At 65.9% G+C, this 46,191-nt stretch carries 40 protein-coding genes; 19 read left to right on the top strand and 21 right to left on the bottom strand.

Annotation, left to right across the window (positions count from 1 at the left end; translation table 11 throughout):
- The 14 genes from VJV41_RS11030 to VJV41_RS10965 form a co-directional block, all read right to left on the bottom strand.
- Nucleotides 1-1,218: MCE family protein (locus tag VJV41_RS11030; RefSeq protein ID WP_325333565.1), on the bottom strand; the 1,218-nt coding region annotated here is incomplete at its 3' end.
- Nucleotides 1,215-2,246: an MCE family protein gene (locus VJV41_RS11025; RefSeq protein ID WP_325333563.1), complete on the bottom strand. Its 1,032-nt coding sequence runs from the start codon at nucleotides 2,244-2,246 to the stop codon at nucleotides 1,215-1,217. The genes VJV41_RS11025 and VJV41_RS11030, both read right to left, overlap by 4 nt.
- 52 nt (nucleotides 2,247-2,298) lie before the next feature.
- Nucleotides 2,299-3,660, bottom strand: a complete 1,362-nt coding sequence (locus VJV41_RS11020; RefSeq protein ID WP_325333561.1) for an MCE family protein — start codon at nucleotides 3,658-3,660, stop codon at nucleotides 2,299-2,301.
- 4 nt (nucleotides 3,661-3,664) lie between these two features.
- Complete coding sequence (locus VJV41_RS11015) at nucleotides 3,665-4,522, bottom strand: ABC transporter permease (protein WP_325333559.1); 858 nt, start codon at nucleotides 4,520-4,522, stop codon at nucleotides 3,665-3,667.
- Complete coding sequence (locus VJV41_RS11010) at nucleotides 4,519-5,292, bottom strand: MlaE family ABC transporter permease (protein ID WP_414684934.1); 774 nt, start codon at nucleotides 5,290-5,292, stop codon at nucleotides 4,519-4,521. Before VJV41_RS11010 ends, VJV41_RS11015 begins: the two co-directional genes overlap by 4 nt.
- 535 nt (nucleotides 5,293-5,827) lie before the next feature.
- Nucleotides 5,828-7,399, bottom strand: coding sequence for a class I adenylate-forming enzyme family protein (locus VJV41_RS11005; RefSeq protein WP_325333567.1), 1,572 nt, complete (start codon nucleotides 7,397-7,399; stop codon nucleotides 5,828-5,830).
- A 68-nt stretch (nucleotides 7,400-7,467) separates the two neighbouring features.
- Nucleotides 7,468-8,337, bottom strand: a complete 870-nt coding sequence (locus VJV41_RS11000) for a fumarylacetoacetate hydrolase family protein (protein ID WP_325333557.1) — start codon at nucleotides 8,335-8,337, stop codon at nucleotides 7,468-7,470.
- Between the two features lie 164 nt (nucleotides 8,338-8,501).
- On the bottom strand, nucleotides 8,502-9,512 hold the full coding sequence (locus VJV41_RS10995) for an AraC family transcriptional regulator (RefSeq protein WP_325333555.1): 1,011 nt from the start codon (nucleotides 9,510-9,512) through the stop codon (nucleotides 8,502-8,504).
- A 278-nt stretch (nucleotides 9,513-9,790) separates the two neighbouring features.
- A complete protein-coding gene (locus VJV41_RS10990) occupies nucleotides 9,791-10,054 on the bottom strand; it encodes a hypothetical protein (RefSeq protein ID WP_325333553.1) in 264 nt (87 codons plus the stop codon).
- A gap of 310 nt (nucleotides 10,055-10,364) precedes the next feature.
- Nucleotides 10,365-11,207 carry a cupin domain-containing protein gene (locus tag VJV41_RS10985; protein ID WP_325333551.1) on the bottom strand — a complete coding sequence of 281 codons (843 nt, stop codon included), beginning with the start codon at nucleotides 11,205-11,207 and terminating at the stop codon, nucleotides 10,365-10,367.
- Nucleotides 11,208-11,292: 85 nt separating this feature from the next.
- The gene (locus VJV41_RS10980; protein WP_325333549.1) at nucleotides 11,293-12,492 is read right to left on the bottom strand and encodes a DUF3500 domain-containing protein; all 1,200 of its coding nucleotides are present in this window, start codon (nucleotides 12,490-12,492) and stop codon (nucleotides 11,293-11,295) included.
- Nucleotides 12,493-12,519: 27 nt separating this feature from the next.
- Entirely contained in the window at nucleotides 12,520-14,103 is a 1,584-nt protein-coding gene (locus VJV41_RS10975; protein WP_325333548.1) for an FAD-dependent monooxygenase, read from the bottom strand.
- A 79-nt stretch (nucleotides 14,104-14,182) separates the two neighbouring features.
- Nucleotides 14,183-15,169 (bottom strand): PDR/VanB family oxidoreductase, encoded by a 987-nt coding sequence (locus VJV41_RS10970; protein WP_325333546.1) that lies wholly within the window; start codon nucleotides 15,167-15,169, stop codon nucleotides 14,183-14,185.
- Nucleotides 15,169-16,359, bottom strand: coding sequence for a cytochrome P450 (locus VJV41_RS10965; protein WP_325333545.1), 1,191 nt, complete (start codon nucleotides 16,357-16,359; stop codon nucleotides 15,169-15,171). Before VJV41_RS10965 ends, VJV41_RS10970 begins: the two co-directional genes overlap by 1 nt.
- Before the next feature lie 541 nt (nucleotides 16,360-16,900).
- Between VJV41_RS10965 and VJV41_RS10960 the strand changes: the two genes are divergently transcribed.
- Together VJV41_RS10960 and VJV41_RS10955 are read left to right on the top strand one after the other, a co-directional pair.
- Complete coding sequence (locus tag VJV41_RS10960; RefSeq protein WP_325333544.1) at nucleotides 16,901-18,586, top strand: CocE/NonD family hydrolase; 1,686 nt, start codon at nucleotides 16,901-16,903, stop codon at nucleotides 18,584-18,586.
- 176 nt (nucleotides 18,587-18,762) lie between these two features.
- Nucleotides 18,763-19,413, top strand: a complete 651-nt coding sequence (locus VJV41_RS10955; protein WP_325333542.1) for a TetR/AcrR family transcriptional regulator — start codon at nucleotides 18,763-18,765, stop codon at nucleotides 19,411-19,413.
- A 36-nt stretch (nucleotides 19,414-19,449) separates the two neighbouring features.
- On the opposite strand, the gene VJV41_RS10950 is transcribed toward VJV41_RS10955, so the two are convergent.
- Complete coding sequence (locus VJV41_RS10950; RefSeq protein ID WP_325333571.1) at nucleotides 19,450-19,635, bottom strand: hypothetical protein; 186 nt, start codon at nucleotides 19,633-19,635, stop codon at nucleotides 19,450-19,452.
- 534 nt (nucleotides 19,636-20,169) lie between these two features.
- On the opposite strand from VJV41_RS10950, the gene VJV41_RS10945 reads away from it, so the two are divergent.
- Nucleotides 20,170-22,353, top strand: coding sequence for a hypothetical protein (locus tag VJV41_RS10945; RefSeq protein ID WP_325333540.1), 2,184 nt, complete (start codon nucleotides 20,170-20,172; stop codon nucleotides 22,351-22,353).
- A gap of 113 nt (nucleotides 22,354-22,466) precedes the next feature.
- Here VJV41_RS10945 and VJV41_RS10940 read toward each other — a convergent pair whose 3' ends face one another.
- Nucleotides 22,467-23,054 carry a TetR/AcrR family transcriptional regulator gene (locus tag VJV41_RS10940; protein ID WP_325333538.1) on the bottom strand — a complete coding sequence of 196 codons (588 nt, stop codon included), beginning with the start codon at nucleotides 23,052-23,054 and terminating at the stop codon, nucleotides 22,467-22,469.
- Nucleotides 23,055-23,181: 127 nt separating this feature from the next.
- On the opposite strand from VJV41_RS10940, the gene VJV41_RS10935 reads away from it, so the two are divergent.
- Complete coding sequence (locus tag VJV41_RS10935; RefSeq protein ID WP_325333536.1) at nucleotides 23,182-23,991, top strand: alpha/beta hydrolase; 810 nt, start codon at nucleotides 23,182-23,184, stop codon at nucleotides 23,989-23,991.
- Between the two features lie 124 nt (nucleotides 23,992-24,115).
- On the opposite strand, the gene VJV41_RS10930 is transcribed toward VJV41_RS10935, so the two are convergent.
- The gene (locus VJV41_RS10930) at nucleotides 24,116-24,655 is read right to left on the bottom strand and encodes a YbhB/YbcL family Raf kinase inhibitor-like protein (RefSeq protein ID WP_325333534.1); all 540 of its coding nucleotides are present in this window, start codon (nucleotides 24,653-24,655) and stop codon (nucleotides 24,116-24,118) included.
- A 937-nt stretch (nucleotides 24,656-25,592) separates the two neighbouring features.
- Between VJV41_RS10930 and VJV41_RS10925 the strand changes: the two genes are divergently transcribed.
- The 3 genes from VJV41_RS10925 to VJV41_RS10915 are packed head-to-tail and all read left to right on the top strand — an operon-like array spanning nucleotide 25,593 to nucleotide 29,425.
- Nucleotides 25,593-27,767 (top strand): molybdopterin-containing oxidoreductase family protein, encoded by a 2,175-nt coding sequence (locus tag VJV41_RS10925; protein WP_325333532.1) that lies wholly within the window; start codon nucleotides 25,593-25,595, stop codon nucleotides 27,765-27,767.
- Nucleotides 27,768-27,770: 3 nt separating this feature from the next.
- Nucleotides 27,771-28,031 carry a ferredoxin family protein gene (locus VJV41_RS10920; protein ID WP_325333530.1) on the top strand — a complete coding sequence of 87 codons (261 nt, stop codon included), beginning with the start codon at nucleotides 27,771-27,773 and terminating at the stop codon, nucleotides 28,029-28,031.
- A complete protein-coding gene (locus VJV41_RS10915; protein WP_325333528.1) occupies nucleotides 28,028-29,425 on the top strand; it encodes an FAD-dependent oxidoreductase in 1,398 nt (465 codons plus the stop codon). The genes VJV41_RS10920 and VJV41_RS10915 overlap by 4 nt, the downstream gene beginning before the upstream one ends.
- Nucleotides 29,426-29,494: 69 nt before the next feature.
- Here VJV41_RS10915 and VJV41_RS10910 read toward each other — a convergent pair whose 3' ends face one another.
- The 3 genes from VJV41_RS10910 to VJV41_RS10900 all read right to left on the bottom strand — a co-directional run bounded on the left by VJV41_RS10910 (nucleotide 29,495) and on the right by VJV41_RS10900 (nucleotide 32,203).
- Nucleotides 29,495-30,382, bottom strand: a complete 888-nt coding sequence (locus VJV41_RS10910) for an alpha/beta fold hydrolase (RefSeq protein WP_325333526.1) — start codon at nucleotides 30,380-30,382, stop codon at nucleotides 29,495-29,497.
- 72 nt (nucleotides 30,383-30,454) lie between these two features.
- A complete protein-coding gene (locus VJV41_RS10905) occupies nucleotides 30,455-31,027 on the bottom strand; it encodes a helix-turn-helix domain-containing protein (protein WP_325333524.1) in 573 nt (190 codons plus the stop codon).
- Nucleotides 31,028-31,117: 90 nt separating this feature from the next.
- The gene (locus tag VJV41_RS10900) at nucleotides 31,118-32,203 is read right to left on the bottom strand and encodes an S-(hydroxymethyl)mycothiol dehydrogenase (protein ID WP_325333522.1); all 1,086 of its coding nucleotides are present in this window, start codon (nucleotides 32,201-32,203) and stop codon (nucleotides 31,118-31,120) included.
- A gap of 273 nt (nucleotides 32,204-32,476) precedes the next feature.
- Between VJV41_RS10900 and VJV41_RS10895 the strand changes: the two genes are divergently transcribed.
- The 10 genes from VJV41_RS10895 to VJV41_RS10850 all read left to right on the top strand — a co-directional run bounded on the left by VJV41_RS10895 (nucleotide 32,477) and on the right by VJV41_RS10850 (nucleotide 42,331).
- Nucleotides 32,477-34,360 carry an FAD-dependent monooxygenase gene (locus tag VJV41_RS10895; RefSeq protein WP_325333520.1) on the top strand — a complete coding sequence of 628 codons (1,884 nt, stop codon included), beginning with the start codon at nucleotides 32,477-32,479 and terminating at the stop codon, nucleotides 34,358-34,360.
- A 22-nt stretch (nucleotides 34,361-34,382) separates the two neighbouring features.
- Nucleotides 34,383-35,363 (top strand): hypothetical protein, encoded by a 981-nt coding sequence (locus VJV41_RS10890; protein ID WP_325333518.1) that lies wholly within the window; start codon nucleotides 34,383-34,385, stop codon nucleotides 35,361-35,363.
- A 14-nt stretch (nucleotides 35,364-35,377) separates the two neighbouring features.
- Nucleotides 35,378-35,767 carry a RidA family protein gene (locus tag VJV41_RS10885; RefSeq protein ID WP_325333516.1) on the top strand — a complete coding sequence of 130 codons (390 nt, stop codon included), beginning with the start codon at nucleotides 35,378-35,380 and terminating at the stop codon, nucleotides 35,765-35,767.
- A 3-nt stretch (nucleotides 35,768-35,770) separates the two neighbouring features.
- Complete coding sequence (locus VJV41_RS10880) at nucleotides 35,771-36,781, top strand: amidohydrolase family protein (protein ID WP_325333514.1); 1,011 nt, start codon at nucleotides 35,771-35,773, stop codon at nucleotides 36,779-36,781.
- Nucleotides 36,778-37,443, top strand: a complete 666-nt coding sequence (locus VJV41_RS10875; protein WP_325333513.1) for an RraA family protein — start codon at nucleotides 36,778-36,780, stop codon at nucleotides 37,441-37,443. Before VJV41_RS10880 ends, VJV41_RS10875 begins: the two co-directional genes overlap by 4 nt.
- A complete protein-coding gene (locus VJV41_RS10870) occupies nucleotides 37,430-38,098 on the top strand; it encodes an RraA family protein (RefSeq protein WP_325333512.1) in 669 nt (222 codons plus the stop codon). The genes VJV41_RS10875 and VJV41_RS10870 overlap by 14 nt, the downstream gene beginning before the upstream one ends.
- Nucleotides 38,098-38,709 carry an RraA family protein gene (locus VJV41_RS10865; RefSeq protein WP_325333511.1) on the top strand — a complete coding sequence of 204 codons (612 nt, stop codon included), beginning with the start codon at nucleotides 38,098-38,100 and terminating at the stop codon, nucleotides 38,707-38,709. The genes VJV41_RS10870 and VJV41_RS10865 overlap by 1 nt, the downstream gene beginning before the upstream one ends.
- 54 nt (nucleotides 38,710-38,763) lie before the next feature.
- Nucleotides 38,764-40,350 carry an acyl-CoA synthetase gene (locus VJV41_RS10860; RefSeq protein ID WP_325333509.1) on the top strand — a complete coding sequence of 529 codons (1,587 nt, stop codon included), beginning with the start codon at nucleotides 38,764-38,766 and terminating at the stop codon, nucleotides 40,348-40,350.
- On the top strand, nucleotides 40,347-41,555 hold the full coding sequence (locus VJV41_RS10855; RefSeq protein ID WP_325333507.1) for a cytochrome P450: 1,209 nt from the start codon (nucleotides 40,347-40,349) through the stop codon (nucleotides 41,553-41,555). Before VJV41_RS10860 ends, VJV41_RS10855 begins: the two co-directional genes overlap by 4 nt.
- 68 nt (nucleotides 41,556-41,623) lie before the next feature.
- Complete coding sequence (locus tag VJV41_RS10850) at nucleotides 41,624-42,331, top strand: GntR family transcriptional regulator (protein ID WP_325333505.1); 708 nt, start codon at nucleotides 41,624-41,626, stop codon at nucleotides 42,329-42,331.
- A 25-nt stretch (nucleotides 42,332-42,356) separates the two neighbouring features.
- Here the strand turns inward: VJV41_RS10850 and VJV41_RS10845 are convergent, their stop codons facing one another.
- Nucleotides 42,357-43,316 (bottom strand): AraC family transcriptional regulator, encoded by a 960-nt coding sequence (locus tag VJV41_RS10845; protein WP_325333503.1) that lies wholly within the window; start codon nucleotides 43,314-43,316, stop codon nucleotides 42,357-42,359.
- Between the two features lie 162 nt (nucleotides 43,317-43,478).
- Here VJV41_RS10845 and VJV41_RS10840 point away from each other — a divergent pair, with 162 nt between their 5' ends.
- Nucleotides 43,479-44,276 carry a crotonase/enoyl-CoA hydratase family protein gene (locus VJV41_RS10840; protein ID WP_325333501.1) on the top strand — a complete coding sequence of 266 codons (798 nt, stop codon included), beginning with the start codon at nucleotides 43,479-43,481 and terminating at the stop codon, nucleotides 44,274-44,276.
- A gap of 25 nt (nucleotides 44,277-44,301) precedes the next feature.
- On the top strand, nucleotides 44,302-46,191 hold a 1,890-nt coding region (locus VJV41_RS10835; protein WP_325333500.1), incomplete at its 3' end, for an acetate--CoA ligase family protein.

Here is a 46,191-nt window from a genome sequence, read left to right as displayed (position 1 = left end):
CGGCGCGGGCAGCGGCTCACGGTACGGGTAGCAGCCGGTCGGGCCTGGCAACGGCAGCCCGGGCGGGCCGCAACCCTGATCGCCCGGATTGCCGGTGATGGCGTCGGGCAGGGTCAAGTGGGGTTCGCCGCCTTGGCCTGTCCTCGGGTACGGCACGGGCAGCGCGGGTGTGCCGGGTTGACCCGCCGCAGGGTCGGTGCGTTGGGAGGGCAGCAGCACGTTGGGGTCGAGCCCAAGGTCGGAGAAGGCGGCATCGACGAATGGTTGAATCCACTGTCCGGGCAGCAGATTGGCGACGTAGGCCTTGAAGAACGGGCCCGACGCTAAGGCCTCGCCGAGCGAGAGAGCGTAGCTGCTCAGCAGTTTCAGGGACTGCTCGATCTGCCCTTTGCGATTGTCGATGGTCGCAAGCACGCCGTTGAGTTTGTCGACCGCCGGTTTGAGCGTGCCGCGTTGCTCCGAGATGAATCCGCGCAGTTGCTGCGCGAACGCCGAGACGTTGGTCGACAGTTGGTCCAGTTCGGTGCTTTCGCTGCGCAATTGGGCCAACAGCGCGTTGCTGTCACGGATAAGCCCAACGATCTGATCGGTTCGTTCGGCCAGCACGGTGGTGGCCTTCTTCGCATTGGCGAGCAGGTTACGCAGCTGCTCGTCACGCTTGTTGAGGGTGTCGGAGAACCGTGCCACGCCGTCGACGGCGATTTTCAGTTGCGGCGGTGTGTCTTTGAGCGTGTCGCTGAGCACCCTCAAGGAGTTCGACAACTGGTCGGTGTTGAGGCCGCTGATGGTGGTACTCAAATCACCGATGGCGTCGGGCAGTTGGTAGGGCGAGGTGGTCCGTTGCAGGGGGATTGTGACCGACAGGTGGCCGCCACCGCGGGGGGTTACGACCAGGGTTTTGTTGCCCAGCAGCGTCATCGTCTTGATCGCCGCCTCGGTCTGGTCTCCCAATCGGATGTCGTCGGCAACGGTGAATTTCACCAGGACACCCTGGGGTTGCAACGAGATGTCCTGCACCACTCCGGTCTTGGAGCCCAGGACTTGCACCGGCGCACCGGCGGTCAGGCCACCGGCGTCATCGAAGAACGCCGAATAGGTGGTCGTCGACGAGAGGAACGGCAGTTTCTGAAAGTTGAAAGCAGCGAACGTGATCGCGGCTAGTGCGATCACGCCGATCGCGCCGATGAGGAAGGGGTTGCGCTCGCTGAAGGGTTTCATCGCGGCGTACACCTGCCCGAGCTCTGCCCGGCGATCTTGACGTACACCGGCTGGCCTCCCTTGCCGTTGACTTTGAGCACGAGGTCGCACAGGTAGAAGTTGAAGAAGTCACCGGCGAGGCCTTGACGGCCCAGGATGCGGTACGCGTCGGGCAGGGTGGCCAGGAGGTTGTCGAAGTAGTCGTGGTCGGCCAGGACCGTCGCCGCGGTCCGATCGGTCTCGTGGACGACTTTCTGTAGCGGTGGGCGCACATCGGCGAGCAGGTCGGCGATCGTACCCGACGCTTCGCTGGCGTAGCCCAGCCCGTTGGTGACGTCCTCCTTGCGCTGGCTGAGTGCCTGAACCAGTTGCGACAGCGAGTCGACCGCAGTGCCGAATTTTTCGCTGCGCTCGCCGAGCGACCCGAGCACCGCGTCCAAATTGAGGACCACCTGACCGATCAGTTCGTCGCGATCGGCCAATGTGCTGGTGAATGCGGCGAGCTGGGTGAGCACCGAACCGATGGTGGGACCTTGGCCCTGGAAGGCTGCGATCAGCTGTCCCGACAAGGCGTTGACCTGCTCGGGATCCAGTGCCCGAAACAGTGGCCGGAAACCGCCGATCAACGCGTCGAGGTCGAGTGCAGGAGCGGTCCGATCGGCCGGAATCGTTTGTCCAGCAGTCATTTTGGCGACTCCTCCCGCTCCCTCTTCAAGCGCGAGGTAGCGTCCGCCGATGAGGTTGTCATACCGGATCGCAGCCTTCGTCCCGTTGGTCAAGACGACGCTGGGGTCGACCCCGAAGGCCACCAGCACGGTGTTGTCGTCTTTGACCTTGACGCGCTGCACCTTGCCCACCTCCACGCCGGCGATCCGGACGAAGTTGCCGGCTTCCAGTCCGCTGACGTCGGAGAACAGGGCATTGTAGGAAACGTCGTTGGAGAAGCGCAGCTGCGCGAACACCGCCAGCAACCCGAACAGTCCGGCAGCGCACACGACGACGAACGTCACCACGCGAATAAGCAGTCCAGACAACGCTATTCGGCGCATCGGCGCATCACCTCGTTCCCTTCGGAGTTCGTGTTGATCGTTGGCCCGGCAGCTATGGCTGCGGTGTGGCGGAGACGGCCGGTGGCGCCGGTATCGGCGGAACGCCGGGGTACAGCGGTGTTCCGTCGGGGCCGTACTGCGGCGCTCCGTAGGGTGGCGCGCCCGGGTACGGAATGGGCCCGGGCGCAGGCCCGCCGGAGTAGCGGATGCTCGGCGGTTCGGGCACCGCACGCGTGACGGGGAAGTAATTCGCCCAACCGGGGAATCCGATGCCGGGGTTGGGCCGCACGTCCAGGCCGGTGCCCCAGCCGGTGTTGGCCACCAGGTAGCGCACGGGCCAGTTCTGGGCAACATCGGGCAGCGATCCGCATCCTGGTTTGCCTCCGGGACCGCCCTTGGCCGCATTGATCGGCAAGTTGTCCGGGTAGCGATACGGGTCGTCGCCGAGCAGTATCTGGGCGTCCATCACCAGCGAGTTGCCGTTGGCGCCGCCGGCGATGTCTTGATAGCCGGTGTCGATCGCGACCTTCGATCCGACGAGCACGCAGGTCAGTTCCGGGTTGTACTTCATCAGCAGGGCTGTGGTGGGCGCGAGTTGAGTAGCCGACGCCACGAGGTTGTCCTTGTTCGGTCCGATCAGGGTGATTCCGCTGTGCGACATCCCGGCGACGTTGACGAGCAGGGATTCGAGTTGGCGGGATTGGTCGGTGATGGTGGTGCTCGTGGTGGTCATGGCCGACAACGTGTCGATGATGTTCCGCGCCGCCCCGGCGTAGGTGTCGCTGAAGTCCCGGATTGCCCGCCAATCCTCGCGCAGCGTGTCGGATCGTGAATTCAAGGCAACCAGAACATCTTTGGCGCTGGTCGTGGCTTCGCCGATTCGCTGCCCCTGGCCTCTGACCCCATCGGCGATGGCCGACAGCACGGCGTTGAGCTTTGCGGGGTCGATCTGCTTGATCAGCGCGACCAGGTTCTGGAAGACGGTGTTGACCTCGACGGCGACGTTTTGCGACTGCAGTACCGCTCCGGCCGAGATCCTCTGGCTCTCAGGGTGTTCGGGGGTGATCAATTCGACGTACTTGGCTCCGAACACCGACGTGGCATCGATGCGCGCGGCCACGTTGGCCGGGATGTACTGGATCTGATCGGGATCGAGTTCGAGTTGCAGGGTGGTTTGGCCGGTACCGCCAGCTACGGTCGCGACCCGGCCGACCTGAACACCGTGCATCTTGACCTTGGCGTAGGGCTCCATGACCAGCCCTGAGCGATCGGAAGTCAGCGTTACCGGGATGGTCGGCGTAAACGAGCGATTGAAGGTCCCGTAGGTGAGGGCCAGCGCCGCGATGACGCCGATGACCAGCAGTGCAGCAAGCCATTCCGAGCGGATTCTGTGATGGTGAGTGTCGTTGAGCACGTGACTATCCGGAGAAGTTGAAGTCGCCGGTCTGGCCGTAAAGGGCGAGCGTGACGAGCAGAATCACGAGCACGCCGACGACCAGCGAAGTCCGGGTGGCGCGTCCGACTGCTTCACCGACGCCAGCTGGTCCGCCTCGGGCAATGAAGCCGTAGTACGTGTGCACGAGCATGATGACCACGGCCACCGTGATCGAGATCAAGAACGATCGCAGCACATCGTCGGGGTTCAGGAAGGTGTTGAAGTAGTGGTCGTACACGCCGGTGGCCTGGCCGTAGACGACGGTGGTGCCCAAGCGGCTTGCCGTGTAGGCGAACAACAAAGCGATGTTGTAGAGCGGCATCACGACGATCAGGCCGGCGAGAAGCCGGGTGGAGGCGAGGTAGGCGACAGACCGGATGCCCATCACCTCCAGCGCGTCGACTTCCTCGTTGATCCGCATGGCACCCAACTGGGCGGTGGCGCCGGCACCGATGGTCGCCGCCAGTGCCACCGCCGCGGTGCACGGAGTGACGATGCGCGTGTTGAGATAGGCCGACGCAAATCCCACCAGGGCGGTGATCCCGACTTGGGAGAGCTGGTTGTAGCCCACCACCGCCACGGTGGCTCCGGTGGACATCGTGAGGAAGGCCACCACCGCCACCGTGCCGCCGATGATCGCCAAAGCGCCGGTCCCGAAGCTCATCGACGCGACTTGGCGCATCAACTCACCCCGATAGTGCGTCGCCGCAACGCCTACACCCGCAATGGTCTGGCCGAAAAACCGGGTCTGGTCCCCCAGGCCGCGCCAGAACGTGGCCAACGTGCCCGCCGTCCTCGTGGCACGCGGGAATCGTTGGCGGACAACCACTTCAGTGCTCATTTTGTGATCTCGAATCCGATTGCGGTGGCGATCAGGTTGATCAGGAACAACAGCACGAAGGAGAAAACGACCGTTTCATTGACGGCGTTGCCGACTCCCGCTGGACCACCACCAACGTGTATTCCCTGGTAACACGCGACGAGGCCAGCCGTTAGCCCAAACAGCGTGGCCTTGACCATCGAGACGAGAACGTCGCTCAACCCGGTGATGAGCGTCATGCCGGCGACGAAGGCGCCCGGGGTGACGTGCTGCAGGAACACCGAGAAGAAGAATCCGCCGACGAGCCCAACCAGCGTCACGAGCGAGAACAACAACAGCGAAACCAACGTGGCCGCCAGAACGCGCGGCACGAGCAAGGCCCGTATCGGGTCGATGCCCATCACCTTCAGCGCATCGATCTCCTCACGGATGGTTCGCGCTCCCAGATCGGCGCAGATCGCCGAAGCACCAGCCCCCGCGACCACCAGGACCGTCACAAAGGGCCCAATCTGGTTCACCGCACTGACCGCCGCACCGGTACCCGAGTTATCGGCCGCGCCGAACTCGATGAGCAGCACGTTGAAGATGAACACCGCCATGACGACGAAAGGAATCGACAACAGCAAGGCCGGCACCACGGACACGCGTGCGAGAAACCATGTCTGCTCGAGAAATTCTCGCCACGCAAACGGTGGCTTGAATATCGCAATCACGGTGTCCAGTGACTGCGCGAAGAAGCCGCCCACACTGCGCAGCGGTTTGGCGGCCGCCGCCTCGGACCAGCGCTGCACGCCCGGCTGAGCCGTCGACACACGCCCAGCGTCCGCGGTCACGAGGCCGTCGTTTCAACTGGATTGGCTCGCACGCGACCCAATAGCACTGTCCCGTACCGATTTTCACGTCTCAAGCCGCGACTTGCGATCAATTCACCGGCAACCAGCGTTGGGTAGTCGCGCTCATTGCATGACTCGCGACGTGCGCGATGCGCGGTCACGCTATGAACGCCCGCGCAGGCGGCGCTCCATCGCCAGCTCGGCACGCGAGAGCCGCCGCTGGCGGGCCCGCGACTTGTGGCGGCCGCGAGTTGCATCAGAGCCCTCCCTGTTTCGTGATGCCCATCACTCTGCGAGTCCACCGACCACGCCGCTATCCGCGATGCGCGGCCTTATCCGCTTCCCGCAGTCGGTTCGCGGCTACCGCGTAGGCCTGCGGCAGCAACGCAGCAAGCGCAGGTCGGCATGACCGCAAGCAGCCTGATCTCTGGAGATCACCATGAACGGCGACGCGGACGCCGGCGCCGCCATCGGTCGAGCGACGAGACGCGGTTCAGCGCAATTCGCGTCGCAGGATCTTGCCGGCGGCGTTGCGGGGAAGCTCTTCGACGACGTCGATCACTCGGGGGTACTTGTATGCGGCCAGTTGGCCCTTGCAGAACGCGATGAGTTCGTCGGGGGTCGCGGCCATTCCGGCGTGCAGCGACACTACTGCCTTGACCGTCTCGCCGCGGTAGGCGTCGGTCACACCGACCACCGCGGCCTCCCGGACCGCAGGGTGATCCATCAGGACGTCTTCGACCTCACGGGGCCATACCTTGTAGCCCGACGCGATGATCATGTCCGACTTGCGGTCGACGAGGTAGAACCAGCCGTCGTCGTCCATCAGTCCGACGTCGCCGGTGTGCAGTTCACCACCGATGATCTTCTCGGCGGTCTGCTCGGGCTTGTTCCAGTAGCCGGGGGTGACCTGCGGGCCGCAGACGAGCAGCTCCCCTATCTGTCCGTGAGGTAGGTCGGCACCGTCGTCGTCGACGATGCGGGCCTGGGTGTTGAACACCGGCACACCGATGGACAGCGCCCCCGTCGCCGTATCGACCGGAGCCGACACTCCGAGTGGGACGGCGTGTGTCGGCGAAGTGGTTTCGGTCATGCCGTAGATGTTGTGCACCTCCATACCGGTGCGGGCGCGGATGTCGTCGCGTACCTGCGGCGAGATCGGCGCGCCACCGGAATACACGGTGCGCAGCGAGGCGAAGTCCTCCGTGGTCGCGCCGGGCTGGCCGGCGATGTTGTTGAATGCGGTGATCGCGCCGACGGTGAAGGTGGGTCGGTGTTCACGTATCGCGTCGAGGACAACGCCGCCATCGAAGCGGTGCAGCAACACCAGTCGCGCTCCCAGTAGCAGCGACAGGCATACGTGGCCGACGAGCCCGGTGATGTGGAACAGGGGGGCGATTCCGAGGACGACATCCTGTTCGTCGAGTTTCATCCAGTCCCGGTAGGTCTGGCTGTTGAACGCAAGACCGGCCTGAGTGTTGATGGCGCCCTTGGGAACTCCGGTGGTGCCCGAAGTGTAGGTGAGCACCGCCGCGGCTGCGGGATCTGCCTGTACGGGCGGCGCGACGGCGCCCCGGTGCTCGGCGATCACCGCGTTCAGCCAACGCGTCCCCACCCTCGCCGGCGCCGATCCACCAGAGAATATTCGCGCGTCGTCGCGCGTCTGGTCGTCACGTGCGGAGGTGAGCAGAACATCACGCACCGCGGTCTGGCCACCGTTGATGACCTCGCGTGCCACCGAGTCGTAGAGGTCGTCGAGGCAGATGAGGGCAACCGCGCCGGAATCCTCGAGCAGGTAACGCAATTCGCGCGTCCTGTTCATCGGGTTGATCAACACTGCCACACCGCCGGCCTTCCACGCCGCCAACAATCCGACGACGAACGCCGGATTGTTCTGTGTGTAGAGGGCCAACCGGTCACCCGGTCCGAAGCCGCACTCGAGCAGCGCGACAGCCACGGCGCAGGACCGGGCGTCGAGTTCTGCGAACGACAGGCTGCCGTCGAAATAGGAGATCGCGATGTCGTTACCGCGACGCGCAAGAGTCGCCTCGAACGCCGCGAGCATGGTCTGGAAGTCAGGATCGATGGCCGGCGCTAGATCGTCGGGATAGGAGCGCAACCACGGCTGCTCAGTCACCGCGGACCCTCGGGCGCCGCGACGATCTCGTTGCGCAGTAGCCCCGCGCCCGAGACCTCGACCTCGGTGACGCTGCCGGGGGTGAGGAACAGCGGCGGATCGGCGACGAAGCCAACACCACCGGGAGTGCCGGTGACGATGACGTCGCCTGGGGCCAGGTCGGTGAAACCGGTGACGTAGCGCAAGATGTCGGTGAAGTCGAAGATCAAGTCCGCCAGCGTGGCGTCTTGGCGAATCTCGCCGTCGACGCGTGTGCTCAGGCGGATCGCGCGGAAGTCCGCGAACTCATCGGTGGTCACCAGAAGCGGGCCGAACGCTCCCACGCCGCGAAAGTTCTTGCCTGGCAGCCACTGGCTGTTGTGCAGTTGCCAGTCCCGTGCGCTGAGATCGTTGTAGCAGGAAAGGCCGGCGATCGCGGTGCGCGCGTCGGCGTCGGATTCCACCCGGGTCGTGGGCCGCCCGATGACGATCGCCACCTCACCCTCGTAGTCCAGTTGCTCGGTGTTGGGCGGAGCCACCACCGGCTGCCCGTGGCCGACGTGGGAGTCGGAGAACCGGCTGAAGATGGTCGGATGCTGCGGGGCATCGGCCTGACCGGTCTCCGAGCGGTGATCGGCGTAGTTGACTCCCACGCAGAGGATCTTCGCCGGATCGAGGATCGGCGGTAGGTACTCGATGTCGTCGAGGGACACTTGCGGCACCACGCCGGCGCTGCGCTGGCGCAACTCCTCGGTAAGGTCGTGGTGCAACAGAGTGCGGATCGAGTCGGCGCGGCCGTCGAGCAGCGTCGGCCCGTCGATGAGGCCGTCGCCCGACACGACGCCGAACGAGATCCGATCGCCCAGCCGGTACGCCAGCAGTTTCATCGGCTGCCACGACGATCGGTCACCGAATCCGTTTGACGGGTTGACATCACGCTCTCCTCGATACTGGCGGTGGTGTCCATCGTCGACGGTCGGCCGGACCGGCCGCTATCCGCTGGGCGCGGCGATATCCAGGCGGCGCACCCAAAGGCGCCGCGCGAATCCGGCTAGTTGCGGGAGGCGCGGGAGGCCTCGGCGCGGGCACCCTCCCTGGTTACCGAGGGACTGAACCCATAGCGCAGCCGGTAGTCGCGGGCGAAGCGTCCCAGATGTGTGAACCCACTGGACAGTGCGGCGTCGGTGACGGTGATCCCACGGTCACCGGCCAAGAGCCGGTGAGCCATGTCCAGCCGTGCGTCGCGCAGATACGCCGAGGGCGAGCGTCCGTGGCGATTCCGAAACCCGTCTTGCAGGGTGCGCAGGCTGACCCCGTGCAGTCGGGCCATGTCCGCAAAGTCGTAATCCTGCTCGGGTGCGGCCTGTACGGCCTTGGCCACCACGGCGGCAGCCCTAGCGGCCCGGCCCGGCGCCGGACGCACCAACATCTCGCTGGCCGAGTGCGGTTGGGCCAGCAACAGCGATGAAATGAACAACCGTTCCAGTTCGCCGCCCATCTGAGGTGGCAGCGGAAGACCCGAATCGATGCCGTCGACGGTTTGCACGGCCAGTTTCAGCGCGGAAGGCCACGTGGCGTCGGCCGGCGCGGAGAGATTGAAGACGATGCGGCTGCCGCCGCCCTCGCCGGTCAGGCGGCCGAAGGCCTGCTCGATGACCGACACCGGAATCTTGACCAGCATTTGACGTGTGCCCGGCGTGAATCTGGCGACGAACTTGCTCGTCGGCGACACCACGCACGCCGATCCGCGCTCGAGCAAGTGGGTGGTGCCGTGTTCGGTGGACACCTCCATCGTGCCGCGCAGCAGCACCATGCCGTAGAAGGCGTCCATGGGCTCGGAGGCCACGACCTCGACGATGCTGCGAAATTCGTGGTAGGCCAGCATGGTGTCGCCGATGCCGACGGCATGAAAGGCCCACCCGAAGGGTTCCCCGGACTTGGGCCGCAGGATGTGCGGAGTGACCAGCCGCGACGCCTCGCGCCAGCAGTGCCCGGCGTCGTCGGTGCGCGCCAGGACATGCCGCTCCAGCGGCTTTGCCGCAGGGCGCTCGTTCGCTGTCATCGTCGAGTTCATCGCAACCGCCTATCCGCGACGCGATGACGACACCGGCCAGCGGTCGGTCTGTTCATCGATTCGCTAAATCGGATCAACGCCGCATGCCGGGCGCCCGCCCGCATCGAGCGGCTCACGTTCTTGTCAGCGCGGACGAGATTGCCCGTGCCTGGTCTTCGGACACAGTGCTCCGGCTCCTCCGATCCGTCACGGCAGGGGGCCGCCCCCGGATGCTTATGATCCCGATCACAGCCTAGTGTGCACAATTGCTAAATGTGGCGCAACATTCACTTCTGGAGCGGGATGTAGCCGACCAGCAGGTGCGAGTCGTGATCCCCGCCGGTGTGCACGCGGATCGCCTTGCGCGACGGGTCGGGGACACCGGTACTGAACGCTGTATCGGGCAAGTTCCCGGACACGTGCAGTTCAGCGGGCTGCAGGTTACGCGCCGACAACAGCACTTGGAGTTGTTCGCCGGCACGCCAGAACATACCCAGCGGCCGGATGGGAATCTCGAGGGCGACGATGATGGCCGGGTCGCGGTCGAACACGATGTCGCAGCTGAGATTACGACCGTTCGGCGAGTCGGTGCTTCCACTGGTCAGAACGGATCGGCCCGGGGCGAATCCGCGCCACCGGGCCCCTCCGCCTCGGGTGGGATTGCGGGCCGAAAGAGCACGTCGTAGTCGTGTGTCACGCGAGATTCCTTCCGTTCGTCTCGTCCGCAGGGCGCCACCCCCTAACGGCGAGTGTGGTTGTCCTAGAGCGGGACGTCCGCGAAGTCCTCAGTGACGTTGGGCGCTTCTCCGACGAGGGCAACTTCGACATCGAGTCCCAATCACTGGTGTTGTCGGCCGCCGGTCAGCGCGACGCCGGGTCCCGGGCGGGTGCCTTGGCGATCAGATCATTGGGCCCGTTGTGGGTTTCACCGTTGAAGCAGAAGTCGACGCCCTTGTCCCAGGGCTCGTCCGGTACGGGCGCTGGTGCCAGGATGACGATGTGCCGTTCGGTCGCCGACCCACTGTTGTACTGGCGATGGGGCACGCCGGCTGGCAGCACGACGAGCGTGTCCGGCCCGACGACGTGGTGTTGTAGCGCCACCTCGACGGTCAGTTCCCCATCGATGACCAGGTAGTACTGATCGAAGGGGTGAATGTGCATACCCGGGCCGGCCGACCCGGCGTCCAGTTCGGCGTAGTTGACCACCGCGTGCAGGGATCCGCTGCCCGGGTCGGCGAGGGGCTGAAGCCGGAAGCCGGGCATGGCTTCTCGGAGGTGTTCGTCGTCGACGGAGCGCACGTAGCCCTGCTGGGTGGCGCGGTGCTCGGCAGGTACGTCGTCGACCGAGTCGACCATCAGGGCGATCGGTGCCCCCGGGGTCGGTGCGGGAATGATCATCTCGAAGTGATTCTCGGCTCCAGGGCCGTCGTTCCAGTTGCGGTGGGCAAGTCCGGCGGGAATGAACGCCAGCGTTCGTGGTCCGATGGTGTGAACCTGTTCGCCCAGTTGGAGATTCATGCGACCGTTGAGCAGGAAGTAGAGCTGGTCGCTGGTGTGGTAGTGAAGTCCGGGCCCACACCCGTTCTCCTGAATGACACTGTGAATGAACATCGCGTCCTCTAGGTGGGAGACGAATTGCGCTCGGTAGCCGGGGAATCCGGTGTCGAACGCGGCGGCGTCGTCGAACGGTCGGATGTATCGCATGATGGCCTCTCCGAGTCGGTTGGTGGACGGTGCCCGCCGTAGGTGCGGCCGTCGAGCCCGCCACCTGGCGGGGCGCGCCGTTCAGCTAGTGGTGGTGGGACGCGTAGTGCTGTGCCAGCAGATTCTTGCCATAGTCGCCGCCGTTGGGTGTTCGCACGATGGTGTGCACGTGGAAGGGTTCGGGGCTGTCGTTGTCGAGGAAGATTCCTGGATGGTTGTCGTACTCGACGAGCAGAACCGGGCTGTGCACTTTGTAATAGAACGGGTCCTCATCGCCGCTGCCGCCGATCCACGACACCCAGCTCTGATCCAGATGCGCCTCGACCTGCCGGCGTCGCGCCGGCCCGGCCGTCTCCGGGACGAGATCGAGGTGAGCGTCGATCATCGTCAGCAGCAGCCGGCGTTGGCTGGAGTCCAGCGCGTCTGCCCGCAAGCCCTCATAGGGCAGGACGAGGTTGTCTCGGCCGGCGCCGGCGCGGTGGCGTCCGTCCACGGCGCCGTTGAGGTGGTCCGGCAAGCAGTCCATCGAGTCGTAGAGCACGGCGTCCTGTCTCTGCGAGCTACTGAGTTCTGTGATGAATTCCAGTGCACGGGAACGGTTGTGGGCGAACAATTCGTCGCTGCGGAACTCGGCACCGAGAAACGTGGGAGTCACCACCACCTGACCACCGACGATCAGGCAGTGCACGTCGATGTGGTGGCCCGCCAGTTGCCATCCCCAGGGGGTATCCGTCGCGGGTGTCCCGAAGATGGTGAACCAGTAGCACCATTCGGTCAGCGTGTCGAGGTAGGCGTCGAGGAAACGTCCCAGCTCTGCGTTGAGCCGCATCGCACCGCGCACCCGGCGGTACCCCACCGCGCTGAGCGATCCACTGATCACCTCAAGTGCCGCAGAGCGGGCGCCGGCGTCGAGGTCCTCCAATCGAAGGCCGTGCTCGGGATAGGTCAAGAACGCGTTGGTCCACAGCTGCCAGTGTTGGCTGTCGATCGGCGAAACAGCTTGATTGCGTTGACTTTCGGGCAGCGCGTCCAGGTATGTGACGGCAGCGGTGGTGGCCGGTTGGGGGTTGAATCCCTCGTCGCGGAGCACGAACAGATCGGGAATCGGTGTGCCGTCGGCGGTGACGCCGACGAACGGTTGCTCGGCGGTCGCCTCGACCGGCGGCAGTGGTGCATCCCCGATCAGTCGCAGCATCTGCGCGACGCCGTCGGCGTCGGTGAAGTCGACACTGCCGGCCTTGAGCGGCAGGCCCGTTGGACGGGGTCGGAAACCGTGGTATCGCACGTTTTTCGTCCTTACTGGCGGTAGCGCTCAGCTTCGTAGGAGATGGTGTAGTCGGTCTTTGAAATGCTGAACTGCCACGGGGTCTAGATCGTCGCACCGCGCGAGGATGTGCCCGTCGGGCCGCACGAGCAGTGCCCCGTTCTGCGAGAGTCCAGTCAGCTCGATCCACCACTGTGGAATGTCGTCGTCATCGTCGATGGTGACCACCATGATCGGCGCATCGCCAAAATCGGTCTGCGACCAATTCGTGCAGCGCGTCAGCAGGGTGAACGTCTGGGGGTCCAGCAGGTCCAGCGTGGAGCGTGGCTGAGCGCCGATGGTGCACCACGCGTGCGGCATCCGATCACCTGGGTCGGCCCGCGGAACGTATCCCTGGGCACCGTCGTGCGCGGCGGGGGTTTCGGCGTAGCTGAACCCGATTTGCATGGCCAAGCTGTTGAGCCCGTCATACATGCCGGCGATGGCGGCGTCCCAGTCCTGCTGCGGGGAATCCTCGGCGAGCTGGAACACGCGCAGCGCTGAATCGGCGTTGGCCAGGCTTTGCGCGGTGTTTGCCTCGGCGACTCGGCGGCGCTCGGTGTCGTAGGTGTCGAGGATGGCGGCATTGGCCACGCCGCTGCGCACGGCCTTGATCTTCCAGGTCAGGTTGTGGGCGTCTTGAATGCCGGTGTTCAAACCGAGGCCGCCGCTGGGGGGAAAGCGGTGCGCGGCGTCGCCGACTAGGAAAACCCGCCCCTGCCGGTACCGATCGGCGACCTGAGCGGTCATCACCCACGGAATGACGTGACGCACGGCGATGTCGGACCGATCGACGCCCAGAGCGTCGACCACGATGGCACGCGCCTCGTCCGGGGAGGGCACGATCTCGGGGGCCATGAAGCTGAGGTACACCCATGTCCGGTCGATGTCGTACGCGATGAAGATTCCGGGGAGTTTGGCGCCGACCGCCCAATAGAACATGCCGGGTCGCTCACCGACGACGCTGCGCAGGTCGGCTTCGAAGTGGATGGTCAGGCAGGGTTGGACGTCGGCTTGGCCGTGCAGGCCGATGCCGAGGCTCTCCCGGGTTTCGCTGTTGGCGCCGTCGCAGGCCAGCGCATAGTCACTTTCGAGGCGATAGGTGTGCCCGTCGGGGTCGAGCACGGTCGCCACGGCAGTTTGGTCGTTTGTGACCAGATCCAGGACGCGGTGGCCGACCCGCAGGTCGATCAGCGGCGTTCGGCACGCCTCGTTCAGCAGCAGCTTTTCCAGCTGCGGTTGGCGCAGGTTGATCCGCGGGTGCGGAGTGTGGGTGTCGTCGTGCTGCTCGAACGGAATGCCGCCGAACCGTTTTCCCGTCGTGCGCCAGTCGAAGTAGGAGTAGCCGTCGTCCTCCGGCGGGGCGGCATGGGCGATCATCGCCTCCACGTCGAAGTCGAAGGCGCGGTAGATCTCCAGTGACCGGGGGTTCAAGACGTGTGCGCGCGGCGCCTCGGAACGCTCTGTGCGCCGCTCGAGGACCACGCTGGGTACGTTCTGCCGAGCCAGCAGCAGCGCCGTGGTCAAACCGACGGGGCCGCCACCGGCAACGATGACCGGTTCGCTGCGGTCGCTGAGTGAACGCTGTTTCATGGGTTCTTTCCTTGCGGGACGAGATGTCTCGGGCAGCCACAGGGCACGTCACCGAGGGGTTGATCGCAGTCGGTGGTTGTCATAGGTCGAGCACTAGCCGCGGGCAACGGGCCCTGGACACGCAGATGAGCATGGCGTCGTCGGCTGCTTGCTCATCGGGGCTGAGGATGCTGTCGCGGTGGTCGACTTCTCCGTCAAGCACCGCCACCTCGCAGGTACCGCAGGTGCCCTCTTCGCACGATGATGCGACAGCCACACCAGCGGCGCGGACAGCGTCGAGGACGCTCTGTCCCGCGGCGACGGCCACCGTGGTGCCTGACCGCGCGAGTTCGACTTCGAAACTGCCATATTGGGTCAGTTCGGCCTGTTCCTTGGGCTGGAAGCGCTCCACCCTCAGCGAGCCCGTCGGCCAGCCGTGGCAGCGACCCTCGACGGCATCGAGCAGCGGTCCGGGACCGCAGCAGTAGATCAAGGTGTCGGAGTCGGGCTGTGCGAGGATCCGGGGCAGGTCCAGCAACCCCACTTCGTCTTGCGGGCAAATCCTCACGCGGTCGCCGAATGCCGCCGTCAGTTCGTGCGTAAACGCCATCGATGCGCGAGTGCGACCACCGTAGTGCAGCTGCCAGTCGGCGCCTTGCACGTCCCTGGAGCGGATCATCGCCAGGATGGGAGTGATCCCGATACCGCCGGCGATGAACACGTAATGCGACGCCGGCGCCAGTTCGAAGTGGTTGCGTGGTTCACTCACAGTCACGATCGCATCGGACGCCAGGTTGTCGTGGACGTAGGCCGAACCACCCCGGCCGTAGCGCTCGCGCAATACGGCGATCCGCCAGCGCTTGCGTTCGTCCGGGTCACCGCACAGCGAATATTGCCGGAGCATGCCCTGGCCGAGGACGACGTCAACGTGCGCACCTGGCGACCAGGCGGGCAAGTCGTCGCCCTGGGGGTGCTCGAACTCCAAGGCCACCACGCCGTCGGCCACGTCGTCGCGTTCGGCGACGCGAACCTCGAACGTCGAGGTGACCAGCGAGGAACCGGTGGCCGTCGTCTGCTCGGCGCCCATCACAGTTTCTCGGTGCTCACGCGCACTTCAAGCTTGGAAAATCCGCGCAACAGATTGTTGACCAGACGCTCGCTGGACACGACGTCGAATCGCGACACCTTCGCCGCCAGCAGTTCCAGTAGGGTGCGCATCTCCAATCTGGCCAAATTCATTCCCGCGCAGGCGTGTTCACCCGTACCGAAGGCGACCTGATCACTTGGCTTGCGGGTAACGTCGAACACCTCGGGCCGCGGGTACTTGCTTTCGTCGCGGTTGGCTGAGCCGTAGAGCAGCATCACCCGCGCCCCGGCCGGTACCACGGTGTCTTGTAGGACGTGTTCGCGCGTGACGAACCGTGTGAACCGCTGGATGGGTGACTCCAGCCGAAGCACCTCGTTGATGGCATGGCGGATCAGCGACGGGTCTGCGCGGACCAACTCCCATTGATCGGGATGTTGGGCGAACAGCCAGATAGCGCTGCCGGTGCCCAGGATCGTGGTGTCCAGCGACGGGGCGGCGTAATCCATCACCATGAACGGGCACTTCTCCGCGGGGAGTTCGCCCTTTTCGGCCGCGTCGAACAGGGCCGCTGCCCACCCGTCGGGGTCGATGGTCCCGGGCCGGGCCTCGGTCATCGCGAACTGGACCATCTCTTGCGCCTTCGGCAAGGCGGCCTGGGTGCGCTCATTCATCGGACCCAGTGCATCGAAACTCGCCGCGGCCCAGTCCAGCATCCGATCATGGCCGTAGTCGCCTAGTCCGACCAGTTTGGAGACGATCGTCAAGGGCAGGTGCTGCGCGAGTTCGGTCGCCGCGTCGAAGGTGGCCTTGTCGATCACCTGGTCGACGATCCTGGCCCCCTCCTCACGCAAGAAAAGTTCGATGTCACGCAGGCGATTCGGCAGCATTGGCCGCTGCAGGACCTTGCGCATCACCTGATGATCGGGAGGGTCGCTGCAAATCAGAACGCCCTCGGTCGCTTTGTTGAACTCATCGCTGAGGCCGACGCCGCGCGCCGAGCTGAAAACCTCCCAGTTCTGGCTCACTTCACGAACCGCTTCGTACTGAGCGACCGCGTAGACGTCTAGCCGCGACAAGTACACGATGGGCCCGAGTTCACGCAGTTCGGCATACAAATCGTACGGTTCGCGCAAGGCCTGGTCGGTGAACAAGTCGATGTCGGAAACGGGGGGCTTCGTTCCTAGAGGCATATCTGCTTTCCTCTCTGTGTCAGTCGATCACGCCCACAAGGAGTGGTGGTTGCGCCGTGGATCACGCCGCCGCCAGGTGCTCGGACTCGCCGCACCAGCCCGGACCGCGACCCACGAATTGGCCTCCTCCTCAGTGCTTGCCATCACTGTGCGTCCCCGCCAGGTCAACCCGCTATCCGCATCGCGTGGCGTTATCCGGCAGACGCAACCCGCTGTCCGACCGTTGACTGACAGCGCCGGCGGGCGACGCCTCATTTCCCGCGGCACTGCAGAACCCAGGCGTGAGTCAATCTTTCGCCCGCGTAGAGCATGCGGTAGAGGTGATCTCGATCGAGGCCGCGGCGGTTGGACGGTGCGCACCGCGGACACCGCTGCGTCAAGTGGATAGCCATGGACGGCTTCCTGCTGAACAGTCTGGATGTCGCACCACGGCCGTGCCCAGCCGCGTAGGTGGATCAGGCCTCGCGGTGCCAACAGCGCCGCGAGCGGTCCGGTGAAGGACGCGACCGCGTGAGCAGCGCAGCAACGACGGGAGGTCTCCATGTCGGGACACAATGAGGTCATCTATCGGCCGGCCACGCCACCGGAGAGTGCGCTGGCCAATTGGCGCGGATTTTCTCCGGGACGCTCGGTCTTGGCAGCCGGCACGACGTTCTCCGCCAACGGTCGCCCCCTGCCCTGCGATATCGCTTTGGACCGCGACGTGGCGCTGACCCTGCCGGATGGCACCACCCTCTATGCCGATGTCTACACGCCCACGGGCCGGGGCCCCGTGCCGGCCATCCTGGTGTGGAGCCCATATGGGAAGCAGGGCGGATTCTGGTCCTACGACATGTTCCCCCTACGCGCCGGCGTTGCCGAGGACGCCACCTCCGGGTTGGAGAAGTTCGAAGGCCCCGACCCCGCCTTCTGGTGTGCCCACGATTACGCGATCGTCAACGTCGACCCCCGAGGTGCGTTCGAATCGCAAGGCCGAGGACAGTTCTTCAGCCCTCAGGAAGCCCAAGACGGCTACGACGTCGTTGAATGGATCGCCGCACAGTCCTGGTGCACGGGCGCAGTCGCGATGGCGGGCAACTCCTGGCTGGCCGCCATGCAATGGCGCATCGCCGCCCTGCGCCCACCACACCTGGTGGCCATCGCCCCCTGGGAGGGGTTCACCGACATCTACCGCGATCTCACCTGCCGGGGCGGCATCCCTGAGCAGATCTTCGTGGAAACCCTGGTGGCCAACAATTTCGGTCGTCACGAGGTCGAGGACGCAGTCGCGATGACCCAGCAGCATCCGTACATCGACGACTACTGGCAGACCAAGATTGCCGACATCGAAGCCATCGACGTTCCCGCCTACGTCGTGGCCAGTTGGACCAATCCGCTGCACGTGCGTGGCACCCTCGATGCCTTCTCTCGACTCGACACAGCCAAGTCCTGGCTTCGCGTGCACAACTCCCTCGAATGGCCCGACCAGTATGCGCACGAGGACGACTTGCTGCGGTTCTTCGACTACACCATCAAAGCCGAAGACAACGACTGGCCGCGCACACCGAGGGTGCGATTGACGGTCCTCGATCCTGGAGGCGCCGACCTACTGTGGCGACCGGAGAACGAATGGCCCCTGGCCCGCGCGACCGAGCACGTTCTGTACCTCGATGCCGCGGGCAACGAGATGTCAGCGCACCTACCGAGCGCCGCGAACAGCGTGAAACTAGATGCCGCCCACGGCCTGGTCGCCTTCCGAACGTCCTTCCCCGAGGACGTCGAGCTAGCCGGACCCCTGGCAGTGCACCTATACGTATGCACTGAGCGCGCGACCGACGTGGACTTCTACGTGTTCGTACGCAAACTCGACGCCGCCGGTGAGCCGTTGTTGACATGTCTCCCCATGGGCGTACCGATCCCCGGCGCCAAGGGTCAATTGCGGGCCTCCCACCGCGAATTGGATACCGACGCCTCCACCGAACTGGTGCCGGTGCATCGGCACAAGACCGCCCATCCGCTGCTGCCCGGCGAGATCGTGTCGCTCGACGTGCCCATCTGGCCGGTCGCGATGACCTGGCATGCCGGTGAACAGCTAGAGCTGGTGATCTCAACGCAGGACTTGTTCCCCACCTCCGCACTGGTGGCCGGACCATCTCAGCTCGACGAGGAATCTACGTCGCAGGCAGGCAGCGTCACGCTGTGTACCGGCGGGCAATACCCAGCACGGCTCACAGTCTCACGGGCATGACCGGTGTTGCGGTCGACTCACGGTCAAGACGGTCAAGCCCGCCGCGGCCGAAGACCAAATGGCATTTTCGCGGGCCCAGATGACATGGGAGCTGATGGAGCCAGGCCAGTCAGGCGGGCGCAACGTACGCGTCCGCGATGTTTACACCATCTAGCCGTCTGGATAACCTGGGCCGCGTGACCGGCAACGGAGAAGCCGGCGTGCCCTCAGACGGACCAGCCGGTTTGCCGTCAACCGCCAAGGGACGCGACACGCGTGAACGCCTGCTCACTGCGGCCACCGCGCTCTTCGCCGAGCGCGGCTACACCAGAGTCACCATCCGCGACATCACGGACGCCGCGGGACTGTCGGCGGGCGCGTTCTACCGGTACTTCAAGGACCGGCGCGAGTTGATGTTGGTGCTCATGCGCAAGCTCACCGCCGAGGCATTTGACTTCGTGCGGGTGCCCTGGGACGAACGCGATCCGATGTTGTCGGTCCTGCAATCGACTCAGCTGTACTTCAAGTTCTACGAAGCGCACCGACCTCTGTTCGCGATCCTGGTCGAACTGGGCCAGACCGATCCCGCGGTGGCCGACATTTGGGCGGTGTCGCGACGGGCCTTCTACAACCGCATCGCGCACTCGTTGCGCCGCGGCCTGGAGGCTGGGCGGTTACGCCTCGACGTCGACGTCGACGTCGCCGCGGAGTTGATGGGCAGCATGAGCGAGTTCTACGCCTTTCAGCGTTTCGTACTCGCCGACGACGTCGTCAAACCTGTGTCCATCGAGGAGAGTGCGCGCAACCTGGCCAACATCTGGACAGATGGGTTGCTCCGCCGTGCGTGATTTGTTCCGTTCACGCTCGTCGGCGCATGCGTTGAGCTAGCAGGGTGGCCCTCCCTTTAGGCGGGACAAGAAGAGCTTCTGCCATTCCAGCCAGCGCTGCTGCACCTGGCGGAACATGTTGCGGCGGATCGCGCCGTCCATGGCGCCGTAGACGCGGTTGTCCTTCTCCCCCATCTGCGGCAGGTGCTCGATACCGGCGACCAGGCCGCGTTGCTCGACCACGCGGTAACACTGCGAAACTTTCTGCCGCAGAGCAAATTTCGACCCACGACCGCGGCGGCAGCGCGGTGTTTCACATACACGTGCAGCTCGCCGCCCAACACGCTGCGCCCCAGGGCGTCACCCTTGAGTCAATCCCACGCCTGGCGGGCCGCAGCAGTTCGTGGCGGCGCCGACCCGCACCGGTTCATCCCGCGACTGATCGCACTTTGGCAACTTCGCTGCTCAAGCCGGTGGTGCTTTTCGGCGAAAGAGCTCACCGTTGCCGATCCCGGGCGTCCGCTCACGTGACAGTATTGGTATTGATTGTTATTGCTATGCGGCAGATTGATATTGCTATGCGGCGTCGAGGATGCGAGGAAGAGCGGTGTTTTGTTGTGTTCTGCTGTGCGGGCTTGCGTTTCTGGGCCCACGAGGCGTGCGCTTGTTACGCCTGTTTCGTCGTGCCGGCACTGAGCAGTCGGTAGCGCGGCCGCCTGTCGAGGTTGCGAGCTCATCGCATCTCGTGCTCTCACCGGTCGGCGCTGGGGTGTTGTCATGACCACGCAGGCGCCAACAGCGACCACTGGCTACCGGTGGCCGATCCATTCTCGCGGGCCCACCACCACCCGATGGTTACGCCGCACCCTTTCCGGCGTCATTGTGTTCTGGATAGCCGCCACCGTGTTGCCGCAGGTCCTCGGACTGTCGGGCGCGTGGCGGGCGTTTGGTGCCGGACTCGTCGTTCCGGGTGCGGGCCTGCTGTATGCCATTCCGCCGCTTCACCATCCCTTCAGCACCGGAATGGTTCTCGGTCATGCGGCTGTGATCGCTGCGGAGGTCGCCACGGCCGCTTGGGCGCTGCGCCGATACCGAATCGTCGCCGTAGCGGTGTGCGTCGTGGTCGCCGCCGCACTGGTTGTCGGTGTCGACCGTTCGCCCGCGACCGTGGTGGTTGTGGGTCACGCAGCCGGCTTCCTCGGGGTGCTGATCGCCTGTGGTTGGGCCTTCGGCATTCGGCTCATCGGGCGAGCGGACTTCACGACGTTGCCGGTGATCGTCGTCGCGTCGGCCGCCGTCAGCGCCGCCTTGGTCTCCACCCACGGCGACATGGCCGGTCCGCTGGTGTGGATTCCCTGGGCCGCGTTGGGCCTGGCGATCGGCATCGTGATCGCGATGCTCGGTCGCGAAACACTTCGGTACCGCGCCGCACGCCGAATCGGCCGCGACCGGCTGGACTACCTCGAAGGGCGCAAAACACCAACCGAACGATCGGCCCGAACCGACATCAGACCCCTGCAGCACACCGGTGCTACACCGGAAGTCACCGAAGCCTCCCCGGAGCAGCTGCGATTCCTCCGATACCTCATGGCTGTGGCGATGCAGCCCACGGATAGCTGGGACACCTTCGACCCCGAACGCCCCGGCCCCGTGCAGCAATACCGATACCAGGTGAATGCCCTCGGCTGGGCCCTGTCCACTTACGGGTATTCGCATGCGCCGTCGCTGGCCGGTCCGCTGCTCGACGCGCAGGTGGCGCTGTTCGATCGCATGCAGCAGAAGGCCGTCTGGGGCTACTGGTACTGGCAGAACGTCCTGGGCAACTGGGATTTCATCAAACGCCGCGCCGATCCGATCGACGTGCCACAGAACATCATGTTCTCTGGGTACCTCAACCTTCAGTTGGCGATGTTCCGGCAAGCGACCGGCGATCGCCGCTTCGATCGCGACGACGCATTGGTCTTCGAGTGGTCACCCGAGCAGCGATTCACCTTCAGCCACAAGCGCGTCAACGACATCGTGATCAGGAACTTTCAGGAGGACCTGTGCCTGTGGCCGTGTGAACCCGCTCCGTTCGGGGCGGCACGCAAGCGCGGTTTCGTCTTTCCTTACTGCAACGCCGTGGCGGCTGCCGGAGTGGGTGTCACCGACGGGCTCAACGGAACCCGGCACGTGGACCGCATCGCCGCACGCCTCGAGGACGCCTTGAACCAGGAGTTCACCTCAGCCGACGGTGAATTGGTCACCTTTGCCACCTCCGGGCTCGGCATCACGGTACGAATGCTCGCCGGTCCCACCAACACCGCTTCGGTCGCAGCATTCATCACGCCGCTGTGCCCGGACCTGGCCTGGCGAACCTGGGAGATCCTGCGGCGGGACTGGCTCGAAACGGGCCGGTACCGCACGGCGAACTCGGCGGGCGCCGTCATGCCCGACTGGGGCACAGGGGCCAAGACGAACGCCGAGTCGTTCGCAGCGTCGATGCTGCTCGCGCGGGAATGCGGTGAGACGCAGTGGCACGCCGAACTGTGGCGCACAGCGCTCGAGCAACTCCACTTCTCCGAAGACTCGGCTCAGCCCGGAATGTTCAAGTTCGACGACGCATCGGTGCACGCGAACGGAATGCTGGGTTTCGGCGGCTTCGGCCGAAGCCACACACTCACCGACATGATGTCTCGTCCGCGCCCCACCGAATGGACGGACGGCCCGCGGCTGGCCGAACTCCCTCACCCAAATGCGTTGGTAGCCAAGGCGGTATCCGACGGATCCGCCCTAGATGTTGTCCTTCGCCCCGGGCTAACCGGCGGACGTGTGGCACTGCGATTCGACCAATTGCGGCCTCGTGCAGGGTATGTCGTACACGGCGCTCAAGAGCACGAAGTCGTCGCAGACGAAACCGGGCACGCCCAAGTCTCCGTCGACCTGCAAGACCGCACACCCATCGGCATACGGCCGACGTAGAGAGACAAGCGACGACGAAGCCGGCCTCGGCACGCCTTTGACCGACGGGTACGCGCATGGGGTGAGTCCGTGTGCGTGTACCTCCCTTCTGGGAGGACAGGTCGCGCTGGTATTTACGTTGCGGGCCAGGCTTTCAGCGCTTGGTCGGCAATAGCGTGAAGTTCTTCACGGGTCGCGTCGCTGCGCGCCTGGATCGAAATGCCTTGGCAGATGGCGTAGATCCAGCGGGCGATCACGAGCGGGTCCACGCCCGGCAGTTCACCATCTTGCTGGGCGATGGCGAAGCGTTCGGCGAGCAGTTTGACTGCGGCGTCGCGCCGGTGGGCAAGGTCGGCCTGGATGGGCGCGGCGTCTTCTCCTGAGGCCAATGCGCCTTGCACCAGTAGGCAGCCGTGCGGGCTGGCGGGATCGGTGTAGGCGTCGGCGGCGCCATGGACCATCATGTGGGCGATATCCCGCGCGGTGGGCTGAGCCATGGCCGCGGCGAAGAAGCCACCAGGGCCGGCCAGATAGCGGTCCACGGCTTGACAGAAGAGCTGCTCCTTGGACCCGAAGGTGGCGTAGAGGCTGCGCCGGTTGACGCCGGTGGCATCGGTCAGATCGCTGATCGACACCCCGTCATAGCCGTGCTCCCAGAACAAGGTCATCACGATCTCCAGTACCTGGTCGGGATGAAACCCCCGAGGCCGGCCGATCGGCATTCCCATCACCTCCTTCTGTGATCCGCGACACTAGTCGGAATGAATTTTTTGCGATACGGGCTTCACCACAGGATACTTAGTAACCGATCGGTTCGAAAGTCGCCGGTCATCGAGAGACGGAGCCCCCATGACCAACATCGTCTTCATCCACGGGCTGTGGATGTCGCACACCGCCTGGCAACCCTGGATCGAGCACTTCGCCGCCCACGGCCACCACGCAATCGCACCGACATGGCCCGGCGAGGCCGACACCGTGGCCGAAACCCGCGAAAACCCCACTACCCAAGCAGGATTCGGCATCGACGACATCACCGCCCACTTCGCCGGCATCCTCGAACAGCTCGACACACCACCACTGGTCATCGGCCACTCCTTCGGCGGGCTGATCGCCCAGAAGCTCCTCGGCCAGAACAAGGCCGCCGCAGCGGTGGCGATCGCCCCGGCCCCCATCAAGGGCGTCAAACCCCTGCCGATAGCCCAACTACGCTCGGCGTTCCCCGTGCTGGGCAACCCCCTCAACCGTGGTCGCGCCAAGGGTCTGACCCGCACGCAGTTCCGCTACGCAGTCGGCAACACCCTGCCCCAAGCGGAATCCGACGCCCTATGGGAGCAGTGGGCCATCCCCTCACCAGGCCGACCGCTCTTCGAGGCCGGACTGGCGAACTTCACCCCCAACTCAGCCGCCAAGATCGACACCGCCAACCCAACCCGCGGTCCACTCCTCATCACCTCAGCAACCGCGGATCACACCGTGCCCCACGTAAGCGTCAACGCAACCTACAAGCAGTACGCAAAATCACCGGCTGTCACCGACTTTCACCAATTCGACGGCCGCGGCCACTCACTGACCATCGACCACGGGTGGCAAGACGTCGCCGACTTGACTCTTGCCTGGCTCACCGACAAAGGCATCACGGCACCGGAGAAGGCCATGTGAACACGAATGTCGTCGTGGCGGCGCCGCTACCTCCACGCGGAGATGTCCCGGCGGCGCCTCCGGCTCACTGAGTGCAAAGATGACGGCTCGGCCGCCGCTGCTCGTGGTGGCGGTCTGAGCTGGTCTACCCGGCTCGGTTCTCGTAGGTCGGCACGATGAATCCGCGAGCCAAGGTGTGGCGTCGCAGATGAGCACCCAGCGCGGCCGGGGTCGCGCTGTTCTGAAGTTCCAACTTCTCGACATCGACGGCGTGCACGACGAAAAAATAACGATGCTCGCCGGTACCCGCCGGCGGTGCGGCGCCCAGGAAGTGCCTTAGCCCGGCGTCGTTTGGCAGCACGACAGAGCCGGGCGGCAAGCCCGATCCGTCTGGGGGATCGCCGGCGCCGGAGGCCAGCGTGGTGACCGATGCGGGGATATTGAACACTGCCCAGTGCCAGAATCCGCTCACAATCGGCGCGTCCGGATCGTAGCAAGTCACTGCGAAGCTCTTGGTCTCCGCCGGGAAGTCCTCCCATTCGAGATGCGGAGAGCGATCCTGTCCGCCCGCACGCAGGATGCCGCTGAGGAAGGGAGTCGTTAGTGGCTTTCCATCGGCGATATCGCTGCTGCGCACTGTAAAACTCGGTACCGGCGGCAAGCGGTCGTAGGGGTTGGCGGACATGACTTCTCCTTCTGGGTCAACGAGAAATGCGATGGAGATTTGCCTGACACCGTATAAGCGGACTCCCATAGGCACTCCCACGGATCGACGCAAGCCTCATGCAACCGGGACCACGCTGCAATCTGCAATGGTTCGGTCCCACTGGATGAACCGGCCGCGACGGCAAAGATTCGACGTGGCTGGCCGTCCCCGCGCGAGGTGGACCCAGGCCATTCGCTGTGGCTTCATCTGGCCTACCCAAGATCGCTAGCAGCCAAATCGACGCACTGGATCCGGCGGCCGTAGCGCTGTTCCACCACCGAGGCATCAAGTACGAAAAGTCTTGTAAGGAACCGGCATTGGTTTGCTTTTGTCTCAACCCGCGGGCGGCGTTGTCTAGCCAATGCCGCTGTGCGTAAGCGGGTGCCGTTGTCGACTGCGTCATGTCCGCGTCAGCGCTCCAACCCATTACAGCGCGCTGGTGACAATACGGTTGTGCGACAACATTGATGAACATCAACGGCGTCTGGCCAGCAGCTCGCGGAGCGAAGTGGTCACCAGAGTTGGTATCCGATATGGCGTAGCGTCCAAACGAGTACGCCGCGGCGTGAGGCGGGATCGTGTGCCCCTTCAAACAGTTTTGCTCCTATCGCTCCCCGCCTGAATTTCGGCTTGCGCTAGTGCGCGACGGCGCCCGTGTGTGATCAACCAGTGTTCGCCTTACGAACACTCGACGGTGCCGGGGCGCCGACACAATGGGCGGATATGCCGCGAGGAGCCGACGGTGAGTATTGACCTTCTTCAACCAGCGTCGCCATAGACGCGGACTTCGCATTGGCGATCTACGACTGGGTCTCATACGTCGGCGGGTACCGGCGGCGCATCCGCCTGCCGGGGCGACGCAACAGGCGAGCGGCGTCCGTCGGGTTCCACGCCGTCCCGGAATGGAGTGATAACCATGAAAGAGGACAAGGTCACGTTCTGCCGGATCTGCGAGCCCGCGTGCGGGCTGATCGGCACCGTTGAGGACGGCAAGTTGCTGTCGCTGCGGCCGGACAAGGATCATCCGCTCAGCCAGGGTTTCGCGTGCCCGAAGGGCATCGCCTACGTGAGCACGCAGAACGACCCGGACCGGGTGCTCTACCCGATGAAGCGGCGGCCTGATGGCGAGTTCGAACGGGTGTCGTGGGACGAAGCGATGAGTGACATCATCACGCGATTGCGCAACGTCCGGGCGAAGCATGGTGCCGAAAGCGTCGGGTGGTACACCGGCAATCCCGGCGCCCTCAATTCCACTCATTCCATATGGACGCTCGGCGCACTCCGGGCGCTCGGCATTTCGCATTGGTTCACCGCGTCGTCCCAGGACACCCACAGTCGGTCCGTTGCCAGCCACCTGCTGTACGGGGATCAGCTCGTGGTTCCGGTGCCTGATCTGGACGCCGCCGAGACCGTGGTCATCATGGGTGCGAACCCGGCGGTGTCGCACGGCAGCTATGCCTCGATCCCCCGGTTCACCGACAAGCTGCATGAGGTCGTCGAACGGGGCGGCCGGGTCATCGTGATCGACCCGCGCCGCACCGAAACCGCGCGGCTGTTCGAGTGGACGCCGATCAACCCGGACTCCGACGCATGGTTGCTGCTGTCGATGCTGCACGTCCTGTTCGACGAGGATCTGGTCGACATGGAGGCCCTCGCTGAATCCAGCGGACACGCTGAATTACGCTCGGCGGCAAAGTGTTTCGCACCCGAGGCTACGGAGGCTCGGACCGGCGTCGCGGCCGACGTCCTCCGCCGGCTGACCCGGCGCGTCGCGGGCAGTCGGGCGGTCCTGTACGGGCGCACAGGCACCTGCCTGGGCAACAGCGCGACACTCGTCAACTATTTGATGGACGCAGTGAACCTCGTGGCAGGCAATCTCGATCGCATCGGCGGCGGTATCTTCACAGATCCCGCGCTCCCAGTGCGCGAAATGGCAGCATCGAGCATGACGTACGACACCCGCCGTACCCGGATCGGAAACCTGCCCGAGGTCGGCGGCATGGAGCCGGCGTCCATCATGGCCGCAGAAATGCGCACGGCAGGGCCTGGGCAGATCCGCGCGATGGTGATCGCGGCCGGCAACCCCGTCCTGTCCACGCCTGGTGGCCAGCACCTTGCCGACGCGCTGGACGAGCTCGACCTCGTGGTCGCGCTCGACTTGTACATCACCGAAACCAGCGCGCACGCGCACTATGTGCTGCCGGCGACCGCAATGTACGAACGCGAGGACGTCATGCTGCTCATCCAGCCGTTCTATCCGACGCCATTCGTGCAGGCGACCGAGGCGCTCGTGCCGGCTCCCGGTGAAGCGCGTCCGGAATGGGAGATCATCGACGAGATCGTGCGAGGGCTCGGCAGCCGGGCGCTGCCGACGCGAGCTCTGCGTGTGGCAGCGAAAGCCGCCGATATCGTGCGCAGGCCGATCACACCACGCGCGATGCTCAACGCACTGATCCGGATCGGTCGCGGCGGTGATCGGTTCGGACTGCGGCGTCGGGGACTTACCTTCGACAAACTGGTGAAGGACAATCCGCACGGAATCCTGTTCGCGGACAAGCCCGCGTTCGGGCGGCTGCGAAAGGTCATCCGTCACCGCGACGGCAAGGTTCACCTCGATCACCCCGGAATCTGGTCAGAGATCCATCGATTGCAGCGGCGCGACGACGATCCCGACTTTCCGCTCTTCCTGATCGGGATGCGCGAGTTGGGCTCCGAGAACTCCTGGATGCACAACGTCGCGCAATTGCGCGCCGCACGTCCCGCCCATGCCGCGCGCATGCATCCTCTCGACGCTGAGGAACTCGGTGTCGCCAACACCGAGACCGTGCGGCTGGTGTCGAAGTATGCGGCGATCGAACTGCCGGTGCTGATCACCGAGGACATCCACCGAGGTGTGGTCGCAGTGCCGCACGGCTGGGGCCACAAGGGCAAGGGCCGCTGGACGACCGCCAACCGAGAAGGCGGTGTCAACGTCAACGAATTGATGTCCACCATGCCGGCCGACCTCGATCCGCTGTCCGGTATCTCGCATCTCAACGGCGTACGCATCCGCGTCGAGCGCGTGGAACTAGCCGTCGCCGAAGGAGTCTGATCGATGCCATACGTGATCGCCGCGCCATGCGTCGCTGACTACTCGTGCCTGGAAGCGTGTCCCGCGGACTGCATCCGGCCCCGGCCGGACGATCCGGATTTCATGACGGCCGAACAGCTCTATATCGACCCGCGTTCGTGCATCGACTGCGAAGCGTGCGTCCCGGCGTGCCCGGTCGAGGCGGTCTACGAGCTGTCGCGACTGCCGCAGAAGTGGGCCGAATACAAGAACATCAACGCAGAGTACTTCGAGGCACAAGCGTGACGCGGCCGCTCCGCGTTGCGGTCGTGGGGGCCGGTCCGGCCGGCCTGTACGCCGCCGGGCACCTCCTCGAAGGGCCGGCAGGCACCTACGTCGACGGACAGCTGCAGCGGCTGAGCGACCGCCCGACCCAGGTGGACGTGTTCGATCGCCTGCCGACGCAATGGGGCCTCGTGCGGCACGGTGTGGCCCCCGACCACCCTGAGAAGAAGCTCGTCCAGTCCGTCTTCGAGGCGACAGCTGCACGCCCGGGGTTCCGGTTCTTCGGAAACGTCGACATCGGCAATCATGTTCGCGTGCAAGAGTTGTCACAGTGGTACGACGCGGTGATCTACGCGATCGGCGCCTCCAGCGACGCAACTATGCAAATCCCCGGCGAGGACTTGCCGGGCTGCCTTGCCGCACGGGTATTTGTCGCCTGGTACAACGGTCATCCGGACTACCGCGACGTCGATATCGATCTGTCCCACGAGCGCGTCGTCGTCATCGGGAACGGCAACGTAGCGTTGGACGTCGCCCGCATCCTCGCCATGCCGATCGCCGACCTGGAACGCACTGATATCGCACCGCATGCACTGGAAGTCCTGCGCGCCAGTCAGGTTCGCGAGGTCGTCGTGCTCGGGCGGCGCGGGTACGCGCACGGCGCGTTCAACAACCCAGAGCTCGACGAGCTTGGTGACCTAGCCGGTGTGGACATTGTCGTGAACGGCGAGCCGCCGTCCGACCACGACGTGCATCTCGGCGACCAGGACGCGGCGACGCGGCGTAAGGTCGCCACCCTGCGGCGCTATGCCGAACGGCCGGTCGCCGGAAACCGGCGCGCAATCGTATTGCGGTTCCTGACCTCCCCCGTGCAGATACTCGGTACCGACAAGGTGACCGGGCTGCTGGTGTCGCACAATCGCCTCGAGCACGACGACTCCGGTCATGTGCACGCACGACCCTTCGGTGAGAACGAAGTCATCGATACAGGCCTGATCATGCGGGCGATCGGCTACGCCGGCACACCGCTGCTCGGCTTGCCGTTCGACGAGCGAAGCGCCGTGATTCCGAACGTGGACGGTCGCGTCGTCGATCATGGGCACCCGATGCCGGGCGCCTATGTGACCGGCTGGATCAAGAGGGGTCCGCGCGGAATCATCGGAACCAACAAGAAATGCGCCCGCGACACCGTACGGGCCCTGCTTGCCGACGCCGATGCCGGCGCGCTGCCCACTGACGGCACCCTGGAAGCTTCAGCGGTGGAACGCATTCTGCGCGAACGACGCCCACAGTTGATCGATCAACGGGGATGGCTACGCATCGACGACCACGAGCGGCGCGCGGGACGAGCGCTCGGGCGTCCCCGGCACAAACTCACCAGTGTCACCGAACAGCTCGCAGCGGCTGAAGGATGATGGAGGCCAACGCTTCCCATTTCGGTCCCGTGCATTTCGATGCCTAGACGGTCCGATGACCATGCGGTGTCACTTCCCGAAGAATGTGCTCAGATGCTGTACGACGAGTTCCGGGCGCTCTTCGGCAAGGTAGTGCCCGGCACCGTCGATCTTCACAATCTCGAAGTCTAGTGCCTTGTGGGGCAAAACATTTCGCACCCATTCATAGGTCATCTCACCGGCGAGCGCGAGGACCGTTGGACTGAGAAGGCCGTAGTTTTTCTCGTCCTCGATGTCCTGGGTGAGTGCTTGGTACCAGCCGTTCGACGCCCGAATCGCCTCGGGCGTGTTGTACGCGTGGGCGTAGACGTCGCGGTCAAAATCGCCGATGGCAGCGGAATCAACCACAGCGGAGTCATGCATCGCGTCGATCAGGAAACGCGCACGTCCGGCCACCAACTGTTCCGGCAGTCCGCGAAGTTGATTGAAGGCGAACCACCACATCACGGCCGGCTGCTCGGGCCGAGGCAACACGGTGAACTGATACCAGCCCTCCTCCGGGTGCATCACGTCCATCAGCGCGACTCGGCGCGCGGCTTCGGGATGGTTGGCGGCGAAGCTGTAGGCGACCAGCGAGCCGATATCGTGGCCAGCGATGTTCACTTGTTCGTGTCCGAGATGGCGTGCCAGCGCGAGGATATCGGCGGCCATCGTCTTCTTGTCATAGCCCGATTCCGGCTTGCCGGAGGAACCCATACCGCGTAGATCGACAGCGATCACCTGGAACTGCTGCGCCAAGGACGGCATGATCTTGCGGAATGCCCACCACGTCTGAGGCCAGCCGCCGAGCAACAGCAGCGGATCGCCCTGGCCGCCGATGACGTAGTGCAGGTCGACGCCGTTCACCTCGGCGTGGCGGCTCTCGAAGTCGCCGTTCAGCGACCGCGCGAGCTCGACATCAGACAGTCCAGTAGTCATGTCCACTCCTTTTTAGAATGTTGATTCTTGAATTTGGATAAACGAGGTGCCCCCCGGTGACACAGGGGGCGCCTATTCCAGGATCGACAGCGCGACGCGCGCTGCGCCTCTCAGTCGTTGGGGGTCAGGAACTTTGGCCAGCGCATAGAGTCCCTCGAGGACGGTGACCAGAAATCTGCCGAGCTCCCTCGGGTTCTTGTCCGCGGCCAGTTCGCCCTGCGCCTGCGCGCGGTACAGGGCACTGGTGAACGCGATTTCTGCTGTGTTCCAAGCGGATCCGACCTGGTGGGTCAGTTGCTCATCACCAGGCAGGCACTCCACGGCGGTGTTCACCGCGAAGCAGCCCTTGCGGTCCGGATCCGCCAGGATGTCCTCCACGCGATCGTGCAGGAGCGCCCGGATCGCCACGACGGCCGAGCCAGGCTGAGACAGCCGCTGCACCACCGGGTCACCTTCCCGGTAGCGCTGCAACGCCTTGAGGTACAGCTCATGCTTATTGCCGAAGGTCGCGTAGATGCTTGCCCGCCCGATCCCGAGGTGATCCACCAGGTCTTCCATCGACGTGGCCTCATAGCCCTTGCGCCAGAACACGTCCATCGCGGCGTCCAGTGCGGTGTCCGGATCGAACTCCTTTGCCCTGCCCACGGTCAGAGGCTAGCTTATTCCAGAATGATCAGTCAAGAAAATCTCGACCGCATCGTGGGAAGGGCAGCCTGCCCCACCCCTTCGAAACCGCTACGGAATCACCACTGAACGCAGCACCCGCCCGGAGTGCATTTTGTGAAACGCCTCCTCAACGCCCTCGATGCCGATGCGTTCGGTGACGAACTTCTCCAGCGGCAGCCGGCCCTGTAGATAAAGCGACACCAGCGTCGGAAAGTCGCGTTCAGGCAGACAGTCGCCGTACCACGACGACTTCAACGACCCGCCGTGGGTGAAGAAGTCCAAAAGCGGCAGGTCCACGCGGACGTCGGGAGGAGGCACCCCGACCAGCACCACAGTGCCGGCCAGGGCCCGCGCGTAAAACGCCTGCTTCCACGTCTCGGGCCGGCCCACCGCGTCGATCACGACGTCGGCGCCGAACCCCTCGGTCAGCTCCTGGATCGCCTCCACCACATCGACGCTGCCCGCGTTGATCGTGTCGGTGGCGCCGAAGTCCTTGGCCCACACTAGCTTCCTGTCATCGGTGTCCACCGCGATGATTTTCTTGGCGCCCACCAGCGCCGAGCCGGCGATCGCCGCATCGCCCACCCCACCACAGCCAATGACCGCCACCGTGTCATCACGAGAAACCGCGCCGGTGTTCGCGGCGGCGCCGAAGCCGGCCATCACCCCACAGCCCAGCAGCGCCGCCACCGCGGGATCGGCGGCCGGATCGACTTTGGTGCACTGTCCCGCGTGCACCAGCGTCTTCTCGGCGAACGCGCCGATGCCCAGCGCCGGGGTCAACTCCGTGCCGTCGGTCAACGTCATCTTCTGCTCGGCGTTGAACGTGGAAACGCAGTACCACGGCGTGCCCCGCCTGCACGCCCGGCACTGCCCGCACACCGCGCGCCAGTTCAGAATCACGAAATCGCCCGGCTCGACGGCGGTGACGCCGTCGCCCACACGCTCCACGATGCCCGCGGCCTCGTGGCCCAGCAGGAACGGAAACTCATCGCTCATCCCGCCCGCGCGGTAGGTCAAGTCCGTGTGGCACACCCCGCACGCGACCACGTCGACAACCACCTCACCAGGGCCGGGATCAGGTACCACCAGGTCCACCAACTCGATGGGCTCGCCTTTTTCCCGCGAAATCACACCGCGCACTTGCTGGCTCACCTGTCGTCGCCTTCCTCGAGGGGCTGGTCGTCCACCAGCGTTAGTAACGCACATCACACTTATCGGAAGGCAATATTGATATCCAATCTGGCGCGTGTCAAGGGGTTGCTGTCACCGCAAATCCCCGATTTCAATCCTTGATGTCCAGGTCACATACCGATTGATCATGCCCGGAATGTCAGATCGTCCCGATCCGGCTCTTGCGCAACCCGGTCCAAACCGGCATATTGGCTACCAATCCTGCGCGAGCAAGCTTCACGGATAGGACGCACGATGAACCAACCTGCGACGGACAGCGACGTCGATCTCGACGTCCCGGTACTGATCGTCGGTGGCGGCCCGGCCGGACTCACGGCCCTGCTGGAGCTGGCCCGACGCGGTATCGAGGGCCTGCTGGTGGAGCGCCGCGCGTTCACGACCCACTTCCCGCGGGCGCACCTGCTCAACGTTCGGACGATGGAAACTCTGCACGACGTGGGAGTGGCCGAGCAGGTCTACCGGGAGTCGCCGCCCGAGGACCGCTGGCACAAATGCGCCTGGTACACCTCGCTCGCCGGCCCAACTCCCCTGCACGGCCGCAAGATCGGCGAGGTCAACGCGTGGGGCGGCGGAGAAGACGCGGCACGCTACGCGGCCGCGAGCCCGCGCAGGTTCGCCAACCTGCCCCAGTTGCGGCTCGACTCGATCCTCGGAGAGCACGCCGCGCGAGCCTGGCCGGGCCGAGTCCGCTCCCAGCACGAGCTCGTCGGCTTGGACTGCGATGACCGCGGTGCCACGGCGACGATCGTCGACCACGACAGCGGCCACTCGTACCGGGTCCGCGCCCGTTTCGTGATCGCCGCCGACGGCGGCCGGACCTGCGCGGGACTGCTTGGTGTCGGTGTCTCCGGTCCGCGGGCTCTACTCGACATCGTCAGCGTGTACTTCGCCGCCGACCTCTCCTCCTGTGCCGACCCCGAAGCATTGCTGACCTACTTCATCTCCCCCGCCGGCCAGGGCACCTTCGCCGCGGCGCTGCTGGCGCTCGGCCCTGGCCGATGGGGTGCGCAGTCACCGGAGTGGTCCCTGGGCCTGGCCTACCGCATCGGCGACCCGGCCGCTGACGACACCGAGACCATCCTGCGGCAGGCACGACAGATTCTCGGCCTGCCCGACCTCGACATGCAGGTGCGGGCGATCAGCCACTGGCAGTTCGAGGGTGTGGTCGCCGACCGTTTCCGAGTCGGCCCGGTGTTTCTCGTCGGCGACGCCGCGCACCGTCACCCTCCGACCGGTGGCCTCGGGTTGAACACGGCGATCGGCGACGTGACGAACCTGGCGTGGAAGATCGCGGCGGTGCTGGCGGGTGAAGCCGCCGAGACATTGCTGGACAGCTATGAAAGCGAACGGATGCCGATCGCGGCCCGCAACGTCGAGCACTCGCTGCGCAACGCGGGACGGCACGCACCGGTCGCCGGCGCACTGGGCCTCGCGCCGGGACAATCGGAAGAGGACGGCTGGGCTCAAATCGCCGTGTGGGCCGCGGACACCCCCGAAGGTGCGCGGCGCCGAGCGGCTACGGCGGTCGCCGTGGCGCACAACGCGGAGGACTACAGCCAGCTCAACATCGAGGCCGGGTTCGCCTACGAGACCGGCGCCGTCATCCCAGACGGCACACCGCCGCCGCCGGGACACGACTCAGCTACCGCGTTTTGCCCGACTGCCAGGCCAGGACACCACATTCCGCACATCTGGCTGAACCGAGCAGGCCACCCAGTGTCCACATCGGACCTCGTCGCGCCCGAGGGTATGACGCTGTTCGTCGACGCGGCCCACGCGGTGACCTGGCGACGCGCGGCCGAGACCATCACCGGCGTTCGGCTCACCGTCGTCGAGGTGGACGACACCCTGGCCGACCCGTCGGGAGAGTGGACGTCCGTGCGCGGTACCCGCGCTGACGGCGCCCTGCTCGTCCGTCCCGACCGCCACGTCGCGTGGCGCGTCGCGAACGCCCCCGCCGATCCGGCCGCCGCGCTGGCCGCCGCCCTGCGGCGGCTGCTGCATCCGGAGCCGGCGCCGCCGGGGTTCCGTGGCGACCTGGCCGGAATCACCGATGCCGGCGAGGCACTGCGGGTGTCCCCACCCGGCGATCCGCGCTTGTTCACCGTCGTCGACTGACACCAATCAGAAGGGTATTTCCGTGGCAGAGATCGTATTTGGGGCCGCCACCTCACACAGCCCGCTGCTGGCCGCACCACCGAGGCTGTGGGCCGAGCGTGCCGACCAGGACCGCACCAACCCCGAACTCTACGACGACTCGGGGGTGATCAGAAGCTTCGACGACCTCGCGGCCGAGGCGGGCGACCGGTTCGCCGCGAGCTGCACACCCAGCGTCTGGGAGCAGAACTGGCGCCGTACCGAGGCGGCGCTGGCCCGGTTGCGCGAGGACTTCCAACGCGTCGCACCCGATGTCGTCCTGATCGTCGGTGACGATCAGCGGGAACTGTTCACCGATACCAACCAACCGGTGATGGCCATTTCGGCGGCCGCGACGATGACCACAGGACTGCTCGACGACCACGATTCGGAATTTTTCAAGGAGGCGGCCCGCAGCTATTTGATGGACGCCGAATTCTCCTTCGCCGGACACGCAGAGCTGGCAGAGGACCTGGCGCGGGGCCTGATGACCGAGGGCTTCGACATCGGCTGGATGGCCGACGCACCGCCCGGAACAGGTTTCGGGCACGCCTACGGCTTTCCGATCCACAAGTTTCTGCAGCCGGACCCCGTCCCCGTCATTCCGTTCATGCTCAACACCTACTACCCGCCCAACCAGCCGACCCCTCGGCGATGCTTCGAACTCGGGCGTGCTCTGCGTGCGGCCGCCGCGGCGTCGCCGATCGATGCGCGCATCGCGCTGCTCGCCTCAGGCGGATTGAGTCACTTCGTCGTCAACGAGGAGCTGGATCGGCAGGTACTCGACGCGATCACGAGCAAGGACAGCGACACGCTGTGCGCCATCCCGGACTCCTTGCTCAACAGCGGTTCCTCGGAGATCCGGAACTGGATCGCGGTCGCAGGTGCCATGGAGGGAAGGCCGGTCGACTGGTCCGAGTATGTGCCCATTGTCCGATCGGTGGCCGGAACCGGTTGCGGCATGGGCTTTTTGAGCTGGCGATAGGAAGGAGAGACATCGTGGCACGACGTTCGATTGAGGTGCCCGGCCTGCATCACGGGGGCCTGCCGATCCCGCAGGCATGCGTGGTCGGCAACCTGTTGACCTCCAGCGGGATCTCCCCGCTCGACCCTGCGACGGAAACCGTGCCGGAGGACATCGAAAAGCAGGTGGAGCTGGTGTTCGCGAATGCCCGCCGAGTCCTGGAGGCCGCCGGCGGCCGACCCGAGGACGTGGCCAAGTGCACGATCTTTGTGCGCGACAAGGCAATCCGCCCCGTGATTGACAAGTACTGGATCGAGATGTTTCCCGACGCGGCGTCCAGGCCCGCCCGGCACACGCTGCGGATCGACCTGGCGGAGCCGATGCAGATCCAACTCGAAATCCTCGCACTACTAGGAGAAGGCTGACCCGTGATCATCGACGCACACGCCCATCTCGTCGCCCCCGACGGCCTCTACGCCTACCGGGCGACCCTGATCGCCGATGGCGGCTACCACGCGGGCAAGCCCAAGATCTCCGACGACGCGATGGCCGAGGCCGCCGCGGGCAACGTGGCGATCATGGACTCTGTGGGCACCGACCTGCAGCTGGTGTCGCCACGCCCGTTCCACCTCGGCACCTCGATGAACCCCACCCGGCTGGTGGAGCCGTGGATCCGCGCGAACAACGACACCATCGCCAGAACCGTTGCGCTGCACCCGAACCGGTTCGCCGGAGTCGCAGCGCTGCCACTGGTGCCCGACCAGCCGGTCGATGTGGCCTTCGCCGAGCTGGACCGCATCGTGGACCTCGGTTTCGTCGGCGTGCTGGTCAACCCCGACCTGCACGAAGGCCGTGGCCACACCCCGCCACTCGGCGACCGGTACTGGTACCCGCTCTACGAGAAGCTGGTCGAACGGGACCTGCCCATGCACGTCCACTCCGCGGGCTGCTACAGCGAACGCGAGACCTACAGCGAGCATTTCGTCACCGAGGAATCCATCGCGATCCTGTCGATGCTGCGCAGCCCGGTCTTCAGCGACTTTCCTTCGCTCCGGGTGCTGATCTCCCACGGCGGCGGCTCGGTCCCCTACCAGATCGGGCGCTGGCAGGCCGAGGTTCTGCACCCGGCGCTGGGCGGCAGCCCGGAATCGGAGCGATTCGAGACGGCGTTGCGCAGGCTCTGGTTCGACTCGGTGCTGCACCACCCACCGTCGCTAGAGTTGCTGCTGCGCACGGTCGGAACGGACCGGGTGCTGTTCGGGACGGAGAAGCCGGGCAGCGGCAGCGCCCCCAACCCGGACACCGGCCGTGACTTCGACGACATAAAACCCGTCATCGACGGCTTCGACTTCTTGTCCGACACCGAACGCAGCGCGATATTCGAGGACAACGCGCGCCTGGTGTTCCCGGCATTGAAAAGCGTGCCCGCCCGCCCATGAACGACTTCGTGAAACGGCTCCGGACGCTGGACACCTGCGCCGTGTCCGATGCCCTGGACCGGCACGGCCTCACCGGCGTCGTCGGTGGGCTCCGACCGCTCGCCGCCCAGCGGCGGCTGGCAGGGCGCGCCGTCACCGTCCAGCTGGGCCCGCCGCCCGCTGAACCCACCGCTACGCCTCGACGGCATCTGGGCACCGCCGCGGTCGATGCGTCCGGCCCGGACGACGTCATCGTGATCGCCCACCAGGGCCGGACCGACTGCGCGGGCTGGGGTGGTTTGTTGTCACGTGCAGCGGCGACACGGGGCATCGAAGGCGTGGTGGTCGACGGGGCGGTCCGGGACGTCACCGAAGCCAGCGAAGCAGGACTGCCCGTGTTTGCCCGCGCCAGTACGCCAGTCACCGCCCGGGGGCGGGCAGTCGAACTGGCCTGGGGTGAGCCCGTCGAGGTCGCGGGAATACCTGTCGCCCCGGGTGACCTCGTCCTCGCCGACGCCGGCGGAGTGGTCGTCATCGCGGCGGCACGCGCCGGGGACGTGTTGAGCACCGCGGAGCGGATCGCCGCCACGGAGGCGGCCATGGCGGCCGCGATCGAGGCGGGCACCCCGGTCTCCGAGGTGATGGGCAAGAGCTATGAGGAGCTGACCGATGGTGACAGCTGAGCAATCGCCGGTAACCCGGCTGGCCGCATTGTCGACGTCCGCGGTCTCCGACGCACTGGATCGCCTCGGCATCGCGGGGCAGGCCCTGGGCATCGCGCCTCTCGACCGGGCGTTTCGGCTGGCCGGGCGGGCCTGGACGGTGCGCTACGGGCCGGTCGGGCAGGACCGCGGCACGGTCGGTGACTACATCGACGATCTCGGCCCCGACGATGTCGTCGTGCTGGACAATCAGGGCCGCCTCGACGCCACCGTGTGGGGCGACCTGCTCACGACGACCGCCCATGGCCGGGGCGTCGCCGGGACGGTCATCGACGGCGTGTGCCGTGACGTCGACCGCAGTCTCATCCTCGGCTACCCGATCTTTTCCCGGGGCAATTGGATGCGCACCGGCAAGGACCGAGTCCGCGTCGAGGCCACCCAGGTCGCGGTGTCGATCGGCGGTGTCCGGGTCGAACCGGGTGACCTGCTGCTCGGCGACGGCGACGGACTCGTGGCGATTCCCGCCTCGCGCTCCGAGGAGGTGCTGGCGGCGGCCGCGGAGATCGAGCGTGCCGAAGACACGATCCGCCGGGCCGTCGAGGCCGGCACTTCCCTGCGGGAGGCGCGCCGCGCCGTGGGCTATCACACCCTGCAGCACCCGACGGGGAAAACGTGATGACGCTGAACAACCAGACCCGTGTCGAGCTGAGTTCGGCCACTGCGCACGAGACAGCCGGGCGCATCGGTGCGCTGCCCTCGGCGATCAAGCCCTTGTCACCGGACATGCACCTCGAAGCGCGGGCGTTTCCCGTCCGCGTGCCGCCCGGGGACAACCTGTGGCTGCACCGCGCGGTGTACGCAGCCAGCCGCGGTGAGGTGCTGGTCGTCGACACCGGCGGCGGCTTCGAGTACGGCTACTGGGGCGAGATCCTCGCCGAGGCCGCGATCGCACGCGGCCTGGCGGGTCTTGTGATCAACGGAGGCGTCCGCGACTCGCGGCGACTCATCGAGCTGGGCTGGCCGGTCTTCGCCGAACGTCTCTGCATCCGCGGGACCGCGAAGAACCCTCACGGCGACGGAGAGCTCGGTGAACCCGTGCAGCTGGGCGACGTCACCGTCGGTCTCGGCGACCTGATCGTCGCCGACGCCGACGGGGTCGTGTGCATTCCGGCGGCGAGCGCCGACGACACCCGAAGCGGATGCGTCGAGCGGGAACGAACCGAGGCGGGGATCATCCAGCGCCTTCGCGGCGGTGAGACCACCCTGGCCATCTACGGTCTGCCGTGAGCGCAGCGGCACCGCCTTCACCAGACACGCTCCGCAAGGCAGAAAGGACTCCCGGTGACCAGCGACGCGGTATCCCGTGCCCGTCAGCATTCAGTGGGTGATTTGTTGCGCCGCACGGCTTTACGCTATCCGGACAAGCTCGCCGTCCTCGCCGGAGAACGACGCGTGACCTACGCGGAGTTCGACGCGAGCGTGAACAGGTGCGCCCGCGCCCTGGCCGACCGCGGCCTGGGCAAGGGTGATCGGCTGGTGTTGTTGTCGCACAACTGCTGGGCCTATGCGGTGCTGACCTTCGCCACGGCCCGGCTGGGCATCGTGCTGGTGCCGGTCAACTTCATGCTCGGCGCGGACGAGATCGCCTACATCCTCACCCATTCCGCCGCGACAGGCGTGGTCGTAGAGGACGTCCTGGTCCCGACTGCCGAGAGCGCCATCGCCTCCGCCGGGTTGGCCGGGGGGGTACGCGGCTGGATCGGGCTGTCGGCGGCAACACCCACCGATGGATGGGAAGACGTCGACACCTGGATCGACACCGGGGATCACCCGCCGGCGCCGGATGTGCGGATCGCCGACGACGACCCGCTGCGGTTGATGTACACCTCCGGCACAGAATCCCGGCCGAAAGGGGTGCTGCTGTCCAGCCGCTCGCTGATCAGCCAGTACGCCTCATGCGTGATCGACGGCGGAATGAGCGCCGACGACGTCGAGGTGCACGCCCTGCCGATGTATCACTGCGCCCAGCTGGACTGCTTCTTCTCTGTCGACGTCTATCTGGGCGCCACCAGCATCATCGTGTCCAGCCCGGACCCAGCCACGCTGCTGGCAGTCATCGAGCGTGAGAAGGTCACGAAGCTGTTCTGCCCTCCGACGGTGTGGATCTCACTGCTGCGACACCCCGACTTCGACCGCACGGATATGTCCAGCCTGCGCAAGGGCTACTACGGAGCCTCACCCATGCCTGTTGAGGTGCTGCGGGAGCTGCAGCGGCGCCTGCCCGACGTGCGTTTGTGGAACTTCTACGGCCAGACCGAGATGGCGCCGGTCGCCACAATCCTGCGCCCAGACGAGCAACTGGCGCACGCGGGCTCCGCGGGACGCCCGGCGATCAATGTCGAGACCCGTGTCGTCGATGACGACGACAACGAACTCCCACCAGGCGAGGTGGGCGAGATTGTCCACAGAAGCCCCCACGCGACCCTGGGCTATTACGAAGACGAGGACAAGACCGCCGTCGCGTTTCGCAACGGGTGGTTCCACTCCGGGGATCTCGGAGTATTCGACGATCGGGGCTACCTCACTGTCGTCGACCGCAAGAAGGACATGATCAAGACCGGTGGGGAGAACGTCGCGTCGCGGGAAGTCGAGGAAGCGCTGTTCGAGCTCGACGGCGTCGCCGAGGTCGCCGTGTTCGGCGTCAGCCATCCCCATTGGATCGAGGCCGTCACCGCGGTCATCGTTGCCAAACCGGACGCCACAGTCACGGTCGAGCAGGTCCACGCACACGCACGCAATGTGCTCGCCGGCTACAAGCGGCCCAAGTACGTGGTCTTCGCCGACCACCTACCCAAGAACCCCAGCGGAAAGATCCTGAAGAAAGAGCTCCGCCATATCCACGCGAAATTGGCCGAGGAGTCGTCATGAGAACCAGCCCCGAGACGCTCGATGGCGTACCCGTGCTCGATGTCGACCCGTATGACCACGACGTCCTACGCGAACCACACGACTTCCACGAGCGGCTGCGTGAAGCAGGACCCTTGGTGTGGCTTTCCCGGTACGGGGTGTACGCGTGCGGCAGGTACGACCAGGTGCTCGCCGGCCTGCGGCAGTGGGAGGACCTGATATCCAGTGACGGCGTCGGGATCGAGGACCTCAACGCGAGCGAGAACTTCCGCACACCGAGTTTGCTCATCGAGGCCGATCCGCCCGCACACACGCCGCGCCGCGCGGTGGTCAACAAGATCCTGACAGCGCGAGCGCTGCGAAACCTGCAGGACGAATTCGCCGAGGCCGCCAATGGCATGGTCGACGGGCTGCTGGAGCGCGGCACCTTCGACGCCGTGGCCGAGCTGGCCGAGGCGTTCCCGCTGACCGTGTTCCCCGCCGCGGTCGGCCTCGGTGAGCGGGTACGGCCGCACCTGCTCGCCTACGGCGACCTCGTCTTCAATAGCGGTGGGCCCGAAAATGACCTGTTCACCGCCGCCAGAGCAAAAGCACCCGAAGCCATCGCGGCCATCGCCGCACAAACCCGCAGGGACACGTTGCGGCCCGGTGGCCTCGGTGCCCAGATTTGGGACGCCGTCGACCGCGGCGAGCTGCCGGCAGACGAGGCACCTCTGCTCGTTCGCTCACTGCTCACCGCCGGTGTCGACACAACCGTCGCAGCGATCGCGACGGCGATACACTGCCTGGCCGTCAACCCCGATCAGTGGGAGTTGCTCAAGCAGGACCCGGCGCGAGCACGCATCGCGTTCGAGGAAGCGATCCGGTTCGAGTCACCCGTCCAGACCTTCTGTCGCACCGCGATCCGCGACGCCGACATCGCTGGTGTCCGGGTGCCGGCGGCGGCGAAGGTGTTGCTGCACCTCGCGTCGGCGAACCGGGATCCTCGCCGGTTCGACCGACCGCACCGCTACGACCTCACCCGTCGAGTTTCCGGCCACGTTGGCTTCGGTATGGGCATTCACCAATGCGTGGGCCAGCACCTCGCGCGGATGGAAGGCGCGGCCGTACTTTTCGCACTCGCCACAAAAGTTGCCAGGCTCGAACTTGCCGATACGCCGGCCCGGCGGCTGAACAACACCGTCCGGTCGTGGGGACGGGTCCCGGTCAAGATCACGCCGGCCTGACGTCAGCTGTGACGATGGTGGCCGGCGGTATAGTTCCAGCGGTAGCGCACGGTGACAGGGGGCGGCTCATGCCGGGGACGGTGGGTCCGACCGCGCCAGCGCCTACTGCCCAGAACCGTAGCGTCGCGAGCGTCATCGACCGGCTGCGGGAGATGGTCATCAATCGCGAACTCCTTCCGGGACAACAGATCCGGCAGGAAGAGATGGCACGCGCGCTGGGGATCAGCCGGGTGCCGCTGCGGGAAGCGCTGCGGGTGCTCACCACGGAAGGCCTCCTGACGCATCGGCCACACCAGGGCTACTTCGTCACGAGGCTGAGTACAGAAAATCTCGAGCAGATCCACAATCTGCTCGAGTTCCTCGAGACGGAGCTCATCCGGACGGTCCGGTGGCCCTCCAGTGACGAGGTGGCGCGACTGCGGGCCATCAACGGCGAGATCGCCGCCGCCGCGGCCAGGCACGACATCTCGGCGGTGAACCGGCTCAACCGGGCACTGCACCGGGAGATCTTCGAACTGTCACCGATGGCGATATACCTCGCCGAGGCGGAGAAGTTCTGGACGGTGTCCGAGCCCTACCGCCTGCTGCATGTGGCCACCACCGACACCGCGATCGCGACCGAAGAACACGATCAGCTCATCGACGCTCTCGCGGCCCAGGACCGTGCCCTGTGCCTGCGGATTCTCGCCCAGCACAGGCGCGAGAGCCAAGGTGCCGCGCTCACCACGATCGCCGGTGACAACGGGTACGGTCGCGGGCTCGCCGCCGGACAGTAGCGGGCGCCGCGCGCAATCGAACCGCTCATCGGTGGTGCCTTCGGTACTCGCGTGGGGTGCTGCAGAGATGGTCGGCGAAGGCGCGGCGGAACGCGGCCTCGTTGATGTACCCGACGGCCGCTGCTACGCGGGCGACGGTCATGTCGGTCGTCGCGAGCAGCTTCGCCGCCGTCGCCATCCGCCATCGGATGAGGTAGACGTGCGGGGTCTCGCCGACCGCCTCGGCGAACCGCGCGGCGAATGCCGAACGCGACAGGCCGCACGCCAACGCCAGGGAAGCGACCGACCAGGCATGCGCAGGGTCGGCATGGATCAGCGTGATGGCGGGCGCGATCCGCGGGTCGGCCAGGGCTCGCAAGCCGGGCCGGCCCGTGGTGTCACGGGTTTGCAGCCGCAGCGCGAGGATCAGCAGGATCTCGGCGAAGCGGCTCATCAGCCGGGTGCTCGCCGGACCGGGTGACGCGCTCTCCTCGATCATCGCGTCGGCCACGAGCCGCAGCGGCGCGGTCCCGGCCGCAGCATCACCTGGGACATGGATCACGCTCGGCAGGCTGTCCCACAGCGGCCCACGCGGTGCATCACCCATCTGCATCAGACAGCACACGAAGGAGCTGACGGGGCGGTCGCCGGTCAGTCGCAGCGGCTGGGGCGTCGCCGTGCCGGCAGGCGGAAAGGTGAGTGTCCAGGTCGTGCTCGACGGATCGGAGCCGTCGTGCATGTACCCGCCGGCACCATGCGGGCGGATCACGACATCCCCTGGCCGCGTCACGATCGGTTCGGCGCCCGGCGCCGGGACCAGGTGACTTTCGCCGACGGCTTGCACGAGTACCGCAAGCAACGTGGTCGGCTCCGCGTCCACCCGCCACGGAGGGGCGAGGTCGATCCTGCCCGCGACGACGGTCGTCAGGCGATGCACATCCAGCAGCGACGCGAGGACATCGACGTCCTCGGCGGCCGGATCATTCGCGTGTTCGTGTGGTGGCATCGGCCCTTCGCAAGCACGGTCTGGACGATTTCGTCGGTTCTAGCGACTTTATGGCATGGACACTCTTTGCCGCAGGCGGTTCCCTGGGGTGCGAGCCGCTGCACATGCGCACGGCGTTCTATGTGGGGGCTGGCCCCCCGGCGGGAAGGAGACGAGTCCCCGGTGGTGGAGAACCAATTCACGTACCAACTCGACGGCGATGTCGCATTGATCGGGATCAACCGCCCAGAGAAGCGCAACGCGCTGCACGACCGGATGTTCGCCGAGCTCGGTCGGCTTGCCCAGGTGGCCGGTCACGAAGCGAAAGCGGCTGTGATTTTCGGTGTCGGTCCAGATTTCTGCGCGGGGCTGGACCTGGCCGAGACTGCCCGGCGCCTGATGGACGGCGACATCGAGCGGACGCGGGTTGGCCCGCACGCCCCGCACGTCGCCTTTGACGAGATCGCCCGCGGTCGCATCCCGGTGATCGCCGCCCTGACCGGTGCCGTGATCGGCGCGGGGCTGGAGGTGGCTGCCTCGGCGCACATCCGGGTCGCCGACGACACCGCGTTCTTCGCGTTGCCCGAGGCCCAACGTGGCATATTCGTCGGCGCCGGCGGCTCGGTGCGCATTCAGCGCCTGATTGGCAATGCGCGAATGACCGACATGATGCTCACCGGCAGGGTCCTTGACGCCGACGAGGCGCTCGCCCAGAACCTGGTTCAGTACCGAGTCGACGCGGGCACCGCGCTCGACATGGCTCGCCAGATCGCGAAGACCGTCGCGGCCAACCCACCCGAGTGCAACTGGGCGATCACGCAAGGGCTCGCCCGCGTGAACGACATGTCATACGACGACGCTCTCTACGTCGAGACCCTGGTCGGACGGAACGCTGTTTCGGCGGAGTCCGAAAACCGTCTGCGCGATTTCGTGGAGAAACGAGCGAAGCCGTTGGACCGTCCGGCGCCGTCGCGCAGCTGAAGACCGACCGACTCGAGGAGCCACGATGACGAGCAACCCTTACGAAGGGGCCGCCGCCTCGGCGGTCGCGACAATGGTCAACCCCCGCTCGATCGCGATCGTCGGTGTCTCCGCGAAGCCGGGTTCGAGTGGTCGCAATTTGCTAGACAGCTTGCAACGTAACGACTTTCGCGGCGACATCCACCTGGTTGGCCGTTCCGGAGGGGAGATCGGCGGGCTCTCGATGCTGACCTCCATCGACGCACTGCCCAAGGGCGTCGATCTCGCGCTTCTCACCCTGCCCGCCACCGGGGTCCGCGACGCTGTCGCCGCCTGTGTCCGCAGGAACGTCCGCGTCGGCGTCATCTATGCGTCGGGGTTCGCGGAGTTCAGCGACGCGGGTCGCGCCGAGCAGATGGAGATCAGCCGGCTGGCCCGGGATGGGGGTCTGCATCTTGTCGGACCGAACTGCATCGGCTACACCAACTACGTCGAGCCGCTCAACACCGTCTTCCTGCCCGACACCCCGGTACAGCGACTCGACGAGGCCGCCAGGCCCGCGGTGGCGGTGCTCGCTCAGAGCGGCGGGCTCATGAACATGATCTTTCAGGGCCTGCAGGCACGCGGAGTGGCGGTCTCGTACCGCTTTTCGACCGGCAATGAGGCCGGACTGACGCTCGCCGACTACCTGGACTACCTCGCCGACGACCCGGCGACCAGCGGGGCCGTCATCTATGCCGAAGACATCCGTGACCCGAACGGTTTCCTCGCGGCGGTCGCAAGGATGCGCGCGCGGGGAAAGCTGCTCGTGCTGATGCACACCGGTCGCAGCCTCGTGGCCCGCCAGGCCGCGGCATCGCACACCGGGGCGCTCGCCGCGGACTACGGGGTGTTGAAAACCCTGGCCGCCCACGCGGGCGCGTGCGTCGTGGAGTCTCTCGAGGAGCTCGTCGACGTCGCCGAGATCCTCGCGCGATACCCGCAACCTCCGACGGGAGGCGCCGCCGTCGCCACGACGTCGGGGGCCTTCTGCGCTATCGCCCTCGATGCCCTGGACGATCTCGGCATCGAGGTTCCCGCCCTCTCGCCGGCAGCGGAGGCGATCCTCGCCGCTCGGTTGCCGGCCTACATGAAGCCGAACAACCCGCTCGATCTCGGCACGGCGGTCGTCATCGATCCGGAGCTTTTCCACGATGGGCTCGCCGCACTGCTCGGCGACGATCGGATCGGATCCGTCACCCTCGCGGTCCCCTACTCGAATCCCGAGGCCAACCTCGAGATGCTCAAGCACGTGACCAGGGCCGCGGCCGGGCAGCCCAAACCGGTCGCCGTTGCCCTTCTCGGCGACGTGCTGCCCGTGCCCGCGGAGCTGGCCGCGTACGCCGCGGAGAACGGGGTGGTCATCTCCAGCTCGCCGGAGCGGAGTCTGCGGGCGATGGCGGCGGTGAGCCATTACGGCCGCGCATTGGCCCGCACCCGGGCAGTCGTCCCGCTCGGCGACCTGGCCGGCCCCATCAACCTCGATCCTGGTCCACAGCCAGAGTGGCGGGGCAAAACAATCCTGGCCGCGGCCGGTGTGCCAGTCCCCGAGGGCGCGCTGGCGACGACCGTCGACGACGCGGTGAGAATCGCCGCGAAGGTCGGCTATCCGGTGGCAGCCAAGGTCCAGACCGCGGCGCTGCAGCACAAGACCGAGGCCGGCGGCCTTGTCCTGGGCATCGCCGACGATGCCGGCCTGCGCACCGCCTGGACGGCGCTGACTGACCGTTTCGCGGCGACCGACCTCGAGCTCGACGGGATCCTCGTCGAAGCGATGGCGCCCCGGGGCGTCGAATTGATGGTCGGGGCGAAGCGGCACTCGGCCTGGGGCCCGGTCGTGATGGTCGGGCTCGGCGGAGTCTGGGGCGAGGCGCTTGGCGACGTCCGGCTGATCCCT

The sequence above is a fragment of the Mycobacterium sp. genome (assembly GCF_035274705.1).
Taxonomy (GTDB): Bacteria; Actinomycetota; Actinomycetes; order Mycobacteriales; family Mycobacteriaceae; genus Mycobacterium.
Note: the sequence above shows the minus strand (reverse complement) of the source record. Positions and strands in the feature narration are given on the sequence as shown.

Bases quoted from the DNA above. Each gene is read 5' to 3' on its own strand.
- VJV41_RS10850 (WP_325333505.1), top strand. From the start codon at position 41,624: ATGCCGGGGACGGTGGGTCCGACCGCGCCAGCGCCTACTGCCCAGAAC.
- VJV41_RS10910 (WP_325333526.1), bottom strand. From the start codon at position 30,382: ATGACTACTGGACTGTCTGATGTCGAGCTCGCGCGGTCGCTGAACGGC.
- VJV41_RS10945 (WP_325333540.1), top strand. From the start codon at position 20,170: ATGACCACGCAGGCGCCAACAGCGACCACTGGCTACCGGTGGCCGATC.
- VJV41_RS11015 (WP_325333559.1), bottom strand. From the start codon at position 4,522: ATGAGCACTGAAGTGGTTGTCCGCCAACGATTCCCGCGTGCCACGAGG.
- VJV41_RS10920 (WP_325333530.1), top strand. From the start codon at position 27,771: ATGCCATACGTGATCGCCGCGCCATGCGTCGCTGACTACTCGTGCCTG.
- VJV41_RS10930 (WP_325333534.1), bottom strand. From the start codon at position 24,655: ATGTCCGCCAACCCCTACGACCGCTTGCCGCCGGTACCGAGTTTTACA.
- VJV41_RS10935 (WP_325333536.1), top strand. From the start codon at position 23,182: ATGACCAACATCGTCTTCATCCACGGGCTGTGGATGTCGCACACCGCC.
- VJV41_RS10895 (WP_325333520.1), top strand. From the start codon at position 32,477: ATGAACCAACCTGCGACGGACAGCGACGTCGATCTCGACGTCCCGGTA.
- VJV41_RS11005 (WP_325333567.1), bottom strand. From the start codon at position 7,399: ATGCTCGCGGCGTTCGAGGCGACTCTTGCGCGTCGCGGTAACGACATC.
- VJV41_RS10995 (WP_325333555.1), bottom strand. From the start codon at position 9,512: ATGACAGCGAACGAGCGCCCTGCGGCAAAGCCGCTGGAGCGGCATGTC.
- VJV41_RS11025 (WP_325333563.1), bottom strand. From the start codon at position 2,246: ATGCGCCGAATAGCGTTGTCTGGACTGCTTATTCGCGTGGTGACGTTC.
- VJV41_RS10940 (WP_325333538.1), bottom strand. From the start codon at position 23,054: ATGCCGATCGGCCGGCCTCGGGGGTTTCATCCCGACCAGGTACTGGAG.
- VJV41_RS10845 (WP_325333503.1), bottom strand. From the start codon at position 43,316: ATGCCACCACACGAACACGCGAATGATCCGGCCGCCGAGGACGTCGAT.
- VJV41_RS10975 (WP_325333548.1), bottom strand. From the start codon at position 14,103: ATGAAACAGCGTTCACTCAGCGACCGCAGCGAACCGGTCATCGTTGCC.
- VJV41_RS10985 (WP_325333551.1), bottom strand. From the start codon at position 11,207: ATGCGATACATCCGACCGTTCGACGACGCCGCCGCGTTCGACACCGGA.
- VJV41_RS10960 (WP_325333544.1), top strand. From the start codon at position 16,901: ATGTCGGGACACAATGAGGTCATCTATCGGCCGGCCACGCCACCGGAG.
- VJV41_RS10925 (WP_325333532.1), top strand. From the start codon at position 25,593: ATGAAAGAGGACAAGGTCACGTTCTGCCGGATCTGCGAGCCCGCGTGC.
- VJV41_RS10870 (WP_325333512.1), top strand. From the start codon at position 37,430: ATGGTGACAGCTGAGCAATCGCCGGTAACCCGGCTGGCCGCATTGTCG.
- VJV41_RS10970 (WP_325333546.1), bottom strand. From the start codon at position 15,169: ATGGGCGCCGAGCAGACGACGGCCACCGGTTCCTCGCTGGTCACCTCG.
- VJV41_RS10855 (WP_325333507.1), top strand. From the start codon at position 40,347: ATGAGAACCAGCCCCGAGACGCTCGATGGCGTACCCGTGCTCGATGTC.
- VJV41_RS11000 (WP_325333557.1), bottom strand. From the start codon at position 8,337: ATGAAACTGCTGGCGTACCGGCTGGGCGATCGGATCTCGTTCGGCGTC.
- VJV41_RS10965 (WP_325333545.1), bottom strand. From the start codon at position 16,359: ATGCCTCTAGGAACGAAGCCCCCCGTTTCCGACATCGACTTGTTCACC.
- VJV41_RS10875 (WP_325333513.1), top strand. From the start codon at position 36,778: ATGAACGACTTCGTGAAACGGCTCCGGACGCTGGACACCTGCGCCGTG.
- VJV41_RS10865 (WP_325333511.1), top strand. From the start codon at position 38,098: ATGACGCTGAACAACCAGACCCGTGTCGAGCTGAGTTCGGCCACTGCG.